Source organism: Klebsiella sp. 141198 (genome assembly GCF_050600785.1).
In the GTDB taxonomy this organism is placed as follows: domain Bacteria; phylum Pseudomonadota; class Gammaproteobacteria; order Enterobacterales; family Enterobacteriaceae; genus Klebsiella; species Klebsiella aerogenes.
Genome location: NZ_JAQIRM010000004.1, coordinates 286,749 through 342,379 on the forward strand (window position 1 = coordinate 286,749; position 55,631 = coordinate 342,379).

A 55,631-nucleotide genomic window follows, 5' to 3' on the forward strand; every position below is an offset into this window, starting at 1 on the left:
ATTGGCCGCGCGCAGCGCAAGGTGATCCTTGAATCCTTTATCTGGTTTGAAGATGAGGTGGGCTGGCGCCTGCATGCGGTGCTGCTGAAAGCCGCCCGCCGGGGGATTCAGGTGGAAGTACTGCTCGACGGCTACGGCTCGCCTGATCTCAGCGATGAGTTCGTCGGCGAACTCACCGCCGCTGGCGTGGTCTTCCGCTACTACGATCCGCGCCCGCGGCTAATGGGTATGCGTACCAATTTATTCCGCCGCATGCATCGAAAAATCGTGGTGATTGACGACACAACGGCGTTTGTCGGCGGCATCAACTACTCTGCCGAGCACATGAGCGATTACGGTCCGGAGGCGAAACAGGATTATGCCGTGCAGGTTGAGGGGCCGGTGGTGCTCGATATTCTCCAATTCGAGCTGGAGAACCTGCCCACCAGCGAGGCAGCACGCCGCTGGTGGCGTCGCCGTCGCCATCAGCCGGAAATTAACCAAACCCCTGGCGAAGCGCAGGCGCTGTTTATCTGGCGCGATAATCACGAACATCGTGACGATATTGAACGGCACTATCTGAAGATGCTGACCAGCGCCCGCCGCGAGGTCATCATCGCCAACGCCTATTTCTTTCCCGGCTACCGTCTGCTGCACGCCATGCGCAATGCCGCCCGGCGCGGCGTACGGGTCAAGCTGATTGTCCAGGGCGAGCCGGATATTCCGATTGTTAAGTTTGGCGCCCATCTGCTGTACCACTACCTGATTAAAGGCGGCGTTCAGGTGTATGAATACCGCCGACGTCCGCTGCATGGCAAGGTAGCGCTGGCGGACGACCACTGGGCCACCGTCGGTTCCAGTAACCTCGACCCGCTGAGTCTGTCGCTGAATCTGGAGGCCAATCTGATTATCCACGACCGCGAGTTCAACCAGACCCTGCGCGATAACCTCAACGGCCTTATCGCCAGGGACTGCCAGCAAATAGATAACTCCATGCTGCCAAAACGCAACTGGTGGCGGCTCGGCGTCAGCGTGCTGGCCTTCCACTTTTTGCGCCATTTCCCCGCCTGGGTCGGTTGGCTGCCGGCGCACACCCCGCAATTGGCCAGGGTCAGCCCGCCGGTGCAGCCGGAAATTGAAACCCAGGATCGGGTAGAAACGCAAACCAGAGACAATCCGCTATGAGCAAATCGCATCCCCGCTGGCGGATGGCGAAAAGAGTGCTGACCGTGCTCTTTTTTATCGCCGTCATCGTATTGCTGGTGATTTACGCGCAAAAGGTCGACTGGCAGGATGTATGGAGGGTTATCCGCGGCTACGATCGTCTGGCGCTATTTAGCGCCGTTGGGTTGGTTATCGTCAGCTACCTGATTTATGGCTGCTACGATCTGCTCGGGCGCGCCTGGTGCGGCCATAAGCTGGCAAAAAAACAGGTGATGCTGGTATCGTTTATCTGCTACGCCTTTAACCTGACGCTGAGCACCTGGGTTGGCGGGATCGGAATGCGCTATCGGCTATACTCGCGGCTAGGGCTGAACGGCAGCACCATTACCCGTATTTTCTCGCTTAGCATTACCACCAACTGGCTGGGCTATATTCTGCTGGGCGGCGTCATATTCACCGCGAATCTGGTGACGCTGCCGCCGCACTGGTACATCAGTCAAACTACGTTACGAATTATTGGCGGCGTTCTGCTGCTTTTTACCCTGCTCTATCTTTTCGCTTGCGCCTTCGCTAAACGCCGCCACATGACGATTAAGGGGCAGCGGCTGGTGCTGCCCTCTTTTCGTTTCGCTCTACTACAGATAGGGATTTCCGCGGCGAACTGGATGGTGATGGGGGCGATTATCTGGCTGCTCCTGGGCAGCGAGATTAACTATTTTCTGGTGCTGGGCGTGTTGCTGGTGAGCAGTATCGCCGGCGTGATCGTTCATATTCCCGCCGGAATTGGCGTGCTGGAGGCGGTGTTTATCGCCATGCTCTCCGGCGAGTCGATTTCGAAGGGGGCGATAATTGCCGCTCTGCTGGCGTGGCGCGCGCTGTACTATTTTCTGCCGCTGCTGCTGGCGACCATCGCCTATCTGGTGCTGGAGAGTCGGGCGAAAAAGCTGCGGCAGAAAAACGAGCGCAAGCTGGCCCGCGGATGAAACGGCCCGGTTGCGCTTACCGGGCGACATTTTGCGGATTGCCTGGATTGGTAGCCCGGATAAGGCGCATCGCGCCGCTATCCGGGATAAGATTAACGGCGGTTGCCGAAGATACGCAGCAGCATCAGGAACAGGTTGATAAAGTCCAGATACAGCGTTAAAGCGCCGAGAATCGAGTATTTACGCAGCGTGGCGCTATCGCGGGTATCAATCTGCTCGCCGATGTTTTTCAGCTTCTGGGTGTCGTAGGCGGTCAGGCCGACGAACACCAGCACCCCAATGTAGGTTACCGCCCACATCAGCGCTTCGCTCTTCAGCCACAGGTTAACCAACGACGCCAGCACGATACCAATCAGCCCCATAAACAGCATGCTGCCGAAGCCGCTCAGATCGCGCTTGGTGGTGTAACCATACAGGCTCATCGCCCCGAACATCCCGCCGGTGACCACAAAAGTGCTGGCGATAGACGAATAGGTATAAACGATAAAAATGCTCGCTAACGTTAGCCCGGTCAGCGCCGAATAAAGCATAAATAGCGTCGTTGCCATACCCGCGCTTAAGCGCTGCACCATCCCCGAGAGCACAAACACCAGCGCCAGTTGGGCGATGATCAGCCCGAAGAAAGTGATTTTGCTTGAAAAGACGAACATCATGACCGCCGGGGTATTCGCCGCAAACCACGCGATAAACGCGGTTAACAACAACCCGACCGTCATCCAGCCGTAAACCTGCGCCATATAGGTCTGCAGGCCGCTGCGGCTCTGAACAATGGAATCGGAACGAGGGAATCTGTCCATGACTATCTCCTGATTAACAAGTTTCTCTCAATAAGCGTATCACACTACCAGCGCTCTGCCGCCTGGTGATCGCTATCGCGGGCATCGACCCAGCGTTCGCCTTCCGGCGTCGCCTCGCGTTTCCAGAACGGCGCGCGGGTTTTCAGGTAATCCATAATGAACTCGCCGGCGGCGAAGGCGCTGCCGCGGTGGGCGCTGGTCACGCCAACAAAAACAATCTCTTCGCCCGGCCACATTTCGCCAATGCGATGGATAACCGTCACCCGGCCAAGCGGCCAACGCTCCCGCGCCTGTTCGACGATTTCCGCCAGCGATTTCTCGGTCATGCCAGGATAGTGCTCCAGGGTCAGCGCTTTCACGCTGTCGCCGAGATTGTGATTACGCACTTTGCCGGTGAAGGTGACCACCGCGCCGTCTTCATCGCGCTCGGCCAGCCACGGATACTCATCGCCGACGCAAAAGCGCGCCGGGCTAACCACGATACGAGTTTGCGTCATCTTAGCCCCCGGTGACCGGCGGGAAAAACGCCACTTCGTCGCCGCTCGCGACCGGATGGTCAAACGAGGTCAGCGTCTGATTGACTGCCGCCAGCAATTTTCCTTCTTCCAGCGCCAGCGCCCAGCGGTCTCCGCGCGCGGCAAGCTGCTGACGCACGGCTTCAACGGTCGGCAGTTCGCTGGCGTCGAGTGTCAGGGTATCGGTGCCAACCAGTTCGCGCACCTGGGCAAAAAACAGGACGTTAATCATGGGCTTCCTCCACCTTAAAATCGCCGGACTTGCCGCCGCTTTTCGCCAGCAGACGTACCGGACCAATCACCATATCTTTTTGTACCGCTTTACACATATCGTAGATAGTCAGCGCGGCAACCGAGGCCGCGGTCAGCGCTTCCATTTCTACGCCAGTTTTACCGGTCAGGCGGCAGAGTGACTCAATGCGCACGCGGTTATGCTCAGGCTGCGCCTGCAGGTTCACTTCTACTTTGCTGAGCATCAGCGGATGACACAGCGGGATCAGCTCCCAGGTACGTTTCGCGGCCTGAATCCCGGCGATACGCGCGGTGGCGAATACATCGCCTTTATGGTGGCTGCCGTCGATAATCATCGCAAGCGTTGCGGCCTGCATTTCGACGTAAGCCTCAGCGCGCGCCTCACGCACCGTTTCCGCTTTGCCGGAGACGTCAACCATGTGGGCTTCGCCCGCGGCGTTAATGTGGGTCAGTTGTGACATAAACTATTTCTTTAAATGAGGAATGAAGTTGCACGGGCGAGTGCGCGCATCCAGCTGTGGCGCGATAATATTTTCCCACGCGGTGGCGCAGGCCTTGGTCGAGCCCGGCATCGCGAAAATCAGCGTGCGGTTGGCAACGCCGGCAACGGCGCGGGACTGCAGCGTCGAGGTGCCTATCTCTTCAAAGGAGAGCATACGGAACACTTCGCCAAAACCTTCGACCTCGCGGTCAAACAGCGGCAGCAGCGCTTCCGGCGCCTGATCGCCATCGGTAAAACCGGTACCACCGGTGATCAACACCACCTGCACCTCATCGCTGGCAATCCACGCCGAAACCTGGGCGCGAATCGCGTAGCGGTTCTCTTTCACAATCGCCTTATCGACGAGGGTATGTCCCGCTTCGTGCAGCGCATCGCGCAGCCAGTGGCCGGAGGTATCGTCCTCTTCGCCGCGGCGGTTGGAAACGGTAAGAATAGCAATACGGGTCGGGATAAACTCAGCGCTAGCCTGGCTCATCTGAATGCTCCTTTCGAAAACGATTATCCGCCAATATACGACAGGTTCTGCGTAATACCGGTGTTGCCCTGATGCAGGAAATGGGTCTGCTTTTTATGGGTTAAGGCTTCGGCTATCCGCGCTTCCAGCGCGGCCTGCTGCTCGTCCTCGGCCATCAGGTCGCGCAGATCTACGCCGCCTTCGCCGAACAGACACAGGTGCAGTTTGCCAACGGATGAGACGCGAAGACGGTTACAGGTGGCGCAGAAGTCTTTTTCATACGGCATGATCAAGCCGATTTCGCCGGCGTAATCCGGATGGCAAAAGACCTGTGCCGGGCCATCGCTTCGCTGACGGATCTGATGGATCCAGCCGCGACGCAGCAGTTCATCGCGCAGCACCATGCCGGAGATATGGTGGCGGCGGAACAGATCGCTGCCTTCGCCGGTTTCCATTAACTCAATAAAACGCAGTTGAATATGACGTGGTTTGATCCACGCGAGGAAGGTATCGAGCTGGTGATGGTTGACATCACGCATCAGCACGGTGTTGACCTTTACCTTTTCAAAGCCGGCGGCAAACGCAGCGTCAATGCCGTCCATCACCTGTTGGAATTTATCCTGACCGGTAATGGCATGGAACTGGCGAGCGTCGAGGCTATCAACGCTGACGTTAATCGCCGTCAGCCCGGCATCGCGCCAGCGTTCGACATCGCGCGCCAGACGATAACCGTTGGTGGTCACCGCAATCTGACGAATCGCGCTGTTTTCACGCACGGCGGCAATAATCTCGGTAAAGTCGCGACGTAAAGAGGGTTCGCCGCCGGTGAGGCGGACTTTTTCCGTGCCCAGGGCGGAAAATGCGCGCGTGACGCGTCGCACTTCGTCTACGCTAAGAAAGCCCTTGTTGGTCACGGTGCCGGGCTTGTAGCCGTCCGGCAGGCAGTAGGTGCAACGAAAGTTACACACGTCGGTAATCGACAGGCGCAAGTAATAAAACTTACGCGCAAATGCATCAGTAAGCTGTGAGGCCATATACACCTTTCCAAGTACGGGAGGCGTGGTCATTTCTTTCCACGCCCTGGCGACAGCGCGGCTGCCGCGGCCAGAGCACCATATCTTGCGACACAGGTACTAAGGCTAGAGTGTTAGTGGTTATGCCGATAGTAGCGCTTTCACGATGGTTTCGCCATTTTCATTTTCGCTATATAATCATCTATATATCGCTAATATCTTGCATTTTCAGTACAGAATAGCCAAAAATCACACTTTAACATTGATATCGGTCAGTTTGAGGGAAACCGGCCATTATCTTTTAGGGGTAGATCGGATACGCTAAACCCGAACATTGAATAGAAGGAATTCGTATGCGCAATCGCACTTTCGCCGATCTGGACCGCGTTGTCGCTCTTGGCGGGGGCCACGGTCTGGGGCGGGTGATGTCGTCGCTCTCGTCGCTCGGCTCACGCCTGACCGGCATCGTGACCACCACCGATAACGGCGGATCAACGGGGCGAATTCGCCGCTCGGAAGGTGGGATCGCCTGGGGTGATATGCGCAACTGCATTAATCAATTAATCGCCGAACCCAGCGTCGCTTCCGCGATGTTTGAATATCGTTTTGGCGGTAATGGCGAGCTTTCCGGACATAACCTCGGAAATTTGATGTTAAAGGCGCTGGATCACCTGAGTGTACGGCCTTTAGAGGCCATCAATTTGATCAGAAATCTGCTTAAAGTAGATGCTTTCCTGATTCCGATGTCGGAACAACCGGTCGATCTGGTGGCGCTCGATCATGAAGGCCATGAAGTGTATGGCGAAGTGAATATCGATCAGTTGGATCACGTCCCGCAGGAACTGATGCTCAGCCCACCGGTGCCGGCGACTCGCGAAGCGGTTGAGGCCATCGCCGAGGCCGATCTGATCCTGATTGGGCCAGGGAGCTTCTACACCAGCCTGCTGCCGATTTTACTGCTCGACGAAATGGCCCAGGCGCTGCGGCGGACCCCGGCGCCCATGGTGTTTATCGATAACCTGGGTAAGGAACATAGCCCAGCCGCCAATCTGACGCTGGCGGACAGAATGACTATTCTGGAACATTACGTCGGCAAAAAAGTGATTGATGCCGCCATCGTCGGGCCGAAAGCCGATGTTAAGGGTATGGAAGAACGACTGGTGATTCAGACCGCGCTGGACGCCAGCGATGTCACCTATCGTCATGACCGCGTGCTGCTGCGCCAGGCGCTGGAACACGCTATTCAGGCATTAGGTTAATCCTCAACCGGCCCCCTTTTAAACAAGATGACGCCTCAGATTAAAATCTTAAGGTTGTCTTAAAATAACGCTGTCAACATAACGAGCATCTCCTACTACGGGTATTCGTTATGTCGTTTATTTCTTTACGTCGGCCGGTACTCGGCCGCACGGCTTATTTGATTCTCTTTGCTTGCTATATCGGTATCTTTCTTAACCTGGCCTTTTATCGCCAGGTTTTCCCGCTACTGCCGGTAAACAATCTCCATAACTGGCTGGTTTTCCTCAGCATGCCGATCGTGGCAATTTGCGTGATGAACATCATCACCACCCTCGCCTCGTTCTTAAAACTCGACCGGGTGGTCATCAGCCTGTTTATTCTGCTGAGCGCCTCGGCGCAGTACTTTATCTGGACCTTCGGCGTGGTGATTGACCGTTCGATGATCGCTAATATCTTCGATACGACGCCTGCGGAAAGTTTTGCCCTGCTGTCGACGAAAATGGTCATCGTGCTGGGTCTCTCCGGGATATTGATGGTTCTGGTCGCCTGGTGGATTAAAATTCGCAAACCGGCCTCTTTCTGGCGCGGCGCGGCGATGCGCCTGCTCAATATCGCCGTTTCAGCGCTGCTCATTGTGCTGGTGGCGGCGCTGTTCTACAAAGATTACGCGTCGGTATTCCGTAACAATAAAGAGCTGGTGAAATCGTTAAGTCCCTCCAACAGTATTGTGGCGCTGAACTCATGGTATGCGCATAACCGGATGGACAACCTGCCGCTGGTGAAGATCGGCGAAGATGCCAAACAGAAAGCGGTGATGCATAACGGCGCGCGTAAAAATCTGACCATCGTGGTGCTTGGAGAAACCTCACGCGCCGAGAATTTCTCGCTGGGCGGCTACGATCGCGAGACTAACCCGCGCCTGAAGCAGGACGATGTGGTGTACTTCCCGAAAACCACCTCCTGCGGCACCGCAACCGCGATTTCCGTCCCCTGCATGTTCTCCAATATGCCGCGCGCGCATTACGATGAAGAACTGGCGCACCATCAGGAAGGCGTTCTGGATATTCTGCAACGCGCCGGTGTGCAGGTGCTGTGGAACGACAACGATGGCGGCTGTAAAGGCGCCTGCGACCGCGTGCCGCACCAAAACGTCACCAACCTGAACCTCAGCGGCCAGTGCATTGATGGCGAGTGCTACGATGACGTGCTGTTCCATAATCTGGATAGCTATATCGATAATTTACAGCAGGATGGCATTATCGTTCTGCACACCATTGGTAGCCATGGCCCAACCTACTACAACCGCTATCCGGCTGAATTCAAAAAATTCACTCCGACATGCGATACCAATGAAATCCAAAGTTGTACGCAACAACAGTTGACCAATACCTACGACAACACCATTTTGTATGTCGACTATGTAGTTGATAAAGCGATAAAATTGCTGCAATCAAAACAGGATAAATTTACCACCAGTCTGGTGTATTTGTCTGACCACGGCGAATCGCTGGGTGAAGACGGCGTGTATTTACATGGTCTGCCGTACTCCATAGCGCCGGACACGCAAAAACACGTGCCGATGCTGCTGTGGCTGTCACCGGATTATCAGCAACGCTATGGCGTATCCAGCCAGTGTTTGCAACAACAGGCTAAGACGAACGATTATTCTCAAGATAATCTGTTCTCTACCCTGCTTGGCCTGCTCGGGGTAGACACCCGCGAGTATCAGGCAAAAGACGACCTTTTAACGCCATGTAGAGAGACCGGCAGATGAAAATCTTAGTCATTGAAGACGATGCGCTCCTGTTACAAGGGTTAATCCTGGCCATGCAAAGCGAAGGCTACGTCTGCGATGGCGTCGCCACCGCGCACGAAGCCGCGCTGTCGTTAGCCAGCAACCATTACAGTCTGGTGGTGCTCGACCTGGGCCTGCCGGATGAAGACGGTCTGCATTTCCTGGCGCGTATGCGCCGGGAGAAATTCACCCAGCCGGTGCTCATCCTCACCGCTCGCGATACCGTGGGCGACCGCATCAGCGGGCTGGATACCGGCGCTGACGATTACCTGGTGAAACCTTTCGCGCTTGAAGAGCTCAACGCCCGTATTCGCGCGCTGCTGCGTCGCCATAATAATCAGGGCGATAATGAGCTGACCGTCGGCAACCTGCGCCTTAATGTTACCCGCCGTCAGGTGTGGCTGGCCGGCGAATCGCTGGAGCTGACGCCAAAAGAGTATGCCCTGCTCTCGCGCCTGATGATGAAGGCCGGCAGCCCGGTGCATCGCGAAATTCTCTACAATGATATCTACAGCTGGGATAACGAACCGGCCACCAATACCCTCGAAGTGCATATCCATAATCTGCGCGACAAGATTGGTAAAGCGCGGATCCGCACCGTCCGCGGCTTTGGTTACATGCTGGTGAATAATACGGAGTCAGAATAACGCTATGGCACTGTTTGCGACCGAAACCTGGACCATGCGCCACCGCCTGCTGCTGACCATCGGCGCGATTCTGGTGGTCTGCCAGCTGATCAGCGTATTTTGGCTATGGCATGAAAGCAAAGAGCAAATCCAGCTGCTGGTTGCCAGCGCCATTGAGGGTCATAACAACCAAAGGCACGTCGAGCATGAGGTACGCGAGGCGGTCGCCAGCCTGCTGGTGCCAAGCCTGCTGATCATCGGTCTGGCGCTGTATATCAGCCTGGTGGCGGTGAAGAAAATCACCCGTCCGCTATCAAATCTGCAGAGCGAGCTGGAAAGCCGGACGCCGGATAATCTGCAACCCATTATTCTGCAGGAGTCGGTGCCGGAAGTAACCGCAGTAACCATGGCGATTAACCAACTGGTGTCGCGGCTGACCCTGACGCTCGATCGCGAGCGTCTGTTTACCGCCGACGTCGCCCACGAACTTCGTACCCCTCTTGCCGGGCTGCGCCTGCATCTGGAACTGCTGGCGAAGGTTCACGGCGTCAGCGTTGATCCGTTAATTCAACGCCTCGATCAGATGACCAACAGCATTTCGCAGCTGCTACAACTGGCGCGCGTCGGGCAGTCGTTTTCCGCCGGGAGTTACCAGCAGGTGCATTTGCGCGAAGATGTGGTGGAGCCTCTGCAGGATGAGCTGAAAACAATGCTCGAAGCGCGCCAGCAGACGCTGGAGATAGAAAGCGGCGCCGGCGAGGATCTCATTTCCGGGGATGCGACGCTGGCGCGGGTGATTTTACGCAATCTGGTGGAGAATGCGCACCGCTATAGCCCCGTGGGGTCGAAGATTAAGATTTCGGTAAAACCGGGAAATACGCCGATTCTGGCAGTTGAAGATGAAGGGCCGGGCATTGATGAGGCCAAGAGCGGCGAACTGAGTAAAGCGTTTGTCCGTATGGATAGCCGCTATGGTGGAATAGGCCTCGGTTTAAGCATTGTCACCCGCATCGCTCAACTGCACGATGCGCAATTCTTTTTACATAACCGTCAACCCGGACCGGGCGTCCGCGCCTGGGTGCTGTTCCCACGCAGTTCGCGTCAGAAGGTTAATACCCATTGATGTAAGAAGGCGACCACAATCACAAAGGCGGTCGCAATGGCCAGATATTCACGGTTGGTCAGTTTTTGCATGGCGCTATCCTCATTAAACTGAGGATAGTTTGGCTGAAGAAAATTAAGCCAACATTAAGATCCTAAGAAAATAGCGTGACGGCAATTGCAAATTACGCATTGCCGTCATTTTTTAACCGTTCCCCGTATCGCCCTCACGATGCCGCAATAAACAGTTCGCGTAGCTGATGCAATTGATCGCGAATCTGTGCCGCTTCCTCAAACTCAAGGTTCTGCGCGTGCTGCATCATTTGCCCTTCCAGCTCGTGTATTTTCTGCTGCAGCGCTTTCGGCGTCAGTTCGACGCTATCGGCTTCCACCGGAGAGCGGGCTTTGCCGCGGCCTTTGGTTTTGGTCTTCGCGATGTTCTGACCCAGCGCCAGAATATCGACCACTTTCTTATTCAGCCCCTGCGGCACAATACCGTGCTCTTCGTTATAACGCTGCTGCTTCTCGCGGCGGCGTTCGGTTTCACCGATCGCCTTCGCCATCGATGGCGTAATTTTATCACCGTAAAGGATCGCCTTGCCGTTCACGTTACGCGCCGCGCGGCCGATGGTCTGGATAAGCGATCGCTCGGAACGCAGGAAACCCTCTTTATCGGCATCAAGTATCGCCACCAGCGATACTTCCGGCATATCCAGCCCTTCACGCAGCAGGTTGATACCCACCAGCACGTCGAACTCGCCAAGACGCAAATCGCGAATAATTTCCATGCGCTCGACGGTATCGATATCTGAGTGCAGATAGCGCACCCGCTCGCCATGCTCTTCCAGATATTCGGTTAAATCTTCCGCCATGCGTTTGGTCAGCGTCGTCACCAGTACGCGCTCATTAATCGCCGCACGGGTACGGATTTCAGATAACAGATCGTCGACCTGCGTCGCCACCGGCCGCACCTCGATAACCGGATCCAACAGCCCGGTTGGGCGGACGACCTGATCTACCACCTCATCGCCGGATTTTTCCAGCTCATAGGCGCCCGGCGTCGCCGAAACGTAGATAGTCTGCGGCGCCAGCGCTTCAAACTCTTCGAACTTCATCGGCCGGTTATCCAGCGCAGACGGCAGGCGAAAGCCATATTCCACCAGCGTCTCTTTACGCGCCCGGTCGCCGCGGTACATACCGCCGATTTGCGGGATAGTCACGTGCGATTCATCGATAACCAGCAGACCATCCGCCGGCAGGTAGTCGAACAGCGTCGGCGGCGGCTCGCCCGGCCCGCGCCCTGAGAGAAAGCGCGAGTAGTTCTCAATTCCCGAGCAGTATCCCAGCTCGTTCATCATTTCGAGGTCGAACTGAGTGCGCTGGCTCAGCCGCTGCTCTTCAAGCAGTTTGTTGTTCGCCAGCAGTACCTTGCGGCGGTCAGCCAGCTCGTCTTTGATCTCTTCCATCGCCTGAACGATACGCTCACGCGGCGTAACGTAGTGGGTCTTCGGATAGATGGTATAGCGTGGAATGGACGATTCGACGTGGCCGGTCAGCGGATCAAACAGCGATAGCCGTTCGACCTCTTCGTCAAACAGTTCAATACGCAGCGCGATATCATCGGATTCCGCCGGGAAGACATCGATAACCTCGCCGCGCACGCGGAAAGTGCCGCGCTGGAAGGCCTGATCGTTGCGGGTGTATTGCAGTTCCGCCAGCCGACGCAGGATCGCCCGCTGGTCGATCAGCATGCCGGTGGTCAGATGCAGCATCATCTTCAGATACAGATCCGGATCGCCAAGACCGTAGATGGCGGAAACCGAAGCCACCACCACCACGTCGCGCCGTTCAAGCAGCGCTTTGGTGGCCGACAGACGCATCTGCTCAATGTGTTCGTTCACCGAGGCGTCTTTTTCGATAAAGGTATCCGAGCTCGGAACGTAGGCTTCAGGCTGGTAATAATCGTAGTAGGAGACAAAATACTCCACCGCATTCTCGGGAAAGAACTCTTTCATCTCGCCATACAGCTGCGCCGCCAGGGTTTTGTTCGGCGCCAGCACCATCGTCGGGCGCTGTAAATCAGCGATAACGTTGGCGATGGTGAAGGTTTTCCCCGAACCGGTTACCCCAAGCAGGGTCTGATGCGCAAGGCCATCTTCCAGCCCCTCTTCCAGGCGGCGGATGGCTTCGGGCTGATCGCCGGAAGGACGGAATGCGGAGTGCAGCTTGAACGGTTTGCTCATATTTCAGGACCTGAAGATGGGATTGGCCAGCAGGTGTTTAATTCTACCCTTCAGTTTGACTTTTGCCAATAAATAACACTGGATATAAAAACAGTACCGCATTATTGTATGGCGGTAAACGGACGCGTTGCACTCTGAGGGCGGGCGTAAAATGCGCGCTTTGCGGAATAATCCACCAGCCTGTGTGGTTATCCCCAGAAACATTTATCATTTAACATTTGTCAAGCAAGGTAATGAATCTTTTATGGCAGCCGGTGACACTTTTCTGACAGCCATTGATTTTATTTAACTTACTGAAATAAAACATAATTTACCAAAAGACGGGTTTCGCGCCAATTTGCTCGCAGGCCGCGTACTCTCTAGCTTACCGCAAGTTTTCTAACTCTAATACACAAGGTTATCCACAGGAATAGTGGATAACTGTCTGCAGGCCGCGAGGTCTGCCACCCGGCAGAAAAGTCTCATCGGACCAAAGCCCGCGGCTAAAAAAAATTATCGAATTTTTTTTGATATTTATCAGCTAAAGACGGCTGGATTTTTTGCGTTTCCTGGACCACATTTCATCGTCCTGTCAACAAAAAATAGAGCCGTCTCGCAGGCTTATGGGGGTTATTGCAGTGGGCTCAGATCCAGGTAATGCGCGAGTTCCTTACGCTGCGATGCGTCGGCAAGCCAGGGAATTTCCCCCAGCAGCGGCGCTGGCAATACCCGCGTTAAGGTTTGCAGATATTCGCGATGGCGTTTACCCGGCGGCTGGATATCGTTGGCGATCCAGCCCACGAGCGGCAGCCCGGCTTCGCGTACCGCCTGGGCGGTGAGCATCGCGTGATTGATACAGCCGAGTTTGACGCCAACCACTAAAATCACCGGCAATTGCTCCTGCTGCGCCCAGTCGGCGAAGGTCAGGGTTTCCGAGAGCGGCGTAAACCAGCCGCCCGCCCCTTCCACCAGCACCCAGTCTGCCAGGCGCTCAAGTTCGCGCAAGCCGTTGGAAAGCGTCGTCGCGGCGATTGGTCGCCCTTCATCGGCGCTAATAATATGCGGCGAGGTCGGCTCGGCAAAGGTATAAGGGTTAACCTGTTCATAGCGCAGCGCCACCCGGCTATTGCACTGCAGGGCCAGCGCATCTTCATTGCGTAACCCATTTGCGGTCATGTCGCTACCGGAAGCCACCGGTTTATAGCCTGCGGTGTTAAATCCCAGCTGATTCGCCGCCTGCAGCAGCGCGCTGCTGGCGACGGTTTTACCGACTTCAGTATCGGTTCCGGTGACGAAGAAACGTTTAGTCACGTTCAATGACTCCTGTAAAAAGATGATACGTCAGCGGGCACTGGCCCTGCTGTTGCGGCCAGGCAAGCTGCAATTCGCGCAGCTTACCGCGGCTAAGCGGCGCAGACGTCCGGCCCTGATGTAAGTGGGTTGCGCCAATCCCCTTTAGCGAGCGCATGGCGCTTAACGCGTCGGCGAACGGTAAGCTAATCTGATGCACGACGCCTTCGGCGCGCAGGCCGCTCAGCGCCGCCCTTACCGCCTGTTCGCTGAGAAAACGGTTGGCATGGGGATGGTCGTCGACTGCCCGCCACGCTTGATTGAGTTCCGGTAGCGATCCGGCGAGCAGCGTGGTGAACGCCACCCGTCCGCCGGGCCGCACCACCCGGCACAGTTCGCCGATTGCCGCGCTCAAATCGTCACACCACTGCACCGCCAGGTTGCTCCATGCCAGATCGAAGCAGGCATCCGGCAGCGGCAGCGCTTCGATATCGCCCTGCAGATAATGCTGCGCGGCGCCGTTGCGTTGCGCCTGCGCCAACATCCCGGCGGAAAGATCCAGCGCGGTAACTTCGCTTCCTGCTTCGCGCCAGTAACGGCTCATGCTGCCAGGGCCGCAACCGGCGTCCAGCACCTGGGGGAAATCACCTTTCGCCAACTGGCGCAGTAGCAATTCGGCGCTGTGGCGCTGCAGCTCATCATGTTGCGTATAGCCGCTGGCCGCCCGACCAAACGCCGCGGCCACCGCCTGCTTATTCACCGTAGCCATGCAGCACCTCCAGTAAACGCGCAATGTCTTCAGCCTGATGAGCGGCGGTCAAAGTGAGGCGCAGACGCGCGCCGCCGACAGGAACCGTCGGCGGACGAATGGCGGTAGCCCAACAGCCGGCCTCGCGTAGGCTGGATGCCAGAGCCAGCGCTCGCGCGTTATCGCCGACGATCAACGGCTGAATCGCGCTCCGGGAATCGGTCAGGCCCAGCGAAATATCGCCCATTCCTGCGCGGAACTGACGGATGCGGGCGCTCAAGATTTCCCGCCGCTGCTGGCCCTCATCGCTACGAATGATCCGCAACGCCGCGCTTAACGCTACCGCCTGCGCCGGCGGCATCGCGGTGCTGTAGATGAGATGACGGGCAAACTGCAGCAGATAATCGGCCATCGATTCACTGCACAGTACCGCCGCGCCGCTCACCCCAAACGCCTTGCCGAAGGTGACCACCAGCAGCTCCGGACGAACCGCCTGCGTATGACAGCTTCCTCGCCCTTCATCGCCAATCGCCCCGATTCCATGCGCATCATCAACCAGAAATAATGCTCCGGCGCTGCGGGCTGCCGCCTGAATATCAGCGAGCGGCGCGCTGTCGCCGTCCATGCTGAAAATCCCTTCGGTAACGACTAACTGCTGGCCGTCCAGCGGTTTCGCCAGCAATTGAGCAAGCTGTTGCGGGTCATTGTGAATAAAGCGGCGCAGCTGCGCCGGGCTGAGGCTTGCCGCTTCCAGCAGGGAGGCATGGCTCAGGCGATCGGCCACAATCCGATCGTCTTTTTCCGCAAGCGCAGCAATCAACGCCTGATTCGCGGCAAAGCCGGAGATAAACAGCAACGCGCGCGGGTAGCCCAGCCAGTCGGCAAGTTCTTCTTCCAGCTCGCGATGTGCCTGACTATAGCCGCTAACGTGACCCGATCCGCCAGAACCGACGCCATAACGTTCCGCCCCCTGCTGCCAGGCGGCGATAATCGCATCATGCTGGCTCAGGCCCAGGTAGTCATTACTGGAGAAGTTGAGCCAGCGCTCCCCTTCTCGCTCCAGCCAGCGTCCGGCGCCGTGGCTTACCGGCAGGCGGCGGCGGAAAGCATCCGCCGCCCGCCGTTCGTCCAGCGCCCGATCGATTCGTTGCTGCCAGCTCATAGCGCCGCCGCGTTGTAGTATTCCTCAGTGTCTGGGGTGAGTAAGGCCTGCTCCAGGCGCTGCTGCTGCTCATTATCACCTTCCAGTACCGCCGTCTGCTGCGGATTGATCCCCAGCTTGCGGAACAGCTGCAGGTCTTTATCTTCTTCCGGGTTAGGCGTCGTCAGCAGCTTGCAGCCATAGAAAATCGAGTTAGCCCCGGCCATAAAGCACATCGCCTGGGTCTGCTCGTTCATCTGCTCGCGCCCGGCGGACAGACGCACGTAGGAGGTTGGCATCATGATGCGCGCAATGGCGATCGTGCGGATGAAATCGAAGGCGTCGACATCGTCGTTATCCGCCAGCGGCGTACCCTTAACCTTCACCAGCATATTGATTGGCACGCTTTCCGGCGGCGTTGGCAGATTAGCCAACTGCAGCAGCAGCCCGGCGCGATCTTTCACGGTTTCCCCCAACCCGACAATGCCGCCGGAGCACACTTTAATCCCGGCATCGCGTACCTTATCCAGCGTATCCAGACGTTCCTGATAGGTACGGGTGGTGATGATGTTGCCGTAAAATTCCGGTGAGGTGTCGAGGTTATGGTTGTAGTAATCAAGCCCCGCGCCGGCCAGGCGCTGTGCCTGACTATCGGTAAGGGTACCGAGCGTCATGCACGACTCTAGCCCAAGCGCCTTCACGCCTTTGACCATCTGCTCCAGATACGGCATATCGCGGTCATTGGGATTCTTCCACGCCGCGCCCATGCAGAAGCGGGTCGAGCCGGCGTTTTTCGCCTGACGCGCTGATTCCAGCACCTGCTCGACTTCCATCAGGCGCTCGGATTCAAGACCGGTTTTGTAGCGTGCGCTTTGCGGGCAATATTTACAGTCTTCCGGACAAGCGCCGGTTTTAATCGACAGCAACGTACTGACCTGCACCTGACGCGGGTCAAAATGCTGACGGTGGATTTGCTGCGCTTCAAAGAGCAGATCGATGAGTGGTTTATTAAATAACTCAGTAACTTGCGACATTGTCCAGCGTGCGTGGTGAGCCATTGGCCTCTCCAAAAAGGTTTTGTTAATTTGCGGTTCGGTTTATACTCGTAAACCTAAATGTTTTCAAAATGGTTTACAAGTCGCTTATGACACTGGACGATCTCGCTTTCGATCGGCGCCACATCTGGCACCCCTACACCTCTATGACTTCCCCCCTGCCGGTCTACCCGGTGGTTTCCGCCCACGGTTGCGAGCTGTCCCTCGCCGGCGGCGAACAGCTGATTGATGGCATGTCATCCTGGTGGGCGGCGATCCACGGCTACAATCACCCGCGCCTGAATGCGGCGATGAAAGCGCAGATCGACCAGATGTCGCACGTGATGTTCGGCGGGATCACCCATCCGTCGGCGGTGGCGCTATGTCGCCAACTGGTGGCGATGACGCCGGAATCGCTGGAGTGCGTTTTCCTCGCCGATTCCGGTTCGGTGGCGGTAGAAGTGGCGATGAAAATGGCGCTGCAGTACTGGCAGGCTAAAGGCCAACCGCGCCGTCGTTTCCTGACCTTCCGCAACGGCTATCACGGTGACACCTTCGGCGCGATGTCGGTCTGCGATCCGCAGAACTCGATGCACAGCCTGTGGCAGGGCTACCTGCCGGATAACCTGTTTGCCCCCGCGCCGCAAAGCCGCTTCGATGGCGAGTGGGATGAGATGGATATGGTGCCGTTTGCCCGCCTGATGGCCGCGCATCGCCACGAAATCGCCGCGGTGATCCTCGAACCGGTAGTCCAGGGCGCCGGCGGGATGCGCATGTACCACCCGGAGTGGTTGAAGCGAGTGCGTAAAATGTGCGACCGGGAAGGGATTTTGCTGATCGCCGATGAGATTGCCACCGGCTTTGGCCGTACCGGCAAACTGTTCGCCTGTGAACACGCTGGCATTTCCGCCGATATTTTGTGCCTGGGTAAAGCGCTGACCGGCGGTACCATGACCCTTTCCGCCGCTATAACCACCCGAACGGTAGCTGAAACCATCAGCGATGGTGAAGCCGGCTGCTTTATGCACGGCCCCACCTTTATGGGCAATCCGCTGGCCTGTGCGGTGGCAAGCGAAAGCCTGCGCCTGCTGGAGAGCGGCGAATGGCAACAGCAGGTGGCGGCGATTGAAGCCCAGCTGAAGGCCGAGCTGGCTCCGGCAGGAGAGTCAGAATGGGTCGCCGACGTGCGCGTACTGGGCGCGATTGGCGTGGTTGAAACCCGTCATCCGGTCAACATGGCCGCTCTGCAGCGCTTTTTCGTTGAACAAGGGGTGTGGATCCGCCCATTTGGCCGGCTGATTTACCTGATGCCGCCGTATGTCATCAGCCCACAACAGCTGACTCGCCTGACCCGTGCGGTCAACGCGGCGGTACGGGAAGAAACATTTTTTAGCGAATAAACAGCGGAATTGCGCCGTCGGGAAGGCTACACTTCTTTGTTAATCAGCGCATTATCAACGAGGATGAAGCATGAAACTGACCAGTCACGATCTGCAAGACGGCGGCAAGCTGCCTAATCGTCACGTATTCAACGGTATGGGGTACGATGGCGATAATCTTTCGCCGCATCTGATGTGGGACGACGTCCCTGCGGGAACTAAAAGCTTTGTCGTTACCTGCTACGACCCGGATGCGCCGACCGGCTCCGGCTGGTGGCACTGGGTGGTAGCCAACCTGCCTGCCGATACTCGGGTTTTGCCGCAGGGGGCCGGTTCCGGTCAGGCGGAGCTACCGGAAGAGGCCATTCAGACCCGCACCGATTTTGGTAAAGCAGGCTACGGCGGCGCCGCGCCGCCGAAGGGTGAAACCCACCGCTACATTTTTACCGTGCACGCGCTGGATATCGATAAGATTGATGTCGATGCCGAGGCGAGCGGCGCGATGGTCGGCTTTAATGTCCATTTCCATTCGCTCGCCAGCGCTTCCATCACCGCCCTGTTCAGTTAATTATCCCCCCGGATAGCGGCTTGCGCCTTATCCGGGCTACTCGCTACGGTCAGTGCCATTTGTAGCCCCGGTAAGCGCAGCGCCACCGGGGAGATTGACCTTACTGTTCAGTGGCTACCTGCAGCGCGGTTTTACGCACGCGTGCGTACCACACCACCGTCAGCAGCCCCAGCCAGACCAGCCCGGCTAACAGCGCCACGCGCGTCTCTTCCACCATTCCCAGCACGGCGATCACCAGCCCCATAAACAGTAGCGTCAACAGCGGGCCAACCGGCCAGAAGGGGATCGGGAATTCGATCTTACTACGCTCTTCGGCCGACAAACCGCGGCGCATTGAGAAATGAGAGAGCAGGATCATCAGCCACACCCAGACGGTGGCGAACGCCGCCAGCGAGGCAATCAATACAAATACCTGTTCCGGCATCAGATAGTTAAGCACCACCGCCACCAGCAGCGCCACGCCCATCACCACGACCGTCATCCAGGGGACGCCGTTGCTGGCGATTCGCTGGAAGCACTTCGGCGCCAGCCCCTCTTTCGACATACCGTACATCATGCGCCCGGCGCCAAAAATATCGCTGTTAATCGCCGAGATACTGGCGCTAATCACGATGATATTCAGCACGGTCGCCGCCGCCGGGATCCCGAGACCATCGAAGATCAGCACAAACGGACTGCCCTGCTCGCCAAAACTATTCCACGGGAAGATCGCCATCAGCACCGCCAGGGTGCAGACGTAAAACAGAATAATACGCAGCGGAATGGTGTTGATGGCCTGCGGGATGACCTTCTTCGGGTTCTGCGCTTCCGCCGCCGTGACGCCGATAATTTCCACGCCGCCGAAAGCGAACATCACGATGCCAAGCGAAGCGATGATCCCCTGCCAGCCATTTGGCGCAAAGCCGCCGTGGCTCCACAGATTTTCCAGCCCGGTGGCCGGGAAACTATGGCCAAAGCCAAAGAAGATGATCCCTGCGCCCGCCGCCATCATGGCGATAATCGCCACCACTTTAATCAGCGACAGCCAGAACTCCATCTCGCCGAACACCCGTACGTTGCACAGGTTCATCGCGCCAATAAAGAAGATGATACTAAGGATCCAGATCCAGCGCGGCACATCGGGATACCACAACCCCATATAGATACCGAATGCGGTGACGTCGGCCAGCGCCACGATAACCATTTCAAAGGTATAGGTCCAGCCGGTAATAAATCCGGCCAGCGGCCCAAGATACTGGCGGGCGTAGCTGCCGAAAGAGCCGGAAACCGGATTGCGCACCGCCATTTCACCCAGCGCGCGCATGACCATAAAGACCGCCGCGCCGCCTATCAGATAGGCCAGCAGTACCGCCGGCCCCGCCGCCTTAATGGCGGAGGCCGAACCGTAGAACAGCCCGGTGCCGATAGCGGAACCGAGCGCAATAAAACGAATGTGTCGGGCATTCAGCCCGCGCAGCAGATGCGGTTTGTGTTGTTGTTGCATATACAGGTGTCCTGGTTTTTTTATATGACGACAAATATGCGATGTAGGACGGTCGGGGAGATGACATCCCCCCGACGCGGGTACAGAGAACAACGGTGATTAATTCAGGCCAGGCAATACGGCAGGCAGCAGACGCGTCAGGTGACGTGCGGCCAAAAGCTCGGTGGCATTTTCAATATCAGGAGCGAAGAAACGGTCTTGGGTATAATGCGGCACGCGTTCGCGCAGCAGATGACGCGCCTCTTCCAGCAGCGGACTGGTGGTCAGCCCTTCGCGCATATCTAGCCCCTGCGCCGCCGCCAGCCACTCGACGGCCAGCACCCCACGGGTGTTTTCCGCCATCGCCCACAGGCGACGACCGGCAGCTGGCGCCATCGAGACGTGGTCTTCCTGGTTCGCGGAAGTTGGCAGGCTGTCAACGCTATGCGGGTGCGACAGCGCTTTGTTTTCACTGGCTAAAGCCGCCGCCGTGACCTGAGCAATCATAAAGCCGGAGTTGACGCCGCCATTTTTGACGAGGAACGGCGGCAGCTGCGACATATGGCTGTCCATCATCAGCGCGATACGGCGCTCGGAGAGCGAGCCGATTTCCGCGATCGCCAGCGCGATATTATCCGCCGCCATCGCTACCGGTTCGGCATGGAAGTTACCGCCGGAGATGACGTCATTTTCAGCGGCAAAGACCAGCGGGTTATCGGAGACCGCATTCGCTTCGGCTAACAGTACTTCCGCCGCCTGGCGGATCTGCGTCAGGCAGGCGCCCATCACCTGCGGCTGACAGCGCAGAGAGTACGGATCTTGTACCTTGGCGCAGTTATGGTGCGACTGCGAAATCGCGCTGTCATCGGTCAACAGGTGGCGATACAGCGCCGCCGCATCAATCTGGCCACGCTGGCCGCGTACCTCATGAATACGCGCATCGAACGGACGACGCGAGCCCAGCGCCGCTTCGGTGGTTAACGCTCCGCAAACGACCGCTGAGGCGAACAGATCTTCGGCTTCGAACAGGCCGCGCAGCGCAAAGGCCGTCGACGCTTGGGTGCCGTTCAGCAGCGCCAGACCTTCTTTCGCCGCCAGGGTAATCGGTTCCAGCCCCGCCTGACGTAACGCTTCCGTCGCCGGCAGCCATTCGCCGCCGCGTACCCGCGCTTTGCCTTCACCAAGTAGCGTCAGCGACATATGCGCCAGCGGCGCGAGGTCGCCGGAGGCGCCGACGGAACCTTTCGCCGGGATCCACGGCGTCACGCTGGCATTGACCAGGCCAATCAGCGCCTGGATCACGCTCAGGCGGATCCCGGAGAAGCCGCGAGACAGGCTGTTAATCTTCAGCACCATAATCAGGCGCGCCAGATCATCGTCCAGCGGCTCGCCAACGCCCGCCGCATGGGATAACACCAGTGAACGCTGCAGGTTCTCCAGATCTTCCGTCGAGATACGGGTCTGGGCCAGCAGGCCAAAACCGGTGTTAATACCGTAGGCGGTCCGCCCTTCGGCAAGGATGGCGTTGACGCAGGCCACGCTCTCATCGATTGCCGCAAACGCGCTGCTATCGAGGGTGATGTTCAGCGGGTGGCTGTAAACGTCGCGGAGCTGCGACAGGCTCAGTTGCCCCGGAATTAGCGTTAAAGATTTCATTTAGCGTTCCCCTGCGTTGCCGCAACCATCGGAAGATTCAGACCCTGTTCCGCCGCACATTCAATGGCGATATCGTAACCCGCATCGGCATGACGCATTACGCCGGTCGCCGGGTCATTATGCAGGACGCGAGCGATACGCGCCGCCGCTTCATCGGTACCATCACAGACGATAACCATCCCGGAGTGCTGCGAGAAGCCCATGCCTACGCCACCGCCGTGGTGCAACGAGACCCAGGTCGCGCCGCTGGCGGTGTTAAGCAGTGCGTTGAGCAGCGGCCAGTCGGATACCGCATCCGAACCGTCGCGCATGGCTTCGGTTTCGCGGTTCGGGCTGGCGACGGAGCCGGAATCAAGGTGATCGCGGCCAATCACGATCGGCGCGGAGACTTCGCCGCTACGCACCATTTCGTTAAAGGCCAGCCCCAGCTTCTGCCGCCACTCCAGACCTACCCAGCAGATACGCGCCGGCAGTCCCTGGAAGCTAATGCGCTCGCGCGCCATATCCAGCCAGTGGTGCAGATGCTTATCATCTTTAATGATCTCTTTCACTTTCGCATCGGTTTTGTAGATATCCTGCGGATCGCCGGACAGCGCCACCCAACGGAACGGGCCGATACCGCGGCAGAACAGCGGACGGATATACGCCGGCACGAAGCCCGGGAAATCGAAGGCGTTGCTGACGCCCATTTCCTGCGCCATCTGGCGGATGTTGTTGCCGTAGTCGAAGGTCGGTACGCCCATTTCATTAAAGGCCAGCATCGCCTGAACGTGGTCGGCCATCGAGCGTTTCGCCGCCAGGATAGTGCCTTGCGGATCGGATTCGGCTTTCTGCTGATACTCTTCCCAGCTCCAGCCTTTCGGCAGATAGCCATGCAGCGGGTCGTGGGCGCTGGTCTGGTCGGTGACCATATCCGGGCGCACGCCGCGTTTCACCAGTTCCGGAACGATATCCGCGGCGTTGCCGCACAGCGCGATAGAGATAGCGCGGCCTTCGGCGGTATATTTTTTGATGCGCGCCAGGGCGTCATCCAGAGAAGTGGCCTGTTCATCCACGTAGCGGGTACGCAGACGGAAATCGATGCGGCTCTGCTGACATTCAATGTTCAGCGAGCAGGCGCCTGCCAGCGTCGCGGCCAGCGGCTGCGCGCCGCCCATGCCGCCCAGACCGGCGGTTAACACCCAGCGGCCTTTCAGGCTGCCCTGATAGTGCTGGCGACCGGCTTCGACGAAGGTTTCATAGGTGCCCTGTACGATGCCCTGGCTACCGATGTAGATCCAGCTGCCGGCGGTCATCTGGCCGTACATCGCCAGCCCTTTGGCATCCAGTTCGTTGAAGTGTTCCCAGGTAGCCCAGTGCGGAACCAGGTTGGAGTTAGCGATCAGCACGCGCGGCGAGTTTTCATGCGTTTTAAATACGCCGACCGGTTTACCGGACTGCACCAGCAGGGTCTCATCGCTTTCCAGGTTTTTCAGCGCCTTCACGATAGCGTCATAGCATTCCCAGTTGCGCGCAGCGCGACCAATACCGCCATAGACCACCAGCTCATGCGGGTTTTCGGCGACATCGGGATCGAGGTTATTCATTAACATACGCAGCGGCGCTTCGGTCAACCAGCTCTTGGCGGTCAGCGTCGTGCCTCTCGGGGCACGTACGTCCAGCTGGCGATATTTGCTTTGCGACATCGGGGTTTCTCCTGACAATTAACGTTGTGTACGTAGATACATATACTTGTCTATACAACTCTACGCAAGCCAGGATTTAACAGAAATGATACAATTTTGTTATATTGCGTCAGCAATCACGTTTTGCTGACGCCAGGGGAAATTACGAGCTGAAATGGCCCTGCAGACGGTAGCGCGCGCCGGGGAACAGCAGGCGAGCGTGTGAGACAATATGCGTCGTCGACCAGGTTCGGCGGCGAATAAGCAGACAGGGATCGTGCGGCATGATGCGCAGCAGCGCGCACTCTTCTGACGTTGCCTGCACCGCCTCGACAATATGTTCGCCTTCGGTTAACGGCGCGATGAGCGATAGATAATCATGCGGCGTGGTGGCGGTGTAATCCTGTAATAGATAGTCCGGCACCACCGCGGCATTGACGCAGCGATCTTCGATTTGTACCGGGACCTCGTTTTCAAAATGCACCATCAGCGAATGGAAGATACGCGTGCCTTCGGCGACGTTGAGCGCCTCCGCCTGGATAACATCCGCTTCGGTCTCCTCTAAAAGCAGCACGTCGCAGCGGTGCTGGTGACGGCGGGAGGCAATCTCATCGGCTATGCTGCGCACTTCAAACAGCGCCGACTGCCCTTTCGGCTCGGCGACGAAGGTACCGACGCCCTGTAGCCTCACCAGCATGCCTTCATCCGTCAGCTCGCGCAGCGCGCGGTTGATGGTCATGCGGCTGAAGCCGAACTGGGCGACCAGTTCAGCCTCCGAGGGAATTCGGTCGTGCGGACGCCACTCGCCGCGGTGGATCTTTTCGCTGATCGCCTGCTTCACCTTTTCATAGAAAGGCGCGGGCGCGGAACGAGGTTGTTGTGCAAACATGGCCTGGCTTTCCTTATGCGTAATAAGCGGAGCGGCGAAACGAAAATAATAGCGCGGATCGCTAGCGCCACCAATGGGCGATTTGCCATGCCAGACGGGCCGCCGCGCGAGCGCCCTGTCCGTCGACGTCAAATTGCGGATTAAACTCGACCAAATCCACCGCCTGTAGCTTACCGCTGCGGCACAACGGCTCGACGATCCGCAACAGGGTCGCCAGCGGCACGCCCAGCGCCGCCGGCGCGGAAACCGCCGGCATTTCGCGCGCTGGCAGCACGTCGAGATCGATAGTCAGATACAGACGGTCGAATTGCGCGATATTGCGCTCAAGCTCCGGCAACACGCGAGTTTCGAAGGCCTCCAGAACCTCCAGATCCTCAACGATATTCACCTGACGGCGCGCCGCTTCATCCCATAACGCCTGGGTGTTCGCCGCCCGACTGACGCCAATGCAGGTATAATGAAAACCTCGCTGCTGCGCTTCACACTCCAGCGCCAACTGGCGGAACGGCGTCCCGGAGCTGGCGCATTCGGCAAAGCGTAAATCAAGATGCGCATCGAGATTAATAATACCCACCTTTTCGCCCGGGAAGGCATCCAGTACCCCAGCGCCGTGGCCGAAGGCCGTCTCGTGGCCGCCGCCCAGCACCAGCGTGCGTTTGCCGGCGCGTTGACAGGCGACCACCGCCTCGCGCAGCGCCTGATGTGCGGCTTCTAACTGTTCGCCATCAACGCTAATCGTGCCCATGTCTACGCAGCGGTCATGGCCCTGATGGCTGGCCATATTGGCCAACGCCCTGCGTAGCGTTTCCGGGCCATGTCCGGCGCCGGTACGACCTTTATTACGCCGTACGCCTTCGTCGCAGGCGAAGCCGAGCAGCGCGATATCGCCGGGCATCTCCTGCGGCGCAAAGCGTTCCGCGCGGGCGATGGTCTGGAACAGGCGCAGCGCATTGGGCGCCTCCGCGCTATCATCGCGCCCCTGCCAAAGGTTGGCGGGCGTAGCTTGCCACAGCATCATTGCAGTTCTCCTCGTACCACGCGCCCCCAGAGCGGCGCGCGCCCCGGCTCATACACCATCTCGACCGGATGCTCGGCATCCCAGATGGCGAAGTTTGCGACAAAGCCCGCCGCCAGCTGACCGTGACTCTCCTGTCGCCCCAGCGCCCGCGCGGCATGGCGAGTCACCCCGGCCCAGGCCTCTTCCGGAGTTAAACCAAACTTGACGCAGGCCATATTCATCGCCAGGTGCAGGCTGGCGAAGGGGCTGGTGCCCGGGTTGAAATCGGTCGCCACCGCCATCGGCACCTGGTACTTGCGCAGCAGTTCCACCGGCGGTTTGCGGGTTTCGTTAAGGAAGTAGAACGCACCGGGGAGCAGGGCCGCCACGGTGCCGCTTTCGCGCATCGCCGCCACACCCTCTTCCGTCAGATACTCGATATGGTCGGCGGAAAGCCCATGATAGCGGCTCACCAGTTGAGCGCCGCCCAGCGACGAGAGCTGCTCAACATGGCCTTTTACCGGAATGCCCAGCGCCTGCGCGGCCTGAAATACGCGCTCGGTTTGCTGTGGACTAAAGCCGACGTTTTCACAGAAGACGTCAACGCTTTCAAACAGCCCCTCTTGCCACAGCGTCGGCAGTATGGTCTCGCAGACCAGCGAGATATAGCTATCGGCGTCGCCATGATATTCCGGCGGCGTGGCGTGGGCGGAGAGCAGCGTCGCCGACAGTTCCACGCCATTGTCGTCAGCCAGTTGTCGGGCGACCCGCAACATTTTGCGTTCGTTTTGCAGATCGAGACCGTAGCCTGATTTAATCTCCAGCGTTGTCACCCCTTCACGAAGCAGGCGAGCGAGACGCGGCTGCGCCAGCGCCAGTAGTTCAGCTTCGCTGCTTTCGCGCGTGGCGCGCACGGTGGAGTTGATGCCGCCGCCGTTGGCGCTGATGGTTTGATACGACACGCCGTTCAGCCGCTGCTCCCACTCCTGCGCCCGGCTGCCGCCAAAAATCAGGTGCGTGTGGCAGTCAATAAGACCCGGCGTCAGCAGCCGGCCTTCGAGGTCGATATGACGCCCTGCCGGGGCATCAGCATCGTCGACGATCGCCTCGATGCGGCCATTACGCACCAGCAGCGCATGGCGCTCCAGCAGGCCATACGGTTGGGAATAATCAGGGTTCAGGGTGGCGAGACGCGCGTTTCGCCAGATAACGAGTTCAGAGGTGGCTTCAGTCATAGCATTCAACTTGTCATGGGTTGTATAGACATTTATTTTCATAACGCCGGTAATGTCAATAAAAGCGCGGGTAAATGTTATTTTTTTGTGACTAAAGACGTTCCGTCAGCGCTTCGCGTTGCGTAAAGAAGTGAAGTTTTTGAACTGGCATCTTCCCGTTTCGTTCAAGTTAGTATAAAACAGCAGGTTTTAAAGGACTTATACCCTGTCGCGCACAAAGGGTATGTAACTTTGCATATTATCGCCCGGAGCAACATGAACACATATTCCGTTTCCCGTCTGGCGCTGGCGCTGGCCTTCGGCGTGACGCTGTCCGCCTGTAGCTCGACGCCTGCCGATCAAAAGCCCTCAACGCAGACTGCACCGGGCAATACCGCACGGCCGATTCTTAGCGCCGATGAAGCGAAAAACTTTACTCAAGCGGCCTATTTCCAGTCGCTGACGCCGAATGCCGCCGCGTGGACGCCATCCGCTATCAGCCTGCCGGCGCAGCCTGATTTCATCGTCGGCCCAGCGGGCGCCCAGGGCGTGACCCACACGACTATTCAGGCCGCGGTCGATGCGGCGATTGCCCGTCACTCTGCCCGTCGCCTGTTCATCGCCGTTATGCCGGGCGAATATGCGGGTACCGTCTACGTACCTGCCGCGCCGGGCGCGCTGACGATTTATGGTACCGGTGAAAACCCTGCCGACGTCAAAATCAGCGAAGCAATTGATTCCGAAATGGACCGTAATAGCTGGCGTCATCTGGTTAATCCGGGCGGCAAATATATGCCAGGCAAACCCGCGTGGTATATGTTCGACAGTTGCCAGAGCAAATCCGCCGCCACCGTGGGCGTGATGTGTTCCGCGGTCTTCTGGTCGCAGAACAATGGCCTGCAGCTGCAGAACCTGACTATCGCCAACAATCTCGGCGATAGCGTCGATGCCGGTACCCACCAGGCGGTGGCGTTGCGCAGCGATGGCGACCAGGTGCAGATCAACAAGGTCAACATTCTTGGCCGCCAGAACACCTTCTTTGTGACCAATAGCGGCGTGCAGAACCGTCTGCAGGACAACCGTCAAACCCGCACGCTGGTGACCAATAGCTATATTGAAGGCGATGTGGATATCGTTTCCGGTCGCGGCGCGGTGGTATTTGATAATACCGATTTCCGCGTCGTGAACTCGCGTACGCAGAAAGAAGCCTACGTTTTCGCGCCGGCAACGCTGAAAAGCGTGACCTACGGCTTCCTGGCTACCAACAGCCGCTTCACCGCGTCCGGCGATAACGTCGCGCAGCTGGGCCGCGCGCTGGACGTCGACGGCAACAGCAACGGCCAGGTGGTAATCCGCGATAGCGTCATCAATGAAGGCTTTAACATTGCTCAACCGTGGGCGGCGGCGGTAGGCTCTAACCGCGCCTTCAGCGGTAACGTTGGCGCGCAGGATGACAAAGGCCACCCGCAGCGTAACCTTAACGACAACGGCTTCAACCGCATGTGGGAATATAACAACCGCGGCGTGGGCAGCTTTGTGGTTGCCGCTCCGAAACAGTAATATTATCGGCCCGCGCTCCCCCCGAGCGCGGGCTTTTCTTATCGACGCATTCTCTCGCCACAACGCCAATTAATAATTTTCGCCAACGGCGAATAAATCCCCCCGCTTGCGCGTTTACTCCTTAGAACCGGCAACGCGATGCCTTATCGCGTCTCTCGCCCACCTGGAGGTCACCATGAACGCACAAATTTCTCCCATCAGGCGCTTAGTCGTTCCGGCGCTGCTATTTTTGTTATATACCCCGGCGGCGTTGGCCATGGGCGATAACAGCCCGAGCAAACAAACCCCGGATTGCCCGAGCGGACAGGCCTACGACAGCGTGAGCCAAAAATGCGTCCCGCAGAAAACCAGTAGCCTTAGCGATGAAGATAAAACCAATTATGCCTGGCATCTGGCGAAAAAAGGGGAATATCAGGCCGCGCTTAACCTGCTGGATACGCTGCACAACGCCAATACGCCTGAGGCGTGGAACTATCGCGGCTACGCCACGCGTAAGCTCGGGAGAACCGATGAAGGAATTGGCTATTATCAGCGGGCGCTGGCGCTGAAACCAGACTACGCGAAAGCCCGCGAATACCTTGGCGAGGCATGGATGGTTAAAGGACGCCCCGATCTGGCCAAACAGCAGCTGGCGGCGATTGCCGGCATTTGCGGCCAAAGCTGCGAAGAGTACCGCGATCTTCAGTCGGCAATAAACGGACGTCCTGAATCCTGATAGTCGTGATTCGCCAGAATCAATAAGGATAAGAACATCGCTAACCGTATCGTTGATAGCCAACTTGCCGCCCATCTTCCTCGCCTGTGGCGCTACGGCCTCGTACTCTCGCACAACCGCGACGTCGCCGAGGAGCTGGTGCAGGCCACCTGCCTTCGCGCGCTCGAAAAGAGCGCGCAGTTTACCCCCGGCACCCGCATCGACAGGTGGCTATTCTCCATTTTGCACTCCATCTGGATTTCAGAGCTGCGCGCCCGCCAGGTCCGCCTCGGCCAGGGGTTTGTCGAGTGTGAGGAGCTGGCTGCCCCTGAGCCGGGCGAGCAGGACGAGACGCAGTGGCGCTATCGGCAACTGATGCTGCGGGTTAATCAACTGCCCGAGGCGCAGCGTAATGCCGTCTTTTTGGTGTATGTCGAGGGGTTTAGTTATCAGGAAGCCGCCGAGACGCTATCGGTACCTATTGGCACCATTATGAGTCGGCTAGCCGCCGCGCGAGAAACGCTGGCCAAAACGCCGGCGGTTTCGCCCCCGGCGCAGGAGAAACGCTCATGAACCCTATTCGCTTTTCCCCACCCTGGCAGGACGAGGCCATTGTCGCCTGGCTTGATGGCGAAATGTGCGCGGAGGACGCCCGCCGTTTTAGCGAAACCTTTGCCCGCGACCCGCAGCTCGCCAGCCGCACCGCCACGTTGATGAATAATCATCAGCCTTATCAACATGCTTTCGCCGCCCTGCTTGATGAAGCGCCCGTGGCGCGGATGCAGGCGAAACTGGCGCCCTACCTCACCGGGTCGGAAAGTAAAGCGCAAAATCAGGCGCGCTTCAGCCGTCGCGCGCTGATCGGCGCCTCACTGGGCCTGTTGGTTATCGGTAGCGCAACAAGTTACTTCTGGCGGCCTGCGCCGCAGGAAGACGATGACGAGAATATTCGCCGTCTTGAAGCCCAGTACATGTCGCTATATAGCGCGGAAACCGTGGCCGATGTGGATAATTCACCCGAGATGCTCGACCGTGGCCTGCGTCGTTCGGCGCAGGATACAGGACTGTTTCTAGAACGACGCCAGCTCGCCTTGCCTGAGGCGGAGCTGAAAATGGTCCGTATGCTGCGTTACGAAAGTACCTCGATCACGCAAATCCTCTGGCTGCATACCGGTTACGGCCCGGTCGCGCTTTGTATTTCACCCGCCGCCCGGCAAACCGCCTCGCCGCCGCAAAATGAGCAGCGACAGGGCATGAACCTGCGCTGGTGGCGCCACGGCGGCTACCAGTTTGCGCTGATCGGCCGTATGCCGGCGCCCGCGCTCAACGATGCGGCGCACACCCTGCGGCAGGCGATAGTTTAAGCCTTCGCCTGCGGCACCCAGACCAGTTTGTTAACCGCAAAACCGAGCTCAGCGGCCAGGGCAAGGTATTGTTGTCGGATGTGGGTCGGAATATCCGGGGTGCGCGAAAGCAGCCATAAATAGTCGCGGTTTGGCCCGCTCACCAGCGCGTATTGATAATCGTCGTCGAGCGCGATCACGTTATATCCGCCATAGAAGGGACCGAAGAACGAGACTTTCAGCGCTGCCGTGGTGGAAGCGCCGGTGAAATAGGCTTTGCCTTCGCTTTCGCGCCAGCGGTTGTTGCGCGGGTCAAATCCACGATTAAGTACGCGAATGCCGCCGTCATCACGCATGCTGTAAGTTGCCGTCACCTGCTGCAGACCTCGTTCAAAACGGTTTTCCAGGCGCGCGACTTCATACCAGCGCCCCAGATAACGGCTGGCATCAAAGTGGTTTATCGGTTTGACACCTCGAGGCGGCGTGGGGGTCTTACAGGCGACTAGCGCCAGCGATACCGCTACCCCGGTCAGAATTGGCCATAGTTTCATCGCATTCCCTTTTTCTTCACCTTCTTGGCCGACAAGTATAACCCCGAGCAGTGAACGCCGGTCATTTTTCAGAGATATTCACCGCTCTAATTGTACAATGACGCAATAAAACAAATTCAATAATATCAATAAAATACACTTAACTCGGCAAATAAAAATTTAACGTGTACAAATTTTTTCGCAGAAATTTGTACAAGTTTGTTCTGAGCGTCTATAGTTGACGGGTAGCTCGATTTTGCGCGGGCGTTCGGGTCAGCACTCTGCGCCGATACCGCGGTTATTTTGAGGTGGTTCCTGCTTTACCGTTGCCTGTCCGCAATGTTTTGGCGTAAACGATGAGCAAATCGTTTACGCCAGCGGCTTTTATTTTTCGCGTGGGAGATTCAGGGTTATGCACATCAAAAATACAATTCCCGTGCAGTTTATTGCTAACTGCGCATTGCTGAAAAACATTGAAAATAGCTTATTGCAAGAAAATAAAACAGTTGATGACCTTCAATTAATTAGCGAGATTAACCAGCGACTGCAAACAGAAAGTAATGAAATACTTTCTGATCTCTATTTGCAGGCGTTGGATATTCTACGCCGCGGTATTCACCATTAATTCGTCCACCCGCTTCGTGGAGACCAAAATGTTCAGTAAACACACGCACATTTGTTCCGAACGCTACGACCTGTGGATTGACAACCACTATCTTCTGAGCGGCATTAGTCTCATTCTGCGTACGCTGCCAGAAAGGTGTTTCAGTAAAAAGTATGTCTTTTTTACCAGCGACAGTTATTTTTCGGTATTACAACATAAATATAATCGCCGGGAGACGGTTTTTGTTTTATTAACCGAAGGCAACGATCTTAATTTTCTTAGCGAATTGCCAATGTTACGCATTCCCGCCAGATCGACGCCAGCAGAATTAAAAACATTTCTCAATCAACCCACCCGGTATTATAAAACGCATACCTCCCCTGGTGAACGGGTGCAGTTTACCGAGCGAGAAAAGAAAGTCATTCAGCTCATCAGTAATGGCGAAGCCATTGCCAGTATTGGCCGCTCGCTCAACTTGCATATTAAGACAATTTATCAAATCCGTTTGAATCTGATAAAAAAACTGGGCTGCAGCGGCAGGACAGATTTCTTTAATATCAGCCGTAGCGAAACATTTAAGTCCTGGAGTCAAATCCATCTGTAAGCACGCGCGACGTAAGTAAACAGAAACCTGCCTCACTTACAAGGCAGGTTTTTTTATTCGTTACCGTGGAAGTGAATACTGAAGCCCTGCTCCTGCCAGTGGCCCAGCAGCTCCAGCTGCAGCGGCGAGGCGGCGCGCCCGGTCCAGACGAAAATATGTTGCCCAGGAAACAGTTCCGGGCGGGGAGATTCTAACGGTTCCGCCAGCACGTTGACGTGCCAACCACGCTGCGAAAGGCGCCAGGCTTCCAGCCATAGGCCGGTGCGGTCTTCATTCCCCCACCCCACCAGCAGCGTCTCCTTGCCATTTTTCTTCCGCGACTCGGCTAAAAACAGCGCCACGCAATCAATCAAAATGCCATCCAGCATGCTGCTAATAACCAGCGAGGTGTTTTGATCGAGCTTCAGCCGCTGGCGCACCGGCGCAAACAGGCTATCAAGCAGGGTGTCGACAGGATACTGATGGCTTAATGCGGTGATTTTGGCGCGGATTTTTGCCGGCTGCATATAGCGCAGGATACTCATCATCTCTTCCTGCAGTTGGGCAGATTCATCGCGTGCGGCAGGTAGCTGGCCTTCCAGCAGCGCTTTCACCTTGCCCACTGAAACGCCACGTTCTATCCAGCGCTTAATCTCTTCGATTCGCTGAATATCTTCTTCATCAAACTGACGGTGCCCGCCTTCGCTACGCTGCGGTTTCAGCAAACCGTAACGCCGCTGCCAGGCTCGAAGGGTGACCGGATTGATTCCGCAACGCTCGGCTACTTCACCGATACTGTAAAAAGCCATAAGCCGCCTTATCTCAACCTGATACTTTAGCGCCTAAACTAACGAATTTAGGCATACTGTACAACTCTCTTTTCTTGTACAGATAAAGATATCAGGTTGCAGCTCACAGCGTGCGGGAAAAAGGATGAAAGTGCGTTTACGCTATCTCAGGATGGATCATATTTTCCCCGGCCAGAGGATTGCCGGCAGACCAGCCAGTCGCGGGCTGGCAAACAGATTTCCCTGGAAATGAGAAATACCCGCCGCCTCAAGCCACATCCACTCCTCCGCCTGCTCAACGCCAACCACCGATACGGCAATTTCCAGTGAATGGCAGCATTTGATGATCGCCTGCACGATAGCCTGGCGCGGCCCGTCACGATGGATGTTGCGGATCAGCTGCTGGTCGATTTTAATTCGATCCGGTTGATATTGCGCCAACAGCGATAGCCCGGCAAAACCGGCGCCAAAGTGATCGATAGCGACGCGAATTCCCGCCCCCTTAAGTTTGCGTACGGCATCGGTAAACTCATCCATCCGCGAAATCACTTCACGCTCGGTGAATTCAACAATTATCTGTTCCGGAATCAGGTCATTGCGCTGAATTTCCGTTAACAGGAATGGCACCGCATCCGCCACTTTCACCAGCGTCATCGGCAGCAGATTGATGGTCAGGGTACGTTCACGCAGGCCTAATTTGCCAGCAATGGCCAGCGCAACCCGTTTACTTTGCAAATCCGCGACATAAATCTCATCGCCTGACAAACCGGCAAAATAGGCCGCAGGCGGTTCTCCGTCAACGGTACGCAGCAGCGCTTCCCAGGAGACTATTTCACAGGCAAAAGGGTCAACCACCGGCTGAAAAGCAAAACAGCATGTTTCAGCACGGTCGATACAGGGCACGGCCGGGTAAAACGAGCTCTCATCGGCAATAAAATCCCAGCTATCAGCTGACGGAATTTCATAGTAGTTCTCTTTTTCCGTCGCTTCGACAAAGGTACGGAAAAAATGCAGCGCCCGGTCGTCGTAAGTCAGCTGATATTTTGTCGTCCCCTTATCCAGCACGGCCTGTAGTACCGCATCGCGATCGTGTTCCCTTAAATCAAACAGCTCCATGCCGACCTTACCAAAACGGCGAGACGGCGCGTAATCGCACAGAAGCTCCACCAGATTGTAATGACGCGGGTCCGCGCAAATATGCCGATAAATTTGCTGTACGTTTTCTTCCGGCCCCTCAATGAGTTGGAAAAAATGCGTGCCGTTAAAAAGTAAAATACCGGTGACATCCGCCTGACCATTTCTCTCGTTAGCCGCAGCAACCATCGACTCGAGCGATTTGAATGAGACATCGTCGCAGATATGGCTGCGATAAATGATGGTGGTGAGCATAGCGGTTCCAGATGAGAGGTATAAGCATTCACAGTAGCAGTTACTGCTCGATACGTCTTGCGAAACAAGTATTTATATTAACAAAAATTGAACACACGACGCCGCCTGGCCGCATAATCTTGTACAGATTGTCACGCTTAGAACCCTCATGACAATTTTACACAAAATAAAAAAACAATAAATTTATCAATAAATTTCAATAGACTATACTCTAAACGCGATTTATTGCGCAACACGCTATGTACAAGTTACAAATTATTGTATAAGTTTACTCACAGTTAACAGATGAGTGAAATTAAAGGAGCGCATATGCAGCAGAATGGTTACATTCCAGATACAGCGAACGCGATAGCCCAGTATTTCAACAAAGCATCGTTACCTTCTCAGCAGGAGACGCTGGGCGAAATCGTGATGGACATTCTCACCGAAGGGCGGCATTTAAACCGCAAAGCGCTTTGCACCAAGTTACTGAGCCGTCTTGACGTCGCACGAGCCCCCGAAGAAGAAGATCATTATCAAACGTTGATTGGCCTGCTGTTTGAGCGTCAGGAGTAAACGCTGACTGTCGGCCTGCACCTGACCTGGCTTACAGGAACACGAGGCATGCAGAGGGACGATGATGAAAAGCAGTCAATCAGATCGGGTTAGCGATGAGATTATCGGCGAGGCGGTTTTATCTCTTCTTAAAACAAACCGGCCAATTAATATTCCGACGCTACTAGTCAAACTTCGGTTAATGCAGGCAGCGGAAACGAACCACCAGCGAAGGAATGCAATTATTGCCGTTATTGATGAAATTAGCGTCAGACTCACGACGCGCGGCAATCACGCTCCAGTCATTAAAAAGATTAACGGCCAGTGGGAAAACAGAGCCGTTGTTGTGGATAGTAACGTCGAACCGACGGGCAAAAAAATACACTGATCCCCGATCAAGTTTAATAAACAAGTGAGAATATGATGAGACAGACTATGCATCAGCAATCAGATATTTACGCAGGACTGCAGGATACAGCGCTCTCAGAATATTTCCGCAGCGCCGGAGATAAATTAGTCGATGAATCTGCGGTCATGTCGCTGGCAATCGACAGTATCCTCAGCTCAGATGGGCATCTGAGCAATAAGGCGCTTATTTTATGGTTGATCAATGCCCTGGAAACCACCGATAACGTGGTTACCGCGGATGTGATTCGTAAGACGCTGGAAATTGTCGTCGGCTATACGATGGATGATATTTAGGCCTGTCAGTCCGAATAAAAAAACCTCGCCGGCGCGAGGTTTTTTTCTATCAATAGCAAATTAATGCGCGTTAACCACTACCCACATCGGGCCCTGACCAACGGCATAACGCCCTTTCTCTTTTAATAGCCCCTGCTCGCCGGCAATTTCATATACCGCGATATGATGCGATTTCTGCCCGGCGGCAATCAGATACTTACCGCTGTGATCGAGATTAAAGCCGCGCGGCTGCGCTTCGGTCGGCTGGTAGCCTTCAATAGACAGTACGCTACCGTCTTCAGAAACGCTGAAGATGGTGATAATGCTGGCGGTACGATCGCAGGCATACAGATGGCGGCCATCCGGCGTAATATGAATATCCGCAGCCCAGCGCACGCCGGTGAAATCTGGCGGCATCATATCCAGCGTCTGCACGCACTCAATTTTCCCGTGCGGATCTTTAAGCTCCCACACGTCAACGGAGCTATTCAGTTCGTTCACGCAGTAGCCGTACTGCTGGTTCGGATGGAACACCATGTGCCGCGGACCGGCGCCTTCCACGGTAGTAACTTCCGCCGGCTCCTGCGCGGCCAGATAGCCGTCATCGCTCAGATTAAACAGGCAAATACGATCCTGCTTCAGCGCCGGGACCCATAGCGTGCGGTTGTCCGGCGAAATATTGGCCGAGTGACAGCCTTCCAGCCCCTCGACGACGGTGACCGTTTCGCCCGGTAGGCCGTCAATCAATGGCGTCACGCTCACGCAGCCCTGATTGTAGGAAGCGCTGAAAACAAAACGGCCCTGATGGTCGGTGGAGATATGCGTCGGGCTCCCCGGCAGCGCGGCTTCACCGGCGAAAGTCAGCGCGCCATTATCTGGCGCAATGCGGTAAGCCAGGACGCGAAACTCCGGACGAACGCCGACATAGAGATACTCTTTGTTCGGGCTTACCACCATCGGCTGCACCTGGCCCGGGGCATCAACAACCTGAACCAATGTCAGATTTCCCTCAGCATTGAGGCTCCAGACGTGAATCTGATGGCTCTCCGGGCTGGCGGTATATACGGTTTGTTTCATGACTACTCCTTTCCTCACTGCTCGTGAAACTGCTCGTGGACATCGTTATACATTTCATCCGGCGCGCGGCGCAACGATGAATGGTATAGACGTTTTTAACGGTAGATGCTGAAAAATTTGCCCCTGAGACGAAGCCGTGTACCATCATGGCAGACCCTTTTTCACCATTTACCGGAACCAACACATGACCTCACGCGTGATCGCCCTCGATTTAGACGGCACCCTACTGACCTCAAAAAAAACGATTCTTCCGGCGTCGCTCGATGCGCTGGCTCGCGCCCGGGAGGCTGGATATCAGGTGATCGTCGTAACCGGCCGACATCACGTCGCTATCCATCCTTTTTATCAGGCACTGGCTCTCGATACACCTGCAATTTGTTGTAATGGTACCTATTTGTATGATTATCATGCAAAAAAGGTTCTCGAGGCCGATCCGATGCCGGTAGATAAAGCCCTCAGCCTCACCAACATGCTCGCCGAACACGATATTCACGGTCTGATGTACGTTGATGACGCCATGCTTTATGAACGTCCGACCGGCCACGTGATCCGCACCACTAACTGGGCGCAGTCGCTGCCGGTTGAACAGCGCCCGGTTTTCACCCAGGTGGATTCTCTGGCCCAGGCGGCGCGTGAAGTGCAGGCGGTGTGGAAATTCGCCCTCACCGATGAAAATATCCCGAAACTACAGGACTTCGCGCAGACCGTCGGCCAGAACCTGGGCCTGGAATGCGAATGGTCGTGGCACGATCAGGTGGATATCGCCCGCGCCGGCAATAGCAAAGGCAAACGCCTGGCGCAGTGGGTCGCCGCGCAAGGATTATCCATGCAGGATGTTATCGCCTTTGGCGATAACTACAACGATCTCAGCATGCTGGAAGCCGTCGGGACCGGCGTGGCGATGGGTAACGCGGTTGAGGAAGTAAAAGCGCGGGCAAAAGTGGTGATTGGTGAAAACGAAACCACCAGCATCGCCGACTTTATCAATCGTAACTTGCTGTAATCAGGCCGCGATCGATACGCTTTTAATTTGCGCATACAGCCATTGACCTGCGGTGATGCCCAGGTCATCCCGCGCCCATGGGCTAATTCGCGCCCATAGCGTTCTGCCGCTGACCGTAAGCTGTACCTCAATCTGGCCGTTGGTTTCCACGCAACCAACAACCTGCGCGCGCAGGATATTACGGATACTGGTCTGTCGCGGGTGCTCCAGCACCAGCGACACATCCGACGCCTGAATACGAACACGCGCCGCTTCGCCCGGCTCTCGCGCCAGCTGATTAACCCATAGTTGCTGATCGCCCAGCGCCAGCGCGGTCATTGCATACTGCGGATGCTGCGCGATCACCGAGACGTTAAGAATCGTGCTCTGCTGCTCCTGCGGCAGCCACGGATGCATCACGCTGCTGCTCCACACCGTTTCGAGATCGCCAAACGCCTTCACTTTTCCCGCTTCCAGCACCAGCACGTTATCGGCCAGGTGCTGAATTTCATCCAGCGAGTGGCTGACATACAGCATCGGGATATGGATCTCGCGCGCCAGCCGCTGTAAATAGGGGAGTAATTCGCGCTTTCGCGGAATATCCAGCGAGGCCAGCGGCTCATCCAGCAGCAGCAATTCCGGCGCGGTCAACAGGGCGCGGCCAATCGCCACCCGCTGTTTTTCCCCGCCGGACAAACTACCGGGCAGCCGTTCGAGCAGGTGCTCAATGCCCAATAACGCCACCAACTTATCAAATTGCTCGGCCATGCTTTTAGCCATCCCATATTTCAGGTTGCCGCGCACTTTATAGTGCGGAAACAGCCGCGCGTCCTGAAACACATAACCGATACGCCGCTTCTCCGGCGCCAGGCAGATGCGCTGTCGCGCGTCATTGAGCACCCGGCCATTGAGCACAATGCGCCCCTGCTGCGGCTGCGTCAGCCCGCTGATAGCATTAATCAGTGAGGTTTTGCCCGCACCTGAGACGCCGAAAATAGCGGTGATGCCGCTGGCGGGAAGGGTTTCATGCACTTCCAGGCAGTGATTGCCTAACGTCTGGCTAAAATCGAGCTCCAGCATAGTTATTTTCCCATCCGCTTACGGCTAAGGCGCGCCAGCCATTCGGACACCAGCAGCGATACCAACGCCAGAACAATAGAGATGATGCATAACCGCGCGGCGGCGCCTTCGCTGCCGGGCGTTTGAATCAGGGTATACATCGCGGAAGGAATGGTGCGCGTTTCGCCAGGAATGTTTGAGACAAAGGTGATCGTCGCGCCAAACTCCCCCAGCGAACGGGCGAAGGCCAACACCGTGCCGACAATAATGCCCGGCAGGGTCAGCGGCAGCGTGATGGTGAAAAATACCCGCCAGCGATTAGCCCCGAGGGTGCGCGCCGCCTGTTCAAGCTTCACGTCCACCCCTTCAAGGGCGAGGCGTATCGCCCGCACCATCAGCGGAAATGACATCACCGCCGCCGCCAGCACCGCCCCCCGCCAGCTGAAGGCGAAAGTCAGACCAAACCAATCATATAACCAACTACCGATAAAGCCGCGTCGCCCCATGGAAATCAGCAACAGATAGCCGACCACCACCGGCGGCAGCACCAGCGGTAAATGTATAATGCTATCGAGTAACGCTTTGCCGGGAAAATGGCGGCGCACCAGCAGCCAGGCGAAAAAGATCCCAAAAGGTAAGCTGCAAACCACCGCCAGGGATGAAACTTTCAGGCTCAGCAGTACCGCCTGCCATTCGGGATCGCTTAAAATCATTGCTGTGTGGTGAATCCGTAACGTTTAAAGATAGCCGAGGCTTCCGGGCCTTTGAGGTAGTCGTAAAACGCGGTTACGGTAGCATTTTTATGCCCATCAACGATAGCCAGCGGATACTCGACTTTTTTGTGCGAGTCCTCCGGGAAGGTGCCCACCACTTTGACCCCCTTGCTGGCGACGGCATCAGAGCCGTAGACGATGCCCAACGGCGCTTCGTTGCGCTCCACCAGCGCTAGCGCGCCACGCACGTCTTCTGCCGGCGCGAGCTTCGGCGACAGCGTCTCCCAGGCCCCGAGTTTCTGCAGCGCTTCTTTCGCGTAGATCCCTGCCGGCACGTGGTCCGGATCGCCGACCGCCAGACGCCCGCCTTGCAGCAGGCTGGTCCAGTCGGTTTTATCATTAATGGCGATATCGCCGCGATCGCTGGCTTTCGGCGCGACCACCACCAGACTATTGCCCAGCAGCGTAGTGCGGGAAGCCGTATCGATTGATTTTTTGTCTACGGCATAGTCCATCCATTTCTGGTCCGCTGAAATAAACAGATCGGCGGGCGCGCCGGCTTCAATCTGCCGCGCCAGCGTGGAGGAAGAAGCAAAGGAAGAGACCACGTCGACACGATGCTCTTTTTTATACGCTTGCGCGATATCCTGCATAGCGTTGGTTAACGACGCCGCGGCAAAAACGGTAATTTTGCCGTCCTGCGCCAGCGCATGACCAGAAACGCAGAGCGTTAATGCCGCTCCGGTGAGAAAACGCGACCATTGACCTGCCATTGGAAACTCCTGTTTATTCGTTATGTAGTAGATAATATAACGACTATGGTGAGAATTTCACAGCGTCAATTAGGGGGAATCAGGATCGGTACAAAAGAAAACGCCCGGCGGACCGGGCGTTGGGGAATCAGTGATTTTGCTGGCTGCTGTCTTTATGACCGACGCCGGAGAAAAGGTTAAACACTTCACCGAGGCCGTAAATCAGACCGAGGATGACCGCCATCACCACAGGTACCATGACGACAGCAAATACCAGACTTTTCAACAGCTCTAACATGGTTGGCTCCAGATAGTACGAATACTTCATTGTAACCATTTCAGCCGGAAAAACACGCCCCATTTGTGCGGTGCCTCGCCGCCGCCGCGGCAGATGCCTGTTGCAAGATGGGCGCTATCGTTCACAATACGCTTTTTACGTCAGGAATTGATTATGCAGGCCGAAATCCTTCTTACGCTTAAGCTTCAGCAGCGCCTGTTCGCCGATCCCCGCCGAATAGCCTTACTCAAGCAGATCGATCGGACTGGCTCAATTAGCCAGGGCGCGAAGAACGCCGGTATCAGCTATAAAAGCGCATGGGATGCGATCAACGAAATGAACCAGCTCAGCGAACAGTCGCTGGTCGACCGCGCCACCGGCGGCAAAGGCGGCGGCGGCGCGGTGCTGACCCGCTATGGCCAGCGGTTGATTCAGTTATACGATCTGTTGGCGCAGATTCAACAAAAAGCCTTCGATGTGTTAAGCGACGATGACGCCCTGCCCCTCGACAGTTTGCTGGCGGCGATTTCCCGCTTCTCGTTACAAACCAGCGCCCGCAACCAGTGGTTCGGCACCATCACCGGTCGCGACCACCAGCAGGTACAGCAACATGTCGACGTGCTGCTGGCGGACGGTCAGACCCGTTTTAAAGTCGCCATTACCGCTCAAAGCGCCGACCGCCTCGGGCTTGATGAAGGCCAGGAAGTGCTGGTGTTGCTGAAAGCGCCGTGGGTCGGCATCACGCTTGACCACGCCGTAGCGCAGCAGGCGGACAACCAGCTTACCGGGCGCATCAGCCACATTGAACGCGGGCCGGATCGGTGCGAAGTTATCATGGCGTTGCCGGATGGGCAAAACCTGTGCGCCACGCTGCCAACGGCGCAAACCGACGGTTTGCAGGAAGGCGCGCAGGCGATCGCTTACTTCAATGCCGATCGTATCATTCTGGCGACCTTATGCTAATGGCATTGACTTTATTGCCGTGAAGTCGTATCCCTGAAGCACAACGCTGCAAAAAGTGGGATACACAATGTCATCATTGCAAATTTCGCAAGGTACGTTTCGCCTTAGCGATATAAAAACCTTACATATCGATCGCCTCACGCTGCGCGCTGGCGAAAGCTGGGCTTTCGTCGGCAGCAACGGTAGCGGTAAATCGGCGCTGGCCAGAGCGCTGGCCGGCGAACTGACTCTACTCAACGGGCAGCGCGAAAGCGCATTTCAGCGTATCACTCGCCTCTCTTTTGAACAGCTGCAGAAACTGGTCAGCGACGAGTGGCAACGCAACAACACCGATATGCTGAGCCCCGGCGAAGAAGATACCGGTCGTACCACCGCAGAAATCATCGAAGGTGAAAGACGCGACCCGGAACGCTGTGCCCGGCTGGCGGAGCAGTTTGGCATTAGCCACCTGCTGACGCGGCGCTTTAAATATCTGTCGACGGGCGAAACCCGCAAAACGCTCCTCTGCCAGGCGCTGATGAGCGACCCCGACCTGCTGATCCTCGACGAGCCGTTTGATGGCCTGGATGTCGCTTCGCGCCAACAGTTGGCCGACCTGCTGGCCTGCCTGCATCAGGCTGGTATCACCCTGGTACTGGTACTCAACCGCTTTGACGAAATCCCGGAATTCATTGAATATGCCGGCGTGCTGGCGGATTGCACGCTGAGCGAAACCGGCGAGAAACAGGCGTTATTACAGCAGGCGCTGGTTGCCCAACTGGCGCATAGCGAAAAACTGGCCGGTATGACGCTACCTGAACCGGATGCCCCCGCCGCACGGCATGACTTAGCAGAGAACGCTCCACTTATCGTTCTTAACGACGGCACGGTGTCGTATAACGATAAAGCGATCATCAACCAGCTAAGCTGGACGGTGAACCCCGGCGAACACTGGCAAATTGTCGGCCCTAACGGCGCGGGAAAATCCACATTGCTAAGCCTGATCACCGGTGACCATCCGCAGGGTTACAGCAACGACCTGACGCTCTTTGGCCGCCGTCGCGGCAGCGGCGAGACCATCTGGGATATCAAAAAACATATTGGCTATGTCAGCAGCAGCCTGCATCTGGAATACCGCGTCAGCACAAACGTGCGTAACGTGATCCTTTCCGGCTACTTTGATTCGATAGGCATTTATCAGGCGGTCTCTGATAAGCAGCACAAGCTGGTCCAGCGCTGGCTGGATATTCTCGGCATTGATAAACGCACCGCCGACGCCCCGTTTCATAGTTTGTCGTGGGGACAGCAGCGGCTGGCGCTGATCGTTCGCGCGCTGGTTAAACATCCGACTCTACTGATACTCGACGAACCGTTACAGGGGCTGGATCCGCTGAATCGTCAACTGGTACGTCGTTTTGTTGATGTTTTGATTAGCGAAGGGGCCACGCAGCTGCTGTTTGTATCGCATCACGCCGAAGATGCCCCTGACTGCATCACTCACCGTCTGGAGTTCATTCGCAGTGGAGACGGTTACACTTACCGTCTCGGCGCGCTGGCGGAATAGCGCTATACAGGGGTCTGCGGATCCCTGTATTTTTTCAGAGAAATAACCAAAAACCACAACAACACACTGTTTTATAAATAATTACATAAAATCAGTCTTAATACACCATCAAGTGTAAACGATTCCACTATTTTAGCCTGTGTCACACTTTTGCCTTCTTTGGTATGCTATCTTCTTCTCACACGATAAGCCTATTGGAGCGAATCATGAAAGTACTGGTCACAGGTGGTAGCGGTTACATTGGAAGTCATACTTGCGTACAGCTGCTGCTGCAGGGACATGATGTGATTATTCTCGACAATCTCTGCAACAGTAAACGCAGCGTATTGCCGGTCATTGAACGTCTCGGCGGCAAGAAAGCCACCTTTGTCGAAGGCGATATTCGTAATGAAGCGCTGATGACGGAAATTCTGCACGATCACGCTATTGAAGCGGTGATCCATTTTGCCGGCCTGAAAGCCGTCGGCGAGTCCGTCGCCAAACCGCTGGAATATTACGACAATAACGTCACCGGTACACTTAAATTAGTTTCCGCTATGCGCGCAGCCGGCGTTAAAAACTTTATTTTTAGCTCCTCCGCAACCGTCTACGGCGACCAGCCAAAGATCCCTTATGTTGAAAGCTTCCCGACCGGTACCCCGCAAAGCCCCTACGGTAAAAGCAAACTGATGGTTGAGCAGATCCTCGCCGACCTGCAGAAAGCCCAGCCGGACTGGAGCATCGCGCTGCTGCGCTACTTCAATCCGGTCGGCGCGCATCCATCAGGCGATATGGGCGAAGATCCGCAGGGCATCCCGAACAACCTGATGCCGTATATCGCCCAGGTTGCCGTTGGCCGCCGCGAATCACTGGCAATATTCGGTAACGACTACCCGACCGAAGACGGCACCGGCGTGCGCGACTACATCCACGTGATGGACCTCGCCGACGGCCACGTCGCGGCCATGGAAAAACTGGCGAATAAAGCCGGCGTTCATATCTACAACCTTGGCGCAGGCGTCGGCAGCAGCGTGCTGGACGTGGTCAACGCCTTCAGCAAAGCCTGCGGTAAACCGATTAATTATCACTTCGCGCCGCGCCGCGATGGCGATCTCCCGGCCTATTGGGCTGACGCCGCCAAAGCTGACCGCGAGCTGAACTGGCGCGTGACGCGCAACCTTGACGAAATGGCGCAGGACACCTGGCACTGGCAGTCCCGTCATCCGCAGGGTTATCCGGACTAATAGCCTAAAGGTAAGGCTCTAAGGAAATACCATGACGCAATTTAACCCCGTCGACCATCCGCACCGTCGTTATAACCCGTTAACCGGGCAGTGGATTCTGGTTTCACCGCATCGCGCCAAGCGCCCCTGGCAAGGGGCGCAGGAGACGCCGGCAAAACAAACGTTGCCCGCGCACGATGCGGATTGTTTCTTGTGCCCGGGTAATACCCGCGTCACCGGCGACACTAACCCGAATTACACCGGCACTTACGTGTTTACCAACGACTTCGCGGCATTGATGACCGATACTCCGGACGCCCCGGAGAGCGACGATCCGCTGATGCGCTGTCAAAGCGCGCGCGGCACCAGTCGGGTTATCTGCTTTTCGCCAGACCACAGCAAAACGCTGCCGGAACTGAGCATTGAAGCACTGGAAGGCGTGGTTAAAACGTGGCAAGAGCAGACCGCGGACCTTGGGAAAAGTTATCCCTGGGTCCAGGTCTTCGAAAATAAAGGGGCGGCGATGGGCTGCTCCAACCCACACCCTCACGGCCAGGTTTGGGCCAACAGCTTCCTGCCTAATGAGGCGGAACGTGAAGACCGTCTGCAAAAAAAATATTTCGCTGAGCAGGGTTCGCCGATGCTGGTGGATTATGTGCAACGCGAACTGGCCGACGGCAGCCGTACCGTTGTAGAAACCGAACACTGGCTGGCCGTGGTCCCCTATTGGGCGGCCTGGCCCTTTGAGACGCTGCTGCTGCCAAAAGCGCATATCCAGCGCCTGACCGATTTAACCGCAGCCCAGCGCCACGACCTGGCGCTGGCGCTGAAAAAGCTGACCAGCCGTTACGACAACCTGTTCCAGACCTCCTTCCCCTACTCCATGGGCTGGCACGGCGCGCCGTTTAATAACGAAGATAATCAACACTGGCAGCTGCACGCTCACTTTTACCCGCCGCTGTTGCGCTCCGCCACGGTGCGCAAATTTATGGTCGGTTACGAAATGCTAGCCGAAACCCAGCGCGATCTCACGGCGGAACAAGCCGCCGAAAAGTTACGTGCCGTTAGCGATATCCATTTTCGTGAATCAGGAGTTGAACAATGAGTCTGAAAGAGAACACCCAGGCGCTGTTTGCTGAACAGTTTGGCTACCCTGCTAGTCACGTCATTCAGGCGCCGGGCCGCGTCAACCTGATTGGCGAACATACCGATTACAACGATGGTTTCGTGCTGCCGTGCGCCATTGACTATCAAACCGTTGTCAGCTGCGCGCCGCGTTCTGACCGTATCGTGCGGGTCATTGCCGCCGATTACGATAACCAGCGCGACGAGTTTTCCCTCGATGCGCCCATCGTTAGCCACGACACCCAGCAGTGGTCAAACTACGTCCGCGGCGTGGTCAAACATCTGCAGAAGCGCAATAACCACTTCGGCGGCGCCGATCTGGTCATCAGCGGCAACGTACCGCAGGGCGCGGGGTTAAGCTCCTCGGCGTCGCTGGAAGTCGCCGTCGGCACCGTGTTCCAGCAGCTGTATCATCTGCCGCTCGACGGCGCGCAAATCGCCCTTAACGGCCAGGAAGCGGAAAACCAGTTTGTCGGCTGTAATTGCGGCATTATGGACCAGCTTATTTCGGCGCTGGGTAAAAAAGATCATGCGCTGCTGATTGACTGCCGCACCCTTGGCACCAAACCGGTGTCGATGCCGAAAGGCGTCGCGGTGGTGATTATCAACAGCAACTTTAAACGCACGCTGGTCGGCAGCGAATACAACACCCGCCGCGAACAGTGTGAAACCGGCGCGCGTTTCTTCCAGCAGCCTGCTCTGCGTGACGTTGAACTTGCGCAGTTTAATGCCGTGGCCCACGAGCTGGACCCGATTGTGGCGAAACGCGTGCGCCATGTATTAACCGAAAACGCCCGTACCGTCGAAGCGGCGAGCGCGCTGGCAAACGGCGACCTGCAGCGTATGGGCCAACTGATGGCGGAGTCTCACGCTTCCATGCGCGATGATTTTGAGATCACCGTACCGCAAATTGATACGCTGGTTGAGATTGTCAAAGCGGTTATCGGCGACCAGGGGGGCGTGCGGATGACCGGCGGCGGCTTTGGCGGCTGTATCGTTGCCCTGATGCCGGAAGCACTGGTTGAAAAAGTACAGCAGGCGGTTGCCGCTCAGTATGAAGCGAAAACCGGCATTAAAGAGACTTTTTACGTCTGCAAACCATCCCAGGGAGCCGGCCAATGCTAACGCCAACCCGCGAACTCGCGCCCGACGGACAGCCGTGGAACGTGCTAACGCTGCGTAATAACGCCGGGATGACGGTGACGGTGATGGACTGGGGCGCAACGCTAATCTCCGCGCAAGTGCCCCTTGCCGATGGTAGCCTGCGCGAAGCGTTACTGGGCTGCGCCACGCCGCAGCAATATCGCCAGCAGGCGGCATTTCTGGGCGCGTCCGTCGGCCGCTACGCTAACCGTATCGCCAACAGCCGCTTCACGCTCGATGGCGAGATCGTGAATTTAACCCCGTCGAACGAGGCCGGCCACCAGCTCCACGGTGGGCCGGACGGCTTCGACAAGCGTCGCTGGCAAATTGTCAGCCACGACGACACCCAGGTGCTGTTTGCGCTCGACTCCGCCGATGGCGATCAGGGTTTCCCGGGCCATCTGCAGGCAACCGCGCGCTTTCGCCTGACTGACGATAATCGTATCGCCATTGAGTATCGCGCCACCGTTGATAAGCCCTGCCCGGTCAATATGACTAACCATGTCTATTTTAACCTCGACGGCGCGCAGGGCGACGTGCGCCACCACCGCCTGCAGATCTTCGCCGACCAGTATCTGCCGGTGGAGAGCGATGGTATTCCGTATGGCGATTTGCGCGACGTGGAGTACACCAGCTTTGATTTCCGCGCGCCGAAGGTGCTTGCCGGAGAGTTTCTTGCCGATGCTGACCAGCAAAAAGTGAAAGGTTACGATCACGCCTTTCTGCTGCAGGCCAAAGGCGACGCCCGCCAGCCGGCGGCGCATGTCTGGTCGCAGGATGAAAAGCTACAGCTGACGGTGTATACCTCGGCCCCGGCGCTGCAGTTTTATTCCGGTAACTATCTCGGCGGCACGCCATCGCGCGGCAGTCAACCTTACGGCGACTGGCAAGGGCTGGCGCTGGAGAGCGAGTTCCTGCCGGACTCCCCCAATCATCCGCATTGGCCGCAGCCAGATTGCGTATTACGACCCGGCGCCGAGTACGTTAGCCTGACGGAATATCAGTTGATCGCCAGATAACGCCATAACCCTCCCTGCGGAGGGTTTTTTTTCGCCTTTTTGCTGTAATTTGCACCGCTAAAAGACAAAAAGCTAACCTGTGTTTTACAAGCATCTTACACTGCGTCACTATTTTCGCTATGGTTAGGGATAAGCATTGCCGTGAGGTAAATCACGGCAATATAATGAGAATAGTTATCAATCAATAAACACATACACCACAGTAGTCGGGTTGCGTGTAGGAGGAGTAAGAGAATGGCTGTAACTAAGCTGGTACTAGTCCGTCACGGCGAGAGCCAATGGAACAACGAAAACCGTTTCACCGGTTGGTACGACGTTGACCTGTCTGAAAAAGGCGTTAGCGAAGCGAAAGCGGCGGGTAAACTGCTGAAGGAAGAAGGCTTCAGCTTTGATTTTGCTTATACCTCCGTGCTGAAACGTGCCATCCACACCCTGTGGAACGTGCTGGACGAACTGGATCAGGCCTGGCTGCCGGTTGAGAAATCATGGAAACTGAACGAACGTCATTACGGCGCGCTGCAGGGCCTGAACAAAGCCGAAACCGCTGAGAAGTATGGCGACGAGCAGGTTAAACAGTGGCGTCGCGGCTTTGCCGTCACCCCGCCGGAACTGACCAAAGATGACGAACGTTATCCGGGCCACGATCCGCGTTACGCGAAGCTGACCGATGCGGAACTGCCGACCACCGAGAGCCTGGCGCTGACCATCGACCGCGTCGTACCTTACTGGAACGAAACCATTCTGCCGCGCCTGAAAAGCGGCGAGCGCGTCATTATCGCCGCTCACGGTAACTCCCTGCGTGCGCTGGTGAAATACCTCGACAACATGGGCGAAGACGAAATCCTCGAACTGAACATCCCGACCGGCGTACCGCTGGTGTATGAGTTCGATGAAAACTTCAAGCCGATCAAACACTACTACCTGGGCAATGCTGACGAAATCGCTGCGAAGGCCGCGGCCGTCGCCAACCAGGGTAAAGCGAAGTAATACGCAACTGAATTATTTCGCCAACAAAAAAGCGTGGAATTTTCCACGCTTTTTTATTTTTAGCTATTGCTGACATAACGCGAAGGCAGCCAGCGATGGCAAAACGCTGGTTAGCCGCGGCGCGCTTTAACCGCATCCGCCAGTTGGCGCAGGATAGTCTCGGTATCTTCCCAGCCGATACAGGCGTCAGTCACGCTCTTGCCGTAGGTCAGCGGTTCGCCGCTTTCCAGGCTCTGATTGCCTTCCACCAGGTGGCTTTCAATCATCACCCCCATAATCGCGTTTTCACCACCGGCAATCTGCTGGCACACGTCGGCGCCGACTTCCATCTGCTTTTTAAACTGCTTGCTGGAGTTAGCGTGGCTGAAGTCGATCATGATTTGCGCCGGCAGACCGGCTTTTGCCAGACCCACTTTCACTTCGGCAACGTGCTGAGCGCTATAGTTCGGCTCTTTACCGCCGCGCAGAATGATATGGCAATCGCTGTTGCCGCTGGTGTTCACAATAGCGGAATGGCCCCACTTCGTTACCGATAAGAAACAGTGCGGCGCGCCAGCTGCGTTGATCGCATCGATAGCGACCTTGATGGTGCCATCGGTGCCATTTTTGAAGCCAACCGGGCACGAGAGGCCGGAAGAGAGTTCACGGTGCACCTGGGATTCAGTGGTACGCGCGCCGATTGCGCCCCAGCTCATCAGGTCCGCCACATATTGCGGGGTGATCATGTCAAGGAACTCGCCCGCCGCTGGCAAACCGCTGTCGTTGATTTCCAGCAGCAGCTTACGCGCGATACGCAGCCCGTCGTTAATGCGGAAGCTGTTATCCATGTGCGGATCGTTAATTAGCCCCTTCCAACCGACGGTGGTGCGCGGTTTTTCAAAATAGACGCGCATAACGATTTCCAGCTCGCCTTTGAGCGCTTCACGCAACGTCAGCAGACGGCTGGCATACTCTTTCGCCGCGGCAGGGTCGTGAATAGAGCACGGACCAATTACCACCAGCAGACGATCGTCGTTGCCTTTGAGGATGTTGTGAATCGCTTTGCGAGCATGTGCAACGGTATTAGCAGCATTTTCGGTAGCGGGGAATTTTTCCAGGAGCGCAACGGGAGGTAATAATTCGTTGATCTCTTTAATGCGTAAATCGTCGTTCTGATAATTCATCTTCTTTCCAGGCGTTGCCATACTTATACAATGAAATGCAATCCTTCCAATCTATCTCTTCGGTCAAAAAGTGTAAACGTGATTTTACACTGACGATGGAATAATCCTGGAATTAGGGAAAAATACGCCATAAAGTAGCGAAATCCTGCCAGCCAACTACAATTTTTAACTGCAACATCCAATTAAATGTTTATTTTCAGTATTATATTTTAAATCCTCACGCTAAGACGGAGTGTTAAACCATAGCACCGCAGATCCCTGGCACATCTCTGTTGGCGCGTTTAGCTAACAAATCGACTAAGCAGGAGTATCCGATGAATATGAATAAACTCACAACCCTACTTCTCACCGCCACCTTAAGCTTAGCCAGCGGCGCCGCGCTGGCCGCCGATAGCGGCGCGCAATCGAACAACGGTCAGGCCAATTCCGCCGCTGATGCCGGACAGGTTGCGCCCGATGCCCGTGAAAACGTGGCGCCAAATAATGTCGATAACGACAAAATTAACTCCGGCGGCACCATGCTTCATCCTGATGGTTCGACAATGAATCATGACGGGATGTCGAGCGACGAGGTCCATAAAAACAGCATGTGCAAAGATGGACGCTGTCCGGATACGGATAAAAAAATGGAAAGCGGCAATGGCATGAACAACGATGCCGGCAAAACGGATGGCACCTCGCAGTAATTGAAACGGATGAGATAAGGGATCAAGGTGGCAGTGCTCACCTTGATCCCTTTGTTCGCTGAATTTCGGTAAGATGTCATAGTGTAATAATGATAACTATTAAGGGATGACATCATGGCGCATGCGCATGCACATTCACCGACCCCTGCTGGCGAAAACAGTAACGCCAACCGGCTGCTTTGGGCTTTTATCGTAACCGCCGGTTTTATGATTATTGAGGCCATCGGCGGCGTCATTTCCGGTTCCCTGGCCCTGCTCGCCGATGCCGGACATATGCTCACCGACTCCGCCGCCCTCCTGTTCGCTCTGCTGGCGGTGCGCTTCGCCAGCCGGCCGCCAAATAGCCGCCACACCTTTGGCTGGCTGCGTTTAACCACTCTCGCCGCCTTCGTCAACGCCATCGCCCTGGTGGTCATTACGATTTTCATCTTCTGGGAAGCGGTACAGCGTTTTAACCATCCGCAGCCGGTGGCGGGAAAAACAATGATGGTCATCGCCGTCGCCGGACTGCTGGCCAATATCCTCGCCTTCTGGATCCTGCACCGCGGCAGCGCCGAAAGTAATCTTAACGTCCGCGCGGCGGCACTGCATGTGCTGGGAGATCTATTGGGTTCCGTCGGCGCCATCGTGGCCGCTATCGTCATTCTGATGACCGGCTGGACGCCGATTGACCCGATCCTCTCGGTGCTGGTGTCGTGTTTAGTACTGCGCAGCGCCTGGCGACTGCTGCAGGAGAGTATGAATGAGTTGTTGGAGGGCGCGCCGCGCTCGCTGGATGTCGAAGCATTAGGCCGCGATCTACGCCGCTCAATTCCTGAAGTCCGCGACGTTCACCACGTTCACGTCTGGCTGGTGGGGGAAAAACCGGTGATGACGCTGCACGTACAGGTCGTGCCGCCGCACGATCACGATGCGCTACTTGATAGCATCCAGCATTTTATTGAGCATAAATATGAAATTGAGCATGTGACGGTACAGATGGAGTACCGCCCCTGCAGCGGCCCGGAATGCCACCTGAATCTGGCGCATTCCGGACATGAGCATCATCATCACCATTAACGTGAAAGCGCGTGAGAACCCCGCTCACGCGCGCTGTTAATCCACATCCGGCTGCCATTCAGGGCAATGAACGTCAGCAGCAAATATTCCAGCGACATCGCATACACGCCCTGAAGAGCGAATATCACCACGCTAATGACGTTGATGATCACCCACAGCAGCCAGTTCTCCACGTATTTACGCGTCATCAATACCATCGCGGCAATCGACAGCACCATCATGCAGGAATCCCAGAATGGGAAAGCATCCGGTTCCAGCGTCGGCATCGCCACCTGCAGCCCGAGCATTTGCATCAGGTTGACGGCGATACGGGTCAGGAAGGCAAACACCGGGTTAATAAACACCGTCATCAGGCCGATAGCCACCACGCAGCCCGCCAGCCAGGCCAGCGCTTTTGGCAGCGGCAGCCAGCGAATTTTCAGTTCCGCTTCGTTATCGCTGGTCTGCCTGGACCACGCGTACCAACCGTAAACGTTCGCCGCGAAGAAAAACAGCTGTAGCAGCAGGCTGGCGTACAGTTGGATCTGGAAGAAGATGATCGCAAAAAGCGTTACGTTCACCAGGCCGAAGGCATAGTTGCTAATCTTTTCCAGGCTCGCCAGCCAGATGCACAACAGGCCGGCGATGGTGCCCACCGCCTCAATCCACGACAGATCGTAGCCGCCGGCGCCGATCGGTATATGTACTAAGATATTCTGCGTACTGAAAAAATCCATTTTATCCCCTAAGCGTAACGCGACGCGGTAATGAGTTATTCCCGTAGTGTAGCCGCAAAATCCAGCATACGGTTAAGCGGAATTAATGCCCCGGCACGCAGTTTGGCGTCAACGTGAATTTCGTGTTCAACGCCGCCCTGCTCTAACCCTTCCGCTATCGCTTTCAGGCCGTTCATCGCCATCCATGGACAATGGGCGCAGCTGCGACAGGTTGCGCCCTCACCTGCCGTAGGCGCTTCCAGCAGCTCTTTTTCCGGTACCGCCTGCTGCATTTTATAGAAGATCCCGCGATCGGTTGCCACGATAAGCTGGCGCTGCGGCAGGCTTTTCGCCGCGGCAATTAATTGGCTGGTTGATCCTACCGCATCCGCCATGTCGACAATCGCCTGCGGTGATTCCGGATGCACCAGGATCGCCGCGTCGGGGTAGAGCCCCTTCATGCGCGCCAGCGCCTGGGTTTTGAATTCATCATGGACGATGCAGGCGCCCTGCCAGCACAGCACGTCGGCCCCGGTCTGGCGCTGTACATAGCGGCCAAGGTGGCGGTCCGGCGCCCAAAGTATCTTTTGTCCGAGGCTATCGAGATGCTCAATCAACTCCACCGCGATGCTGGAAGTCACTACCCAGTCGGCGCGCGCTTTTACCGCCGCTGACGTATTGGCATAGACCACCACGGTGCGATCCGGGTGAGCATCGCAAAACGCGTTAAAGTCATCAATGGGACAGCCGAGATCCAGCGAACATTCCGCATTCAGCGTCGGCATCAAAATGGTCTTTTCCGGACTGAGAATTTTGGCCGTTTCGCCCATAAAACGCACTCCGGCAACCAGCAGCGTGGAGGCCGGGTGACGCGCGCCAAAACGCGCCATTTCCAGCGAGTCGGCAATACAGCCACCGGTCTCTTCGGCCAGTTGCTGAATTTCAGGATCGGTGTAGTAATGCGCCACCATCACGGCGTCGCGTTCACGCAGCAGGCGTTTAATTTTCTCGCGATAAAACGCTTTTTCGTCACGGTTCAACGGTTGTGGTTTTGGCGGGAAAGGATAAATCGCCGTTTCAGGATCAAACATTACGCTCATCATGCAATCTCGTTTTACTGGCTTAACTTTGAAACCGTAAATATCGCTCTGTATCGCCTTAATACGGTCACTATGTTTTATATGCTAAACAAGATAGCCGATCGCAAGCGAAATGTCGTGATGAATTTTGTATTCCCCGGGGACGATGCTACGCATCTTCCCGGGCTACCGGTTCGTGCGCTATGGAGTCACGGTAAGCGTAGTGCGAACATGGAGTTGATTGTGGAGAATGACGCATAGCAAAAAGGCGCCTTTAGGGCGCCTTTTTACATTGGTGGGTCGTGCAGGATTCGAACCTGCGACCAATTGATTAAAAGTCAACTGCTCTACCAACTGAGCTAACGACCCCTTGCGGGATTTTACTGCTGTAATCATTCAGGATGGTGGGTCGTGCAGGATGACTCGGCTTTGCCTCGCCCTACGGGCCGTTGCTATCGCAACGTTATCCTTCACGTTCTACCAGAAACCACCGTTAAAGATTGGTGGGTCGTGCAGGATTCGAACCTGCGACCAATTGATTAAAAGTCAACTGCTCTACCAACTGAGCTAACGACCCTAAGGGTGTTACCTGAAAGATTTTGTACTCGGCACCATCATTTTAGATGGTGGGTCGTGCAGGATTCGAACCTGCGACCAATTGATTAAAAGTCAACTGCTCTACCAACTGAGCTAACGACCCGAGTGGTGGGTGATGACGGGATCGAACCGCCGACCCCCTCCTTGTAAGGGAGGTGCTCTCCCAGCTGAGCTAATCACCCGAAACTGCGCTGGATACTACCGATACTGCTTCCACCGACCCCATCATTAAGATGGTGGGTCGTGCAGGATGACTCGCTTCGCTCGCCCTACGGGCCGTTGCTGAAGCAACGTTATCCTTCACGTTTAACATCGAAGTTCGATGCCAAAAATGGTGGGTCGTGCAGGATTCGAACCTGCGACCAATTGATTAAAAGTCAACTGCTCTACCAACTGAGCTAACGACCCGGTGGTGGGTGATGACGGGATCGAACCGCCGACCCCCTCCTTGTAAGGGAGGTGCTCTCCCAGCTGAGCTAATCACCCGATACTACGCTGGATACTACAATTAAAACTAATTAGTGGTGGGTCGTGCAGGATTCGAACCTGCGACCAATTGATTAAAAGTCAACTGCTCTACCAACTGAGCTAACGACCCACTCTGGCGTCGCTTTGGGCTTGTTCGATATCCCTTGGCAACGGCGGCATATATTACTGATTTCAGATTTCAGCGCAACTAAAATTTCGATAAAGATCACTTAACTGCTTGGGTTTCGCGCGACAAGACCAGAAATAACGCGATTTCTGGTCATGCCATAATCAACCCAGGGCGTTAAGACGTTTTTGCGCTTGTTTCGCACCATCGGTGCCAGGGAATTTGCTGACTACCTGCTGGTAAACCGCTTTCGCTTTCGCGGTGTCACCTTTGTCCTGCATGATGACGCCGACTTTAAACATCGCATCCGGCGCTTTCGGGGATTTCGGATAGTTTTTCACCACCGAGGCAAAATAATATGCCGCATCGTCTTTTTTCCCCTTATTGTAGTTCAACTGTCCGAGCCAGTAGTTGGCGTTCGGCTGATAGGTTGAATCCGGGTACTTCTTGACGAAGTTCTGAAACGCCACCATCGCGTCATCCTGGCGGGACGAATCTTTAACCAGCGCAATAGCCGCGTTGTAATCGGTGTTGGCATCCCCGGTCATCGCAGGCGCCCCAGAAGAGGCCGCCGGCGCTGTACTGGCGGTAGCCGAACTCTGATCACCAGAAGACGATGGAGCCTGCGCCTGCGCGCCTGCCGCTGCTGCTCCGCCACCGCTCGTCAGCCCGTCGATCTGTTGCAGAATCTGCTTCTGGCGTTCGACAATCTGATTGAGCTGATACTGATTTTCCTGAATCTGACCGCGCAGGGAATCAATATCGCTTTGGTTATCGGAGAGTTGTTGCTGGAGTTGGGTTAAAAGCTGGCTGTGAGCATTGGAAATACGCTCAAGTTGAGTGACGCGGTCTTCGACCGAGCCTGAGCCGACACTACTGATTGGCGCCTGAGCAAAAGCGGCCCAGGGGGCCGCTATGCCAACCAGTAACGACAGACTCAATAAATGATGTCTGAAGTTACTGCTCATGCAATTCTCTTAGTAAACCAGTACGGCGCGACGGTTTTTGGCATATGCCGCTTCGTCATGACCCAGTACTGCAGGTTTTTCTTTACCGTAAGAAACGATGGAAATCTGGTCAGCAGAAACACCTTTGCCCTGCAGATACATCTTAACGGCGTTAGCACGACGCTCACCCAGAGCGATGTTGTATTCCGGAGTACCGCGCTCATCCGCATGACCTTCTACGGTCACTTTGTAGGACGGGTTGCTACGCAGGAAGTTAGCGTGCGCATCCAGCATTGCAGCGAAGTCAGAACGGATATCGTACTTGTCCAGATCGAAGTAAACGATGTTGTTCTGCTGCAGCTGCTGCATCTGCAGACGAGCTTGCTCTTCGGAAGACATGTTGCCGCCGTTAGCGTTAGCGTCCATACCAGTGCCGGCACCCAGCATGCCTTCACCGCTCTGGTCGTTGCTGGCGTTCTTGTTGGAAGAACACGCCGCGATTGCCATAACCGGCAGAGCGATCATCAGCCCTTTCAGCACTTTGTTCAGTTGCATTTCTTTGATTCCTTTAATAATCA

Annotated in this window: 57 protein-coding genes, 7 tRNA genes and 1 riboswitch (1 of these 65 only partly in view); of the genes, 27 read left to right on the forward strand and 37 right to left on the reverse strand. The window is 56.3% G+C overall.

What is annotated here, in order from left to right; genetic code table 11:
* Positions 1-1,164, forward strand: the 3' portion of a protein-coding gene (clsB, locus tag PGR10_RS15215; protein WP_430923727.1) for a cardiolipin synthase ClsB. 81 nt of this gene lie to the left of the window's left edge; 1,164 of the gene's 1,245 nt are visible here — the last part of the coding sequence; its start codon lies off the left edge, out of view; the stop codon is at positions 1,162-1,164.
* Positions 1,161-2,126 carry a lysylphosphatidylglycerol synthase domain-containing protein gene (locus PGR10_RS15220; RefSeq protein WP_430923728.1) on the forward strand — a complete coding sequence of 322 codons (966 nt, stop codon included), beginning with the start codon at positions 1,161-1,163 and terminating at the stop codon, positions 2,124-2,126. The genes clsB and PGR10_RS15220 overlap by 4 nt, the downstream gene beginning before the upstream one ends.
* 92 nt (positions 2,127-2,218) lie before the next feature.
* Here PGR10_RS15220 and PGR10_RS15225 read toward each other — a convergent pair whose 3' ends face one another.
* From PGR10_RS15225 to moaA, 6 genes are all read right to left on the reverse strand, one after another.
* The gene (locus tag PGR10_RS15225; protein ID WP_015367602.1) at positions 2,219-2,923 is read right to left on the reverse strand and encodes a Bax inhibitor-1/YccA family protein; all 705 of its coding nucleotides are present in this window, start codon (positions 2,921-2,923) and stop codon (positions 2,219-2,221) included.
* A gap of 44 nt (positions 2,924-2,967) precedes the next feature.
* A complete protein-coding gene (gene moaE / locus PGR10_RS15230; protein WP_032707649.1) occupies positions 2,968-3,420 on the reverse strand; it encodes a molybdopterin synthase catalytic subunit MoaE in 453 nt (150 codons plus the stop codon).
* A 1-nt stretch (position 3,421) separates the two neighbouring features.
* Entirely contained in the window at positions 3,422-3,670 is a 249-nt protein-coding gene (gene moaD, locus PGR10_RS15235; RefSeq protein ID WP_015367604.1) for a molybdopterin synthase sulfur carrier subunit, read from the reverse strand.
* Positions 3,663-4,151: a cyclic pyranopterin monophosphate synthase MoaC gene (gene moaC, locus PGR10_RS15240; RefSeq protein WP_015367605.1), complete on the reverse strand. Its 489-nt coding sequence runs from the start codon at positions 4,149-4,151 to the stop codon at positions 3,663-3,665. Before moaC ends, moaD begins: the two co-directional genes overlap by 8 nt.
* Positions 4,152-4,154: 3 nt before the next feature.
* The gene (moaB, locus tag PGR10_RS15245) at positions 4,155-4,667 is read right to left on the reverse strand and encodes a molybdenum cofactor biosynthesis protein B (protein ID WP_015367606.1); all 513 of its coding nucleotides are present in this window, start codon (positions 4,665-4,667) and stop codon (positions 4,155-4,157) included.
* 23 nt (positions 4,668-4,690) lie between these two features.
* Complete coding sequence (gene moaA / locus PGR10_RS15250) at positions 4,691-5,680, reverse strand: GTP 3',8-cyclase MoaA (RefSeq protein ID WP_430923729.1); 990 nt, start codon at positions 5,678-5,680, stop codon at positions 4,691-4,693.
* A riboswitch (molybdenum cofactor riboswitch) is annotated at positions 5,668-5,805 on the reverse strand. (Overlaps the previous gene by 13 nt.)
* Positions 5,806-6,012: 207 nt before the next feature.
* On the opposite strand from moaA, the gene yvcK reads away from it, so the two are divergent.
* The 4 genes from yvcK to pmrB all read left to right on the forward strand — a co-directional run bounded on the left by yvcK (position 6,013) and on the right by pmrB (position 10,442).
* On the forward strand, positions 6,013-6,918 hold the full coding sequence (gene yvcK / locus PGR10_RS15255) for a uridine diphosphate-N-acetylglucosamine-binding protein YvcK (RefSeq protein WP_087860037.1): 906 nt from the start codon (positions 6,013-6,015) through the stop codon (positions 6,916-6,918).
* 110 nt (positions 6,919-7,028) lie between these two features.
* Positions 7,029-8,672 (forward strand): phosphoethanolamine transferase EptA, encoded by a 1,644-nt coding sequence (gene eptA, locus PGR10_RS15260; RefSeq protein ID WP_087860038.1) that lies wholly within the window; start codon positions 7,029-7,031, stop codon positions 8,670-8,672.
* Positions 8,669-9,340, forward strand: a complete 672-nt coding sequence (pmrA, locus tag PGR10_RS15265; RefSeq protein WP_032705592.1) for a two-component system response regulator PmrA — start codon at positions 8,669-8,671, stop codon at positions 9,338-9,340. The genes eptA and pmrA overlap by 4 nt, the downstream gene beginning before the upstream one ends.
* A gap of 4 nt (positions 9,341-9,344) precedes the next feature.
* A complete protein-coding gene (gene pmrB / locus PGR10_RS15270) occupies positions 9,345-10,442 on the forward strand; it encodes a two-component system sensor histidine kinase PmrB (protein WP_308958750.1) in 1,098 nt (365 codons plus the stop codon).
* 205 nt (positions 10,443-10,647) lie between these two features.
* Here the strand turns inward: pmrB and uvrB are convergent, their stop codons facing one another.
* The 5 genes from uvrB to bioB form a co-directional block, all read right to left on the reverse strand.
* Positions 10,648-12,663, reverse strand: a complete 2,016-nt coding sequence (gene uvrB, locus PGR10_RS15275) for an excinuclease ABC subunit UvrB (protein WP_087860040.1) — start codon at positions 12,661-12,663, stop codon at positions 10,648-10,650.
* A gap of 609 nt (positions 12,664-13,272) precedes the next feature.
* Complete coding sequence (gene bioD, locus PGR10_RS15280) at positions 13,273-13,953, reverse strand: dethiobiotin synthase (protein WP_430923730.1); 681 nt, start codon at positions 13,951-13,953, stop codon at positions 13,273-13,275.
* On the reverse strand, positions 13,946-14,701 hold the full coding sequence (bioC, locus tag PGR10_RS15285; protein ID WP_430923731.1) for a malonyl-ACP O-methyltransferase BioC: 756 nt from the start codon (positions 14,699-14,701) through the stop codon (positions 13,946-13,948). The genes bioD and bioC overlap by 8 nt, the downstream gene beginning before the upstream one ends.
* Positions 14,685-15,842 (reverse strand): 8-amino-7-oxononanoate synthase, encoded by a 1,158-nt coding sequence (bioF, locus tag PGR10_RS15290; RefSeq protein ID WP_430923732.1) that lies wholly within the window; start codon positions 15,840-15,842, stop codon positions 14,685-14,687. Before bioF ends, bioC begins: the two co-directional genes overlap by 17 nt.
* A complete protein-coding gene (bioB, locus tag PGR10_RS15295; protein ID WP_008805734.1) occupies positions 15,839-16,879 on the reverse strand; it encodes a biotin synthase BioB in 1,041 nt (346 codons plus the stop codon). Before bioB ends, bioF begins: the two co-directional genes overlap by 4 nt.
* 86 nt (positions 16,880-16,965) lie before the next feature.
* On the opposite strand from bioB, the gene bioA reads away from it, so the two are divergent.
* Both bioA and PGR10_RS15305 read left to right on the forward strand, forming a co-directional pair.
* Positions 16,966-18,255 carry an adenosylmethionine--8-amino-7-oxononanoate transaminase gene (bioA, locus tag PGR10_RS15300; RefSeq protein ID WP_430923733.1) on the forward strand — a complete coding sequence of 430 codons (1,290 nt, stop codon included), beginning with the start codon at positions 16,966-16,968 and terminating at the stop codon, positions 18,253-18,255.
* A gap of 70 nt (positions 18,256-18,325) precedes the next feature.
* A complete protein-coding gene (locus PGR10_RS15305) occupies positions 18,326-18,802 on the forward strand; it encodes a kinase inhibitor (RefSeq protein ID WP_015704792.1) in 477 nt (158 codons plus the stop codon).
* 100 nt (positions 18,803-18,902) lie between these two features.
* Here the strand turns inward: PGR10_RS15305 and PGR10_RS15310 are convergent, their stop codons facing one another.
* From PGR10_RS15310 to hutI, 6 genes are all read right to left on the reverse strand, one after another.
* Positions 18,903-20,285 (reverse strand): amino acid permease, encoded by a 1,383-nt coding sequence (locus PGR10_RS15310; RefSeq protein ID WP_015367620.1) that lies wholly within the window; start codon positions 20,283-20,285, stop codon positions 18,903-18,905.
* A gap of 99 nt (positions 20,286-20,384) precedes the next feature.
* A complete protein-coding gene (hutH, locus tag PGR10_RS15315) occupies positions 20,385-21,920 on the reverse strand; it encodes a histidine ammonia-lyase (protein ID WP_430923734.1) in 1,536 nt (511 codons plus the stop codon).
* On the reverse strand, positions 21,917-23,605 hold the full coding sequence (hutU, locus tag PGR10_RS15320) for a urocanate hydratase (protein WP_015367623.1): 1,689 nt from the start codon (positions 23,603-23,605) through the stop codon (positions 21,917-21,919). Before hutU ends, hutH begins: the two co-directional genes overlap by 4 nt.
* 142 nt (positions 23,606-23,747) lie before the next feature.
* Positions 23,748-24,473, reverse strand: a complete 726-nt coding sequence (locus tag PGR10_RS15325) for a histidine utilization repressor (RefSeq protein ID WP_430923735.1) — start codon at positions 24,471-24,473, stop codon at positions 23,748-23,750.
* A 61-nt stretch (positions 24,474-24,534) separates the two neighbouring features.
* On the reverse strand, positions 24,535-25,491 hold the full coding sequence (gene hutG, locus PGR10_RS15330) for a formimidoylglutamase (protein ID WP_113373889.1): 957 nt from the start codon (positions 25,489-25,491) through the stop codon (positions 24,535-24,537).
* Complete coding sequence (gene hutI / locus PGR10_RS15335; protein WP_430923736.1) at positions 25,488-26,747, reverse strand: imidazolonepropionase; 1,260 nt, start codon at positions 26,745-26,747, stop codon at positions 25,488-25,490. The genes hutG and hutI overlap by 4 nt, the downstream gene beginning before the upstream one ends.
* Before the next feature lie 213 nt (positions 26,748-26,960).
* Between hutI and PGR10_RS15340 the strand changes: the two genes are divergently transcribed.
* The 4 genes from PGR10_RS15340 to PGR10_RS15355 all read left to right on the forward strand — a co-directional run bounded on the left by PGR10_RS15340 (position 26,961) and on the right by PGR10_RS15355 (position 30,302).
* On the forward strand, positions 26,961-28,244 hold the full coding sequence (locus PGR10_RS15340) for a putative acyl-CoA thioester hydrolase (protein WP_087860050.1): 1,284 nt from the start codon (positions 26,961-26,963) through the stop codon (positions 28,242-28,244).
* A 175-nt stretch (positions 28,245-28,419) separates the two neighbouring features.
* Positions 28,420-28,959 carry a tetratricopeptide repeat protein gene (locus PGR10_RS15345; protein ID WP_430923737.1) on the forward strand — a complete coding sequence of 180 codons (540 nt, stop codon included), beginning with the start codon at positions 28,420-28,422 and terminating at the stop codon, positions 28,957-28,959.
* An 18-nt stretch (positions 28,960-28,977) separates the two neighbouring features.
* On the forward strand, positions 28,978-29,511 hold the full coding sequence (locus PGR10_RS15350; protein ID WP_259678467.1) for an RNA polymerase sigma factor: 534 nt from the start codon (positions 28,978-28,980) through the stop codon (positions 29,509-29,511).
* Entirely contained in the window at positions 29,508-30,302 is a 795-nt protein-coding gene (locus tag PGR10_RS15355) for an anti-sigma factor family protein (RefSeq protein WP_213317976.1), read from the forward strand. Before PGR10_RS15350 ends, PGR10_RS15355 begins: the two co-directional genes overlap by 4 nt.
* Here PGR10_RS15355 and blc read toward each other — a convergent pair.
* Complete coding sequence (gene blc / locus PGR10_RS15360; RefSeq protein ID WP_087860053.1) at positions 30,299-30,832, reverse strand: outer membrane lipoprotein Blc; 534 nt, start codon at positions 30,830-30,832, stop codon at positions 30,299-30,301. The two genes, PGR10_RS15355 and blc, sit on opposite strands and share 4 nt — an antisense overlap.
* A 391-nt stretch (positions 30,833-31,223) precedes the next feature.
* On the opposite strand from blc, the gene PGR10_RS15365 reads away from it, so the two are divergent.
* Entirely contained in the window at positions 31,224-31,436 is a 213-nt protein-coding gene (locus PGR10_RS15365) for a hypothetical protein (protein ID WP_430923738.1), read from the forward strand.
* A 28-nt stretch (positions 31,437-31,464) separates the two neighbouring features.
* Positions 31,465-32,019: a helix-turn-helix transcriptional regulator gene (locus tag PGR10_RS15370; RefSeq protein ID WP_113373885.1), complete on the forward strand. Its 555-nt coding sequence runs from the start codon at positions 31,465-31,467 to the stop codon at positions 32,017-32,019.
* 53 nt (positions 32,020-32,072) lie between these two features.
* On the opposite strand, the gene PGR10_RS15375 is transcribed toward PGR10_RS15370, so the two are convergent.
* Positions 32,073-32,807, reverse strand: coding sequence for a MerR family transcriptional regulator (locus tag PGR10_RS15375; RefSeq protein WP_087860056.1), 735 nt, complete (start codon positions 32,805-32,807; stop codon positions 32,073-32,075).
* A 156-nt stretch (positions 32,808-32,963) separates the two neighbouring features.
* On the reverse strand, positions 32,964-34,175 hold the full coding sequence (locus PGR10_RS15380; RefSeq protein WP_113373884.1) for a diguanylate phosphodiesterase: 1,212 nt from the start codon (positions 34,173-34,175) through the stop codon (positions 32,964-32,966).
* 309 nt (positions 34,176-34,484) lie between these two features.
* Between PGR10_RS15380 and ycgZ the strand changes: the two genes are divergently transcribed.
* From ycgZ to PGR10_RS15395, 3 genes are all read left to right on the forward strand, one after another.
* Complete coding sequence (gene ycgZ / locus PGR10_RS15385; RefSeq protein WP_087860058.1) at positions 34,485-34,730, forward strand: regulatory protein YcgZ; 246 nt, start codon at positions 34,485-34,487, stop codon at positions 34,728-34,730.
* A gap of 64 nt (positions 34,731-34,794) precedes the next feature.
* Entirely contained in the window at positions 34,795-35,097 is a 303-nt protein-coding gene (locus PGR10_RS15390) for a hypothetical protein (protein ID WP_171830086.1), read from the forward strand.
* 47 nt (positions 35,098-35,144) lie between these two features.
* Positions 35,145-35,411, forward strand: a complete 267-nt coding sequence (locus tag PGR10_RS15395) for a biofilm development regulator YmgB/AriR family protein (RefSeq protein ID WP_015367639.1) — start codon at positions 35,145-35,147, stop codon at positions 35,409-35,411.
* A gap of 60 nt (positions 35,412-35,471) precedes the next feature.
* Here PGR10_RS15395 and pgl read toward each other — a convergent pair whose 3' ends face one another.
* Positions 35,472-36,467, reverse strand: coding sequence for a 6-phosphogluconolactonase (gene pgl, locus PGR10_RS15400; RefSeq protein ID WP_015367640.1), 996 nt, complete (start codon positions 36,465-36,467; stop codon positions 35,472-35,474).
* A gap of 184 nt (positions 36,468-36,651) precedes the next feature.
* Here pgl and PGR10_RS15405 point away from each other — a divergent pair, with 184 nt between their 5' ends.
* Entirely contained in the window at positions 36,652-37,470 is an 819-nt protein-coding gene (locus PGR10_RS15405) for a pyridoxal phosphatase (protein WP_308958660.1), read from the forward strand.
* Here the strand turns inward: PGR10_RS15405 and modC are convergent, their stop codons facing one another.
* From modC to PGR10_RS15425, 4 genes are all read right to left on the reverse strand, one after another.
* Positions 37,471-38,529 (reverse strand): molybdenum ABC transporter ATP-binding protein ModC, encoded by a 1,059-nt coding sequence (gene modC / locus PGR10_RS15410; protein ID WP_113373881.1) that lies wholly within the window; start codon positions 38,527-38,529, stop codon positions 37,471-37,473.
* 2 nt (positions 38,530-38,531) lie between these two features.
* Positions 38,532-39,221, reverse strand: coding sequence for a molybdate ABC transporter permease subunit (modB, locus tag PGR10_RS15415; RefSeq protein WP_015367643.1), 690 nt, complete (start codon positions 39,219-39,221; stop codon positions 38,532-38,534).
* Positions 39,218-39,994, reverse strand: a complete 777-nt coding sequence (gene modA, locus PGR10_RS15420; RefSeq protein WP_087860063.1) for a molybdate ABC transporter substrate-binding protein — start codon at positions 39,992-39,994, stop codon at positions 39,218-39,220. Before modA ends, modB begins: the two co-directional genes overlap by 4 nt.
* A 127-nt stretch (positions 39,995-40,121) precedes the next feature.
* Entirely contained in the window at positions 40,122-40,271 is a 150-nt protein-coding gene (locus PGR10_RS15425; RefSeq protein ID WP_087860064.1) for an AcrZ family multidrug efflux pump-associated protein, read from the reverse strand.
* A 153-nt stretch (positions 40,272-40,424) separates the two neighbouring features.
* Here PGR10_RS15425 and modE point away from each other — a divergent pair, with 153 nt between their 5' ends.
* The 7 genes from modE to gpmA all read left to right on the forward strand — a co-directional run bounded on the left by modE (position 40,425) and on the right by gpmA (position 48,232).
* Positions 40,425-41,213, forward strand: coding sequence for a molybdenum-dependent transcriptional regulator (gene modE, locus PGR10_RS15430; protein WP_087860065.1), 789 nt, complete (start codon positions 40,425-40,427; stop codon positions 41,211-41,213).
* 67 nt (positions 41,214-41,280) lie between these two features.
* Positions 41,281-42,756 (forward strand): molybdate ABC transporter ATP-binding protein ModF, encoded by a 1,476-nt coding sequence (modF, locus tag PGR10_RS15435; protein ID WP_430923739.1) that lies wholly within the window; start codon positions 41,281-41,283, stop codon positions 42,754-42,756.
* Between the two features lie 206 nt (positions 42,757-42,962).
* Positions 42,963-43,979 (forward strand): UDP-glucose 4-epimerase GalE, encoded by a 1,017-nt coding sequence (gene galE / locus PGR10_RS15440; RefSeq protein WP_045364697.1) that lies wholly within the window; start codon positions 42,963-42,965, stop codon positions 43,977-43,979.
* 31 nt (positions 43,980-44,010) lie between these two features.
* A complete protein-coding gene (gene galT, locus PGR10_RS15445; protein ID WP_047049199.1) occupies positions 44,011-45,063 on the forward strand; it encodes a galactose-1-phosphate uridylyltransferase in 1,053 nt (350 codons plus the stop codon).
* Positions 45,060-46,208 carry a galactokinase gene (gene galK / locus PGR10_RS15450; protein WP_213317971.1) on the forward strand — a complete coding sequence of 383 codons (1,149 nt, stop codon included), beginning with the start codon at positions 45,060-45,062 and terminating at the stop codon, positions 46,206-46,208. Before galT ends, galK begins: the two co-directional genes overlap by 4 nt.
* Complete coding sequence (gene galM / locus PGR10_RS15455) at positions 46,202-47,245, forward strand: galactose-1-epimerase (RefSeq protein WP_430923740.1); 1,044 nt, start codon at positions 46,202-46,204, stop codon at positions 47,243-47,245. The genes galK and galM overlap by 7 nt, the downstream gene beginning before the upstream one ends.
* Before the next feature lie 234 nt (positions 47,246-47,479).
* A complete protein-coding gene (gene gpmA, locus PGR10_RS15460) occupies positions 47,480-48,232 on the forward strand; it encodes a 2,3-diphosphoglycerate-dependent phosphoglycerate mutase (RefSeq protein ID WP_015367652.1) in 753 nt (250 codons plus the stop codon).
* 110 nt (positions 48,233-48,342) lie between these two features.
* Here gpmA and aroG read toward each other — a convergent pair whose 3' ends face one another.
* The gene (gene aroG / locus PGR10_RS15465; protein ID WP_015367653.1) at positions 48,343-49,395 is read right to left on the reverse strand and encodes a 3-deoxy-7-phosphoheptulonate synthase AroG; all 1,053 of its coding nucleotides are present in this window, start codon (positions 49,393-49,395) and stop codon (positions 48,343-48,345) included.
* 314 nt (positions 49,396-49,709) lie between these two features.
* Between aroG and PGR10_RS15470 the strand changes: the two genes are divergently transcribed.
* Both PGR10_RS15470 and zitB read left to right on the forward strand, forming a co-directional pair.
* Positions 49,710-50,081, forward strand: a complete 372-nt coding sequence (locus tag PGR10_RS15470; protein WP_430923741.1) for a YbgS-like family protein — start codon at positions 49,710-49,712, stop codon at positions 50,079-50,081.
* Positions 50,082-50,195: 114 nt separating this feature from the next.
* The gene (zitB, locus tag PGR10_RS15475) at positions 50,196-51,140 is read left to right on the forward strand and encodes a CDF family zinc transporter ZitB (protein ID WP_430923742.1); all 945 of its coding nucleotides are present in this window, start codon (positions 50,196-50,198) and stop codon (positions 51,138-51,140) included.
* On the opposite strand, the gene pnuC is transcribed toward zitB, so the two are convergent.
* From pnuC to pal, 11 genes are all read right to left on the reverse strand, one after another.
* Positions 51,137-51,856 (reverse strand): nicotinamide riboside transporter PnuC, encoded by a 720-nt coding sequence (gene pnuC / locus PGR10_RS15480; RefSeq protein WP_015367656.1) that lies wholly within the window; start codon positions 51,854-51,856, stop codon positions 51,137-51,139. The genes zitB and pnuC overlap by 4 nt on opposite strands.
* A gap of 35 nt (positions 51,857-51,891) precedes the next feature.
* A complete protein-coding gene (gene nadA / locus PGR10_RS15485; RefSeq protein ID WP_430923859.1) occupies positions 51,892-52,935 on the reverse strand; it encodes a quinolinate synthase NadA in 1,044 nt (347 codons plus the stop codon).
* A 272-nt stretch (positions 52,936-53,207) separates the two neighbouring features.
* Positions 53,208-53,283 (reverse strand) — tRNA-Lys (locus tag PGR10_RS15490).
* 132 nt (positions 53,284-53,415) lie between these two features.
* Positions 53,416-53,491, reverse strand: a tRNA-Lys gene (locus PGR10_RS15495).
* Between the two features lie 47 nt (positions 53,492-53,538).
* A tRNA-Lys gene (locus PGR10_RS15500) sits at positions 53,539-53,614 on the reverse strand.
* 3 nt (positions 53,615-53,617) lie between these two features.
* A tRNA-Val gene (locus PGR10_RS15505) sits at positions 53,618-53,693 on the reverse strand.
* A 150-nt stretch (positions 53,694-53,843) separates the two neighbouring features.
* Positions 53,844-53,919 (reverse strand) — tRNA-Lys (locus PGR10_RS15510).
* Between the two features lie 2 nt (positions 53,920-53,921).
* Positions 53,922-53,997, reverse strand: a tRNA-Val gene (locus PGR10_RS15515).
* Between the two features lie 36 nt (positions 53,998-54,033).
* Positions 54,034-54,109, reverse strand: a tRNA-Lys gene (locus tag PGR10_RS15520).
* 161 nt (positions 54,110-54,270) lie between these two features.
* The gene (gene cpoB / locus PGR10_RS15525; protein WP_411325808.1) at positions 54,271-55,074 is read right to left on the reverse strand and encodes a cell division protein CpoB; all 804 of its coding nucleotides are present in this window, start codon (positions 55,072-55,074) and stop codon (positions 54,271-54,273) included.
* Between the two features lie 9 nt (positions 55,075-55,083).
* Positions 55,084-55,608, reverse strand: a complete 525-nt coding sequence (gene pal, locus PGR10_RS15530; RefSeq protein ID WP_004859700.1) for a peptidoglycan-associated lipoprotein Pal — start codon at positions 55,606-55,608, stop codon at positions 55,084-55,086.
* Between the last annotated feature and the right edge of the window lie 23 nt (positions 55,609-55,631).

Excerpts from the sequence above, each read along its gene's own strand:
- PGR10_RS15220 (WP_430923728.1), top strand. The coding sequence starts at position 1,161 with ATGAGCAAATCGCATCCCCGCTGGCGGATGGCGAAAAGAGTGCTGACC.
- PGR10_RS15225 (WP_015367602.1), bottom strand. The coding sequence starts at position 2,923 with ATGGACAGATTCCCTCGTTCCGATTCCATTGTTCAGAGCCGCAGCGGC.
- moaE (WP_032707649.1), bottom strand. The coding sequence starts at position 3,420 with ATGACGCAAACTCGTATCGTGGTTAGCCCGGCGCGCTTTTGCGTCGGC.
- moaD (WP_015367604.1), bottom strand. The coding sequence starts at position 3,670 with ATGATTAACGTCCTGTTTTTTGCCCAGGTGCGCGAACTGGTTGGCACC.
- moaC (WP_015367605.1), bottom strand. The coding sequence starts at position 4,151 with ATGTCACAACTGACCCACATTAACGCCGCGGGCGAAGCCCACATGGTT.
- moaB (WP_015367606.1), bottom strand. The coding sequence starts at position 4,667 with ATGAGCCAGGCTAGCGCTGAGTTTATCCCGACCCGTATTGCTATTCTT.
- moaA (WP_430923729.1), bottom strand. The coding sequence starts at position 5,680 with ATGGCCTCACAGCTTACTGATGCATTTGCGCGTAAGTTTTATTACTTG.
- yvcK (WP_087860037.1), top strand. The coding sequence starts at position 6,013 with ATGCGCAATCGCACTTTCGCCGATCTGGACCGCGTTGTCGCTCTTGGC.
- eptA (WP_087860038.1), top strand. The coding sequence starts at position 7,029 with ATGTCGTTTATTTCTTTACGTCGGCCGGTACTCGGCCGCACGGCTTAT.
- pmrA (WP_032705592.1), top strand. The coding sequence starts at position 8,669 with ATGAAAATCTTAGTCATTGAAGACGATGCGCTCCTGTTACAAGGGTTA.
- pmrB (WP_308958750.1), top strand. The coding sequence starts at position 9,345 with ATGGCACTGTTTGCGACCGAAACCTGGACCATGCGCCACCGCCTGCTG.
- uvrB (WP_087860040.1), bottom strand. The coding sequence starts at position 12,663 with ATGAGCAAACCGTTCAAGCTGCACTCCGCATTCCGTCCTTCCGGCGAT.
- bioC (WP_430923731.1), bottom strand. The coding sequence starts at position 14,701 with ATGGCTACGGTGAATAAGCAGGCGGTGGCCGCGGCGTTTGGTCGGGCG.
- bioF (WP_430923732.1), bottom strand. The coding sequence starts at position 15,842 with ATGAGCTGGCAGCAACGAATCGATCGGGCGCTGGACGAACGGCGGGCG.
- bioB (WP_008805734.1), bottom strand. The coding sequence starts at position 16,879 with ATGGCTCACCACGCACGCTGGACAATGTCGCAAGTTACTGAGTTATTT.
- bioA (WP_430923733.1), top strand. The coding sequence starts at position 16,966 with ATGACACTGGACGATCTCGCTTTCGATCGGCGCCACATCTGGCACCCC.
- PGR10_RS15305 (WP_015704792.1), top strand. The coding sequence starts at position 18,326 with ATGAAACTGACCAGTCACGATCTGCAAGACGGCGGCAAGCTGCCTAAT.
- PGR10_RS15310 (WP_015367620.1), bottom strand. The coding sequence starts at position 20,285 with ATGCAACAACAACACAAACCGCATCTGCTGCGCGGGCTGAATGCCCGA.
- hutH (WP_430923734.1), bottom strand. The coding sequence starts at position 21,920 with ATGAAATCTTTAACGCTAATTCCGGGGCAACTGAGCCTGTCGCAGCTC.
- hutU (WP_015367623.1), bottom strand. The coding sequence starts at position 23,605 with ATGTCGCAAAGCAAATATCGCCAGCTGGACGTACGTGCCCCGAGAGGC.
- PGR10_RS15325 (WP_430923735.1), bottom strand. The coding sequence starts at position 24,473 with ATGTTTGCACAACAACCTCGTTCCGCGCCCGCGCCTTTCTATGAAAAG.
- hutG (WP_113373889.1), bottom strand. The coding sequence starts at position 25,491 with ATGATGCTGTGGCAAGCTACGCCCGCCAACCTTTGGCAGGGGCGCGAT.
- hutI (WP_430923736.1), bottom strand. The coding sequence starts at position 26,747 with ATGAAAATAAATGTCTATACAACCCATGACAAGTTGAATGCTATGACT.
- PGR10_RS15340 (WP_087860050.1), top strand. The coding sequence starts at position 26,961 with ATGAACACATATTCCGTTTCCCGTCTGGCGCTGGCGCTGGCCTTCGGC.
- PGR10_RS15345 (WP_430923737.1), top strand. The coding sequence starts at position 28,420 with ATGAACGCACAAATTTCTCCCATCAGGCGCTTAGTCGTTCCGGCGCTG.
- PGR10_RS15355 (WP_213317976.1), top strand. The coding sequence starts at position 29,508 with ATGAACCCTATTCGCTTTTCCCCACCCTGGCAGGACGAGGCCATTGTC.
- blc (WP_087860053.1), bottom strand. The coding sequence starts at position 30,832 with ATGAAACTATGGCCAATTCTGACCGGGGTAGCGGTATCGCTGGCGCTA.
- PGR10_RS15365 (WP_430923738.1), top strand. The coding sequence starts at position 31,224 with ATGCACATCAAAAATACAATTCCCGTGCAGTTTATTGCTAACTGCGCA.
- PGR10_RS15370 (WP_113373885.1), top strand. The coding sequence starts at position 31,465 with ATGTTCAGTAAACACACGCACATTTGTTCCGAACGCTACGACCTGTGG.
- PGR10_RS15375 (WP_087860056.1), bottom strand. The coding sequence starts at position 32,807 with ATGGCTTTTTACAGTATCGGTGAAGTAGCCGAGCGTTGCGGAATCAAT.
- PGR10_RS15380 (WP_113373884.1), bottom strand. The coding sequence starts at position 34,175 with ATGCTCACCACCATCATTTATCGCAGCCATATCTGCGACGATGTCTCA.
- ycgZ (WP_087860058.1), top strand. The coding sequence starts at position 34,485 with ATGCAGCAGAATGGTTACATTCCAGATACAGCGAACGCGATAGCCCAG.
- PGR10_RS15390 (WP_171830086.1), top strand. The coding sequence starts at position 34,795 with ATGAAAAGCAGTCAATCAGATCGGGTTAGCGATGAGATTATCGGCGAG.
- PGR10_RS15395 (WP_015367639.1), top strand. The coding sequence starts at position 35,145 with ATGCATCAGCAATCAGATATTTACGCAGGACTGCAGGATACAGCGCTC.
- pgl (WP_015367640.1), bottom strand. The coding sequence starts at position 36,467 with ATGAAACAAACCGTATATACCGCCAGCCCGGAGAGCCATCAGATTCAC.
- PGR10_RS15405 (WP_308958660.1), top strand. The coding sequence starts at position 36,652 with ATGACCTCACGCGTGATCGCCCTCGATTTAGACGGCACCCTACTGACC.
- modC (WP_113373881.1), bottom strand. The coding sequence starts at position 38,529 with ATGCTGGAGCTCGATTTTAGCCAGACGTTAGGCAATCACTGCCTGGAA.
- modB (WP_015367643.1), bottom strand. The coding sequence starts at position 39,221 with ATGATTTTAAGCGATCCCGAATGGCAGGCGGTACTGCTGAGCCTGAAA.
- modA (WP_087860063.1), bottom strand. The coding sequence starts at position 39,994 with ATGGCAGGTCAATGGTCGCGTTTTCTCACCGGAGCGGCATTAACGCTC.
- PGR10_RS15425 (WP_087860064.1), bottom strand. The coding sequence starts at position 40,271 with ATGTTAGAGCTGTTGAAAAGTCTGGTATTTGCTGTCGTCATGGTACCT.
- modE (WP_087860065.1), top strand. The coding sequence starts at position 40,425 with ATGCAGGCCGAAATCCTTCTTACGCTTAAGCTTCAGCAGCGCCTGTTC.
- modF (WP_430923739.1), top strand. The coding sequence starts at position 41,281 with ATGTCATCATTGCAAATTTCGCAAGGTACGTTTCGCCTTAGCGATATA.
- galE (WP_045364697.1), top strand. The coding sequence starts at position 42,963 with ATGAAAGTACTGGTCACAGGTGGTAGCGGTTACATTGGAAGTCATACT.
- galT (WP_047049199.1), top strand. The coding sequence starts at position 44,011 with ATGACGCAATTTAACCCCGTCGACCATCCGCACCGTCGTTATAACCCG.
- galK (WP_213317971.1), top strand. The coding sequence starts at position 45,060 with ATGAGTCTGAAAGAGAACACCCAGGCGCTGTTTGCTGAACAGTTTGGC.
- galM (WP_430923740.1), top strand. The coding sequence starts at position 46,202 with ATGCTAACGCCAACCCGCGAACTCGCGCCCGACGGACAGCCGTGGAAC.
- gpmA (WP_015367652.1), top strand. The coding sequence starts at position 47,480 with ATGGCTGTAACTAAGCTGGTACTAGTCCGTCACGGCGAGAGCCAATGG.
- aroG (WP_015367653.1), bottom strand. The coding sequence starts at position 49,395 with ATGAATTATCAGAACGACGATTTACGCATTAAAGAGATCAACGAATTA.
- PGR10_RS15470 (WP_430923741.1), top strand. The coding sequence starts at position 49,710 with ATGAATATGAATAAACTCACAACCCTACTTCTCACCGCCACCTTAAGC.
- zitB (WP_430923742.1), top strand. The coding sequence starts at position 50,196 with ATGGCGCATGCGCATGCACATTCACCGACCCCTGCTGGCGAAAACAGT.
- pnuC (WP_015367656.1), bottom strand. The coding sequence starts at position 51,856 with ATGGATTTTTTCAGTACGCAGAATATCTTAGTACATATACCGATCGGC.
- nadA (WP_430923859.1), bottom strand. The coding sequence starts at position 52,935 with ATGAGCGTAATGTTTGATCCTGAAACGGCGATTTATCCTTTCCCGCCA.
- cpoB (WP_411325808.1), bottom strand. The coding sequence starts at position 55,074 with ATGAGCAGTAACTTCAGACATCATTTATTGAGTCTGTCGTTACTGGTT.
- pal (WP_004859700.1), bottom strand. The coding sequence starts at position 55,608 with ATGCAACTGAACAAAGTGCTGAAAGGGCTGATGATCGCTCTGCCGGTT.